A 57671-nucleotide genomic window follows, 5' to 3' on the forward strand; every position below is an offset into this window, starting at 1 on the left:
CACGGGGATGATGGCGCCCGGCACGATCGCGGCGGCGATGGGGGCGACGATGAAGACGCCCATCTGGAACTCGATGCCGCTGATCAGGTGCGGGCGGATGCGGCCCGCCATGAGGACGTTGCGGATGCGGGCGTACCAGGGGAAGCGCTGGTTGAAGCCCGCCTGGAGGACGGCGATGTTGGGGTCGTCGCCGACGACGCGGTTCTCCGCGTCGGCCTCGGGGTCCTCGGTGAGCGCCTCGGCGGAGCGCAGGTCCTCGTCGGCGTCCGCGATCTCGCCGTTGGCGCGGCGGGCCGCGAGTTCGAGGGTCCTGGCCTCCTCGCGGGCCGCGTTGAGGGTCGTCCGCATCTGCGAGCGGACCTTGTAGATCTCCAGCGCGTCCATGTAGCGCAGCATGTCGAGGAAGACGACGCCGAGCGCCGTCCAGACGTAGGCGACGTTGCCGGTGGCGGCGTACTGCCCGGCCATCAGGGCGATCGCGCAGGCGAGGACGCGGACGCGGTCGAAGATGTAGTCGAGCCAGGCGCCGAAGACCGAGCCGGTGCCCTTCAGCCGAGCGATCTTGCCGTCCATGCAGTCGAGCGTGAACGACAGGTGGTACAGCAGCGCGCCGGCGAGCAGCCACGGCCAGGACGCGACGGCGAAGCAGGCGCCGGCGGCGAGGCCGAGGACGAGCGCGCCGACGGTGAGCTGGTTCGGCGTCACGCGCGTCCGGTTGGCCGTGAACTTCACCAGCCTGGCGGCGAGCGGGTCGACCAGCAGCACGGTCCACCAGGCGTCACGCGCCTTGTACGTCCGTTGCCGAACGTCGTCGAGCGTGAAGTTCGCCATGGGGTTCCTTTCGTTCGCGGAGCGGTCCGATGGTAGCGGCTGTCCGGTTCCGGTCACCGCTGATCTCCCGGATCGTGATCGTCCGGTCACATGACGATCAAATTCCGGGGTATGCGACGCGGGGTGCGTGTGCGTTCCGTCCTGCCTCACCTCCCCTTCTTCGGAGTGGTCGCGGTCGCGGTCTGGATCCGGGCCCTCGCCGTCCTCGCCTATCCCGCGCCGCTGTGGTTCGGCGACTCGCCCGGCTACCTGCAGGCCGCCGTCGAGTTCCGGCCCGATCCGACCCGCCCCAGTGGATATCCGATGCTGCTGTGGCTGCTCAAGCCGTTCCACAGTTTCACCGTGATGGTGTCCGTGCAGCACGCGATCGGGATCCTCACCGGCGTTCTGGTGTACGTCCTGGTCTGGCGTGCGGGGCGGGCGGCCCTGCCCGGCGCGGAGGCGGGAGGACGGCGGGCGTGGCTGCCCGGCGCGGTGGCGGCGCTCCTGACCGTCCCGGTGCTGGTCCCCGTGCACCAGGTCGCCCTGGAGCACATGCTCATGTCGGACTCGCTGTTCGCGTTCCTGCTGCTCGCCGCGGTCGCGGTCGTGCTGTGGCGGCGCCGGACGACCTGGTGGCTCGGCGCGGCGGCGGGGATCCTCACGGCGGGGGCGGCCCTCACCCGGACGGCGGGCGTCCCCCTGATCGCCCTGATCCTGGCGGCTATGGCGATCAGACGGGCCGGCTGGAGGGCCTGCGCCGCCGCCGCGGCGGCGTTCGTCCTCCCGGTCGCCGGCTACGTCTTCTGGTTCCACGCGGAGTACGGCCAGTACAAGCTCGCCAAGGCCGACCAGGTGTTCCTGTACGGGCGCACCGCCGCGTTCGCCGACTGCCGGGTCATCAGGCCCCGGCCCGAACTGGCGGTCATGTGCCCCAAGCGCAGCGACCCGCGGATCTCCAAGTCGTTCTCGGTGATGTGGACGCCCGACTCCCCGTTCCGCCGCATCCCCGGCTGGGTCTACGGCGACGAGGGCAACAGGCTCGCGGGCGAGTTCGCGTGGGCCGCGATCAGGGCGCAGCCCGCCGGCTACGCGGAGGTCGTCGTCAGGGACACGCTGCGGGCGTTCGCCTGGCACCGGCAGCCGTACCCCACGCCGTGGACGTGGCTCCAGTACGAGTTCCCCGAGGGCGAGGCGTGGAGCGACAAGCAGGCCCGCCTCGCCCGGCACTACGGCCCGGACGGCGAGACCCGGGTGGTCCGGCCGTGGGCGGGGCAGGTCCTCGCCTACCAGGACCGCGTGGTCATGCCCGGCACGATCCTCGGCGTCCTGCTGCTCGGCGCGCTCGCCGCGGCCGCGCTGCACGCGCGTTCGGAGGGGCGGTGGCGCCCGGGCCGGTCCGTGCGGCACTGGGCGACGGGCCCGCTGCTCCCGTGGGGGACGAGCCTGGCGCTGCTGGTGGTCCCCGCCGCTACCGCCGACTTCGACTACCGCTACGTCCTGCCCGCCGTCCCGTTCGCGTGCGTCGCGCTCGGCCTGGCCCTGTTCCCGCCGCTCCGCCCGCCGCGGGTGCCCGCACCGCGCGACGAGGACCGTCCGGCGCCCAAGGAGAAGGTCGACGCCTGAACCGCCCCGGAAGCCGTGCCGGAGGCCGGCCGCGCCTTCCGATGACTCCTACAGGCCTCGACCGGTCGTGCCGAAGACGCGGTCGACCGCACGGGACGCGGCCTGCCCGTCGTCCAGGGGGCAGAAACGCGCCACGAAGTCCTTGTAGCGGTCGCGATACCCGGCGGTGGCCGCCTCGACGTCGCGGACCGCGTCGACGAGGTCGCCGGAGGTCTCCAGGAGCGGCCCGGGGGCCTCGGCCTCGAAGTCGAAGTAGAAGCCGCGCAGCCGGTCCCGGTAGTCGGCCAGGTCGTAGGTGAAGAACAGCATGGGCCGGCCGGTGTTGGCGTAGTCGAACATCACCGACGAGTAGTCGCTGATCAGCATGTCGGAGATCAGGTACAGCTCGGTGATGTCGGGATAGGCCGACACGTCCCGGACGAAGCCGTGCTCGTCCTCGCGGACGCCGTCCACGACGTTGGTGTGCAGCCGGACGAGCAGGACGTGGTCGTCGCCGAGCGCGGCGCGGGCCCGCTCCAGGTCGATCCGCATGTCGAACTTGTAGCGGCCCCGGCTGTAGTACTGGTCGTCCCGCCACGTCGGCGCGTACAGCACGACCCGCTTGCCCTCGGGGATGCCGAGCCGGGCCCGGACCCGCTCGGCGACCGTCCCCGCCTCCGGGCTGTGCAGCAGGTCGTTGCGGGGGTAGCCGACCTCCAGCATCTCGCCCCTGAACGCGAACGCGCGGCGGAAGATCTCCGTGCTGAACGGGTTGGGGGACACCAGGTGGCTCCACTCGGGCACGGCGGGCCCGGGGTCCTTCGTCCGCGACTGGAGTGCCCTCTTCATGCCGGGCGCGTAGGCGAAGTGCACCTCCTTGATGTCGCCGCCGATCTTCTTCAGCGGCGTGCCGTGCCAGGTCTGCACGACGACCTGGTCCGGGTGCCGCCGGAACGCGTCGCCCAGCCGGTGGTTCGTCACGATGTAGCGGGACGTGGCGAGCGCCTCGTGCCACTCCCTGCCTTGGAGCCGGACGGCCCGCAGCGTGTCCGGCAGCTCCACCTGCGCGTCGTTGACCACCCAGAGCTGCTCCAGGTCCGAGCCGCGGCGCACCAGCTCCTCGTGGACGGCCTTCGGGCTGTCGGAGTACTGCCGCCCGCTGAAGCAGGAGAACAGGACCGCGTCGCGGAGCCCGTCGCGGTCGACGCGGCGGCGCGCCTCCTCCCGGTGCCTGGTGCCGGCGCTCTTCTCCTCCGGCGACACGTCGCCCGTCACGGCCAGGGCGAGCAGCCCGTCGCGCGCCTCCAGCGCGTAGCCGCGCCGCGCGACCTCCAGCGGCTCGGGCAGGTCCCGCTGCGCCTCCGGCGACAGCCGGACGGTCAGCGCGCGCCCGCCCGGGGGCCGGAACAGCACGTCCCAGCGTCCGGGGCGCAGCGGCAGGACGCCCGCGACGCCGGGCACGGCCGCGACCGGGACCTCCGCGCGCAGCGCGCCGGAGGCCGGGTCGGCGACGAGGTCGAACGCGTGCTCCTTGCGGTGCCATCGGCCGCGCAGCACGACCTGCCCGCTCCCGTGACGGCCCTCCGCGTGAGGGCCGTCCGTGAGCGCGGGGTGCGTCGCGGTCAGGACCAGGGTCCCGTCCGGGCGCCAGGCGCAGCCGTCGACGGTGAGCCGCGCCGTGGTGCGCCGGACGCGCAGGTAGCCGCCGGGTCCGCGGCCCGCGGCGACCTCCAGCGGGCCGAACGCGCGCTGGACGTCCGCGACCCCTTCGGCGAGCACCAGCGGCCGGCCCGCGGCGCGGACCGCCCAGTCGCGGGTGTCGTCGATCTCCTCCGGGGGCGGCGGGGCCCCTTCGAGGGACTCCGGGTCGACGCGGGCGGCGTACCGGCCGCCGCTCGCGGTGACCGGGACGGCGATGCTCTCGTCGCCGAGCGCCAGCTCCAGCTCGCCCGGCGGCTCGTCCGCCTCCACCTCGATCACCAGCTCGCCGCCGTCCCAGCGCAGCGCGACGGCCGCCGCCCGGACCCGCTCGACCTCGATGACGAGGCGGTCGTCGTCGATCCGCGGGACGACGCGCACGCCGTCCGCGACGTAGCGGTACGGCGGCTGGGCCCCGGTGCCGGACCTGCCGCCGCGCAGCGGCCCCCGCCGGAACACGCCGGCGGCCAGCACCGACGCCTCGACGGTCCAGACGCCCTCGACCCACCTCCCGTGATGGCGGAGCCGTCCGACGTCGAAGTCGAACGCGAAGCCGGACCAGCCGGACCGCTTGCCCGGCGCCGGCGTCTGCCGGGCCCGCGCGAGGAGCGCCCGTCCGGCCGTCCGCAGCGTCATCGCCTTCACCGACGTCCAGCGGCGCCGCATGCCGACCGAGTTGATGTAGGCCTCGCCGGTGACGGTGAGCCGGTCGCCGTCCCAGCCGACCGCGTGGACCCGGCCCCGCATCCGCAGCTCGTCGCGGGCCCGGTAGACCTCGCGCGGGACGGCGACCTTGGGGTCCTTCCAGTACGGGTAGACGACGTACCGGCGCAGCGGGTCGCGGACGATCGCCGGGGAGGCCTTGCCCCGCTCGTAGCGGACGACCTTCACCAGCTCGGTGGTGTGGCCCGCGGCGGCGAGATGCCACTTCAGCCGGGTCAGCGCGGGCACGTCGGCGAGCAGCTTCGCGGGCAGCCCGGCCATGTAGCCGGCGGCCTGCGCGACGACCTGCTCGCGCTCGTCGGCGGGCAGGTCCGGCAGCGCGTCCAGGAACACCCGCAGCTCCTCGGCCGCCGCGAGCGCCTGGAGCCGCCGCCGCGACCGGGCGTGGCCGTGCTCGCCGAGCCAGGCGGCGGCGAGGGCGACGGCGGCGAACCCGTCCGCGATCTCCTGTGCCTCCGTCGTCGCCGGGAACCGCTCGCCCCGGCGGCGCAGGACGACGTCGGGCAGCACGTCGACGCCCGTCGCAACATGCAATGCCTGGAGCGCGGGGAGCAGGTCCTCGTACCGGCCGAGGTCGGGGAACTCCAGCCCGTGCGACGTCCAGAACGACCGCCGGAACAGCTTCCCGGAGAGGCCGCGTTCGCGGACGAGGTCGGGCGTGCGGCGCACGTCCGTGCCGGTGACCGGCGGGAGGGACGGCTCGACGGGGCGCCACGCGGCCGCCCGGTCCGTCCCGCGGCGTTCGGCCTCGCGGCCTACCGCGATGTCGGACCCGGACGACTCCAGCGCCTCGACCAGCGTCGCGGCGGCCTCCGACGGCAGCTCGTCGCCGCCGTCCACGAACAGCAGGAAGTCGCCCTCGCTCCCGGCGGCGCCGAGGCCGCGCGCCGCGCCCCGGCTTGGCGCGCCCTGCCGGACGACGCGGAACCGCTCGTCGGGCAGGACGGCCCCGGCGGCGGCGCCGGCGCCGTCGTCCACCACCAGCACCCGCAGGTCGGTGTGCGACTGGGCGGCGATCGAGGCGAGGGTTCCGGCGAGCGACTCCCCGGCCCCGTGCGCGAGCACGACGACACTGACCCTGCTGGCGGACAAGCGACCCACTCCTTCGGGGGTGACCGGGCATGACGGGGCGGTCGCCGGACGCCGCCGCGGCGGCGTCCGGCCGCGCGGCCTACCGCGGCGGGTTCGGGACCTTCTCGCCGAGGAACATGCGGCGGACGGCGCGCTCGGCCGCCTGCCCGTCGTCCCACGGGCAGAACCGCGCGCGGAAGTCGGCGAGGTCCTTCGCCGCCGCGTCGCTCCACGCGGACCGGGACGTGAACGCCTCGACCAGCTCGGCCTCGGTGGTGGCGACGACGCCGGGCGGGGTCTCCGTCAGGTCGAAGTTGACCCCGCGGGTGAGCCGGTAGGTCTCCCAGTCGTTGGCGTAGACCACGATCGGCCGGTCGAGGTTGGCGTAGTCGAACATGACCGAGGAGTAGTCGGTGAGCAGCGCGTCCGAGGCGATCATGAGGTCCTCGACGGACGGGTGCCGGGACACGTCGATGACCCGGTCCTCCGGCCAGCCGAGGTCGGCCGCCATGTTCTTGATCTTGTAGTAGTAGTGCGCCCGCAGCAGCAGGACGTGCCCGTCGCCGAGCTGGTCCGCGACCCGCCCGATGTCGAACATGGGGGTGTAGCGGCGCTGGTAGTCGCGGTGCGTCGGCGCGTACAGGATCGCGGTCGCGCCGTCCGGGACGCCGAGCTCGGCGCGCAGCCGGGCGCGCTCGTCGCCGTCGGCCCGGACGAGCCGGTCGTTGCGCGGGTAGCCGATCTCCAGCATCTCGTAGTCGCAGGGGAACCCGCGCTCCCACGCCTCGGTCGACAGCGGGTTGGACGAGACGAGGTAGTCCCAGCGGTCCGACCGGGCGATGAGGGCCTTGAAGTCCATGTCGTTGGCGCCGACCGGGTACTCCATCTGGTCGAGGCCCATCTTCTTCAGCGGCGTGCCGTGCTGCGTCATCATGTGGACCTGCCCCGGCCGCTTCACGTAGTTGTCGGGGAAGTTCACGTTGTTCACGAAGTACTTGGCGCGGGCCAGCGTCCGGTAGTACTCGGCGGAGCCGGCGACGACGAAGTCGACGCCCTCCGGCATCGTCCTGCGCGCGCGGGGCTTGACGATCCACACCGGGCGGATGTCCGGGGCCAGCTCCCGGACCTTCTCGTAGATCGCCGCCGGGTTGCAGGCGTACCCGCGGTACCAGTACGCGGCGAAGACGGCGAGGTCCTCCTCGACCGGGAGGCGCCGCTGCATCTGGTAGTAGCGCTCCTTGGCGAGCTCCTTGCCCAGCAGCACGCCGCGCTTGCGGATCTTGGCCGCCTTGCCGGCCCGGCTCCCGGCCTTGTCCTTGGCCTCGGCGGCCCGGACCCGCTCGTACCCGCGGAAGTCGCCCGCCTTGATCATCCGGTGCTTGTCGGCCAGGAACGGCTTGTCGTCCGGCGGGACGTGCCCGGCCGGCTCGTACTCGCCGTACGTCTTCGACATCTCCGCGAAGAAGCGGGCCTTCTCCGACCCGTGGACGCGGTCGGGCCGCTCCAGGATGACGAGCAGGTGCCAGATCGTCCGGTCGAACATCAGCGGGCGGAACGGGTCGGCCTTCGCCCCCATCCCGTCCATGAACTCGAAGATGCGGTCGTACTGCGCGAACGCGTCGAAGTGCTTCGCGCTCGCGGTCTTGGTGATCGCGCCGCGGCGGCGCTGCCGGTAGATGTAGCAGACCCGGTCCAGCAGGCTGAGCCGCTCGGCGGCCATCAGGATCGGGTAGGTGACGTTGACGTCCTCGTAGTAGCCGCCGCTGAAGCGCAGCCCGAGGTCGAGCAGGAACTCCCGGCGGATCGCCTTGTTCCACGCCGTCATCATCATCTCGAGGACGCTCTGCCGCTCGGCGAGGGTGAACACGTCCGGCGCGGGCGGCTCGCGGAACAGGTCGTTGATGATGCTGCGCTTGACCTTGCCGTTCCAGTAGGCCCGGGCGTAGTCGAACACCAGCACGTCGGGGCGGGTCTCGGCGAGGCGGTCGCAGATCGCGCGGACGGCGCCCTCGGTGGCGTAGTCGTCGCTGTCGAAGAACCAGACGTAGTCGCCCGTCGCCATGTCGAGCCCGATGTTGCGCGCGCGGCCGAGCCCGACGTTCTCGCCGAGGTGCCGGACCTTGACGCGCGGGTCGCGCTCGGCGAACTCGTCGAGGATCTCACCGCAGCCGTCCGGTGAGCGGTCGTCGACGGCGATGACTTCGAGATTGGGGAGATCCGGGTCGAGGATGGAATCAAGGCATTGCCTGATGTACCCCTGCACTTTGTGCACGGGCACGATGACGCTCAAAGAGATGTCGTGATCAGAGCTCACGCGAAGGCCAATCAACTACTCGGTGATTCTGGACTATACCCACAGGTCAGCGTTGAACCTCAGGTCCTGGCGGGGGCGGGGCGGAGGAGCCGCCGCGCGTCGGGCTCGACCGCCCACCGGGTGCACCGCCGCACGGGGGCGGTGGCGAGGACGACGCCGAGCGCGGCGGCGGCCACGGTGACCGAGACGATGCCGAAGGGGTTGTGCAGGACCGGCTCGTCCAGCACGCCGGTGTAGTCGAACGACTTCATGACGAGCCCGTGCAGCAGGTACACGTACATCGTCCGCGTCCCCATCTCGGTGTACCAGGACCGGCCGCGCGGGACGCACGCGAGGAAGGCGGCGCCGAGGAGAACGGCGAAGGCGAGGGCCACGAGCCGCCACATCATGCCTTCGGCGGTGCCGAAGCCCATGGCCTCGTAGCCCTGGTTCCAGTAGAGGAGACCGCTGTCGATCCTGGGGACGACCGTGCCGAGCTCCCAGACGTAGGCGACGGGGAGGGCGGCGGCCAGCACGGCGAGCCCGGCCCACCGCGCCCGGCCGGCGCGCAGCCGGCGCACGTGCTCCGGGTCGACGGTCAGCCCGAGGACGAAGAGCGGCAGCAGCCCGGCCGTGCGGCTGAGCGTGGAGTCGGCGGTGAACGCCCAGCTCCCGCCGACGAGGCAGAACGCCACCGAGACGGCCACCGGGTGGCGCAGGTGCCCCCAGAGCGGGGCGCTCAGCCGCCAGAACACGAGCGCCACCAGGAACCACATGAGGAAATGCGGCCGGAACAGCTCGCTCAGCCGGAATTCGACCCCGTTGAGGAGGACCAATTGCGCCCGGTAGAGCACGATGAAGATCACATAGGGGACGACCAGTGTGGGCAGGACGCTCCGGAACTTGTCCGTCGAACGCATGAATCCGCGCGAGAAATAGCCGGATACAAAGACGAAGACCGGCATGTGGAAGGCGTACAGGACGACATACGCGGCGTGTGCCGCCCGGCTGTCGCCGAACTGGGACCAGAAGTGGCCGACCACGACCAGGACGGCCGTGAAGAACTTGGCGTTGTCGAAGTACGCGTCCCGAGCGCGCGGAGCGGGCTTCGGCGCCGCCGCGTCCGGGGCGGCCGCGGTCGGCGCGCTCCCGGCGTCCGGACCGGGTGCACCGGCCGCGAGCGGCGCGTCGGGCGCGGGGCGCGGGCCGGGGACGGGAGGCGCGGCGGGCAGGGGAGCGACGGGCATGGGAGCGGTGGGCATGGGGGGCGCGGCGGGTATGGGAGGTGCGGCGGGTATGGGAGGTGCGGTGGGTGCGGCTAGCGCACTGCCCGTGGCGGGAGGCGTACTGCCCGTGGCGGGAGGCGGCGTGGGGAGGACGTCGGTCATATCTCCGGGGGGTTCGGGCCTCAGGGGGGAGCGGGCCGGGTGTTCAGCGGGAGCGCGCGGGCCTTCTCAGGGGGGTGAAGACCCACGTCATCTTCGGTTCCAGCGCCCAGCTCATCGTCCGGACGACGGGGGCGGAGCACAGGAACGTTCCGACCACCAGGGCGCCGGCGACCACGATGACGACCCCGAGCGGGGTGTGCATCCAGTCGGCGCCCCACCAGCCGGTGAAGTTGAGCAGCCGGGTGACGAACCCGTGCAGCAGGTAGGCGTAGAGCGTGTAGGCGCCGAGCTTGGTGTACCAGTGCTCACGGCGCGGGACGAGGCTGAGGAACGCGGCGACGAGCACGACCGCGGCGGCGAACATCGCGAGCCGCATCAGGGTGCCGGCGAAGTTGCCGACGCCGAGCGCGAAGTGCGGGTGCTTCCAGTAGATCCAGTCCCGCGACATGTGGTTCATGACGAGGTAGGAGCCGGCGAGGCCGGCGGCGAGCACCGCCGCGCCGATCGGCCGCGCGGCCGGCCGCTTCAGCAGCTCGAAGTGCGCCGGCTTCAGCGTGAGGCCGAGCACGTAGAAGGGCAGCAGCCCGATCACCCGGTGGATGTCGAACGTCCCGCCGAGGTCGCTCATGTACGACAGCAGCGCGAACACCGTCGCCACGGCGAGCGGCCAGCGGATCTGCTGCCAGACCGGCGTGGAGAGCCGCCACATGAACAGCGCGCACAGGAACCACGTCAGGTAGTACGGGTTCAGCAGGCTGATCTCGAGGTGGTTGCGGCCCGCGAGCCAGTCGTACAGCGAGTAGGCGAACTCGAACACCACGTACGGCACCCCGACGTTGGTGATGAGCTTGCGCGCCTTGCCGCCGGCGAACGTCCAGTTCCGGGAGAAGTAGCCGGTGATCACGATGAACAGCGGCATGTGGAACATGTAGACGAACAGGTAGAGCCCCTTGGCCATCGGGACGTTCAGCAGGTTGGCCAGGGAGTGTCCCGCCACCACCAGGAGGATCGCGAAGTACTTCGCGTTGTCGAAGAACGGGTCGCGCACCTTGCGCGCGGGGCCCTGCGGCGCCGCCCCGCCGGAGGAGGCGGTGCCCGCGGATCCGGGCGCCCCCGCCGCGGGGGGCGCCGCCGGGTCCGTGGACGACGGCCGTTCGTCTCGCTGTGCCGCGTCGGCCCCCGAGGGCCTGGTGGTGTAGGTCATACGGCTGCCCGGTCAGGTCTCCTTGCAGATGTCGTCGCTGGCGCGGATCTCACCCTGCTGCTTCGGGATGCCGCTGCCGGCGCTCTTGAGTTTCGTCCAGTCGCGTCCGACGACCAGGTCGACGACGCCCGGCGTGCCGCCCGTGGTGCGCGCCGCGGCCTGCGGGTTGCTCGGGATCAGCGCGGTCAGGGTCTGGGCCTGCTGGTCGGCACCGGAACCGTACATCACCTTGGTGACGGCGGTGGGGGAGGGGGCGTTCCCGCCGACCGTGACCTGGAAGCCCTGCGACTCCAGGTCGGTGGCGACGCGCCCGGCCTGCCCGTCGATGCCGCTGCCGTTGTAGACCCGCACGCGCACCTGGCTCGGCGGGATCTTCGTGGCGCCCGGCTTGGGCTCCTTCGGCACGGTCTTGTCGTTGCGGACGGCGGCGAAGAACGGCTGGGCGTTCGGGGTGAGCGCCACCCGGTTCGGGTCGAGCGGGTCGGGCCCGGAGGGGACGGTCACGAAGCGCAGCTTGCCGGAGGTCATGCCCTGCATCTCCTGGCCGATGTCCATCATGACCTGCGGCGTCAGCTCCTTGTCGGTGGTGAGCGACTTGGTCACGGCGTTCATCAGCTGGAGCATGCGCCGGGGGTTGCTGAGCACGCCCGCGCTCATCGCCTTGCTGGCGAGCGCGCCCATGAACTTCTGCTGGCGCTTGATGCGGTCGGTGTCGGAGCCGTCGCCGAGGCCGTGCCGGACGCGCACGTACGCCAGCGCCGTCTCACCCTTGATCACGTGCTTGCCCCTGCTCAGCCTGAGCTTGGACTTGGGGTCGTTGACGTCCTTCGGCAGGCACACCGGCACGCCGCCGACGGCGTTGGTGATGGACTTGAACCCGTTGAAGTCGACCTGCATGAAGTGGTCGATGCGGATGTTGGAGATGCTCTCGATCGTCTTGATGACGCAGGCCGCGCCGCCGTTGCTGAACGCCGAGTTGATCTGCGCGCGGGTCTGGGCCGGGATCACCCCGCCCTTGCGGCTCTTGCAGGAGGGCATCCGGACCATCAGGTCGCGGGGGAAGCTGATGCCCATCGCCTGGCCGCCGCCGGGGGACAGGTGCAGCAGGATCATCGTGTCCGAGCGCGGCACCTCGTTCTTCAGCGAGCGGCCGTACTTGGCGTTCGCGCCCTCGCGGGTGTCGGACCCGAGCATCAGGATGTTCATCGCGCTGTTCAGCTTCTTCGGCCGGTTGGGGCCGAGCTGGGCGTTGACGTCCTCGTGCGAGATGTTCCCGAACGCCTGGCGGTACAGGCCGTACGCGGTGAGCGAACCGACCACCATGACCGCCGACAGTCCGATGCACACCCAGCCGAGGATGCGCCAGCCGCGTCGCGGCGCCGGCTGCGGGTCGGCGTCGTCGACGTACTCCATGTACATCGGGTTGCTGTTCATCGGCTCCGAGGTCCGGGGGTATGGGCGGTTCCGGGGGTCCGGGGGCCGTTCCCCGGCTGGGGGCGGCCCGTGGGCTCATGGTTCGAACGGACGGGACGAGGGCAAAGGGAAGCGTAGGTCAGGGGAGGCGGTACGGGGAGCCGGATTCCGCATTCGGTCCGGACGTACCGGCCACCACCGTCACATGCTCCAGGGTCAGGCGACGATCTAGGGCGGCTTTGTCAAAGTTTCGTTGGATTATGACGGAAGCACCCGAGGCTAGTGGTGCGAGAAGACCGGTCAGTACCCCGTCGAGTGTGGCGAAGGACATGTCAACCAGGAGCCGGTCGCGGGCGTCCAGCTCCCATTTCTCAACGGCCCCGCGCGCCGCGCCCACCAGGTCCGCTCCGCTGAATGTGGTCTTTGTCACACTCAGCGCGGGCGCCTCCGGGGCCACACCGGGGGCGGTGAACCGGTCACCGTACGTGCGCACCTCCGCCGCGTAGTCGGTCACGCCGGGCGGGCAGTCGGCGAGCGGGCCGCCGAGCGCGTGCAGCGAGAGGCCGACGACCTCTTCGGCCCCTCCTGCGAGCACCTCGTCCGCGAGCACGTCGTCCAGCACCTCCTGCGCCGCCGCCAGGATGTACGGACCGGAGGCCCCGGCCGGTTCGGCGCCGCCCCGCCCGAACGCCTCGGGGTCGACCGGTTCGGCGACGAGCCCGGCCGACCAGCAGGCCATCAGCCACACCGCGGTCTGCCAGTGCGGCGGCAGGACCAGGACGACCCGGGTGCCCGGCTCGGCGGCGAGGCCGTCCACCAGGAAGTTGGCCGTCTTCGCCACCCAGTTGTCGAACGTCCGCGCGGACAGCTCGACGCGTTCGCCGCTCGCGTCGTCGTAGAAGGTGACCAGCGGTCGGGACGGGTCGCCGGCGACCCGCCGCCGCAGCAGCTCCGCGGGCGTGCCCGCGTCCCCGGCTTGTGCGCTCATGCTCCGAGCGTATGCCCGCATGATCGTCGTGGCGCCGCCACCGCCCCGGTGCCGCTACGCTCCGCACGGGTGAAGGACGCAACAGTGGCGGGCGCACGCCGTGGAGGCGAGCCGGCCGGCGCCGAGGAAGGCGACGGCGGGCACCGCGGCGCCGGAGCACGGGGCGGAACCATGGACGCTGGTCGGCTGCTCGCCCGGGCCACCGCGGCCCCGGCGCTGGTCGTCGTCGCGTGGCTGGCGGTGTCGCTGCCGCTGCTGATGGCGGGCGTCTTCCGCCCGGCCCCGGCGGTCGCGCTGTTCCTGCCCGTCGCGGCGCTGGTGCTGTGGCTCGGCCTGCGGTCCCGCCCCGGGAACGTTCCGGGCGGACGCTCGGAGGGCCCGCACCCGGGGCAGCGCTGGCCGGTGTGGTCGGTCTTCGCCGTCACCGCCGCGTTCCTGGTGCTCCAGATCGTCATGTGCTCGGAGCAGATCGTCGTCCGCCGCGACCCGGCGTCCTACGTCCAGTTCGCGACCTGGCTGGCCGAGCACGGGTCGCTGCCGATCCCGCTGATGGAGGGGGCGTTCGGGGGCGCGCACGGCGTCCTGCGCTTCGACAGCCCCGCCTTCTACCAGGACGGCGGGGCCGTCGTCCCGCAGTTCATGGCGGGATGGCCGCTGGTGCTGGCGCCCGCCGGATGGATCGGCGGCGCCCACGGGATGCTGCTCATGGCGCCGCTGCTCGGCGCGTGCTGCGTGCTGTCGTTCGCCGGGCTGGTCGCGCGCCTCGTCGGCCCCCGCTGGGCGCCCGCCGGGGCGCTGCTGCTCGCGCTGACGCTGCCGATGCTCTACGTCTCCCGCAACACGTTCAGCGAGCTGCCCGCCATCATCCTGCTGCTGGGCGGCCTGTCCCTGATGTACGACTCCCGCGAGGACGCCGGCGACGGCCGGGACGGGCGGGTCGCCGGCCTCAAGGCCTTCCTCGCCGGGGCGGCGCTCGGCCTGATCGTGCTCGTCCGCATCGACGGACTGCGGGACGTCCTGCCGGTGGTGGCGTTCGCGGGCCTGCTCATCGCGCGCCGGCGGACGGCGGGGTACTGGACGGCCGGGGGCCTGCTGCTCGGCGCGGGCGCCGGAGTCGTCGAGGGCTTCACGATGTCCCGGCCCTACCTGTCCTACCTGCGGTCGTCGCTCGTCCCGCTGGCGGCCATCGCCGCGGCGGTGCTCGTCCTGACCGTCCTCATGGCGGCCGCGCTGCGGTGGGACCGGACGGGGACCCGGCTGCGCCGCGCCGGCGCGGCGGTCGCGCGCGGCCGGGCGCCCGGCGCCGCCGCCGTCCTCACCGTGCTGGTGCTGGTGGGCTTCGCGGTCCGGCCGCTGGTGCAGACCGTCCGCCGCCCGCCCGCGACCCGGGACGACGAGCTGAACGTCCGGTTCATCGAGATGGTCCAGAAGATCCAGCACCTTCCGGTGGACGGCACCCGGCAGTACTCCGAGCTGTCCCTGTACTGGGTCGTCTGGTACATCGGCGTCCCCGCGCTGCTGTTCGCCGCGGTGGGCGCGGCGCTGCTGGTGCGGCGGCTGCTGCGCGGGCAGTCGCCGGAATGGCTGCTGCCCTTCGCGATGGTCGTGTGGACGACCGCGCAGGTGCTGGTGCGGCCCGGCATCACCCCCGACCATCCGTGGGCGTCCCGCCGGCTGATCGGCCTCGTCATCCCCGGCGTGCTGCTGTTCACGGTGTTCGCCTCGGCCTGGGCCGTCCGGCGCGTCCGGCGGCTCGGGTACGGGCCGAAGGCGGCGCGGGCGTGCGCGGTCGCCGGCGTCGCGCTGATGCTCGTGCCGGTCGTGCTGACGTCCGGCGGCTACCTGGTCACGCGCACCGAGCAGGGCGAGGTCGCCGCGGTGGACGGGATGTGCCGCTCCCTGCGGCCGGGCGCCTCGGTCGTGGTGGTCGAGCAGGCCACCGCCGACCGGTTCCTCCAGGTCGTCCGCGGGATGTGCGGGCTGCCCGCCGCCCGCACGACCGGCGCCGCGTCGCGCGACGACGTGCAGGGCGTCGTCGCCGGGGTGTACCGGGCCGGGCGGCGCCCGGTGATCATGGCTTCGAGGCCCGACCAGGTCGCCCCCTACGGGACGCCGCGGCGGGTGCTGCACGTGGTGACGCGGCAGGACGGGCGCACCCTCACCGGCCCGCCCGGCGGGACCTGGGGGCTGACCATGGACGTGTGGACGGCCGAGCCCGCGCGGCCGTAGTGGCCGCCGATGCGCGCGGGGGCGAGTATCCTCGCGCTGCGTGAGCACCCAGTCTGTCGAGCCGACGCCCCAGCCGCCCGCCGATGTGGAGCCCGCGTCCGAACCCGCGCCCGCGCCCGATCCCGTCCCCGCGCCCGGTCCCGCGCCCGCCGCGGTCGACGCGTCCGACGCCGTGCACGTCACGATCGTCCTGCCGTGCTACAACGAGCAGGACCACGTGATCGACGAGGTCGAGCGCATCTGCAAGGCGATGGACGCCAGCGGCAAGACCTACGAGCTGCTGGCCGTCGACGACTGCTCGACGGACGCGACGCTCGCCCGGCTGGAGGAGGCGGCGCCCCGCTTCCCGAACATGCGCATCATGGCGTTCCAGCACAACAGCGGGTCGGGCACCGTCCGGCGCATCGGCTCGCAGCAGGCCCGCGGCGACATCGTCGTGTGGACGGACGCCGACATGTCCTACCCCAACGAGCGGATCCCGGAGCTGGTCGAGGTCCTCGACACCGACCCGGCGGTCGACCAGGTCGTCGGGGCGCGCACGACCGAGGAGGGGACGCACAAGGCGCTGCGGGTGCCCGCCAAGTGGTTCATCCGCAAGATCGCCGAGCGGCTCACCAACACCAGGATCCCCGATCTGAACTCGGGGCTGCGCGCGTTCCGCCGCGAGGTGTCGCTGCCGTACCTGCGGCTGCTGCCGCCCGGGTTCTCCTGCGTCACGACGATCACGATCGCGTTCCTGTCGAACCAGCACCCGGTCCGGTACATGCCGATCGACTACGCCAAGCGGGCCGGGAAGTCGAAGTTCCACTTCACCAAGGACGCCTACCGCTACATCCTGCAGGTGCTGCGGATGGTCATGTACTTCAACCCGCTCAAGGTGCTGATGCCGCCCGCGCTGTGGCTGATCGTGATCGGGCTGCTCAAGGGCGTGTTCGACATGGTGGTGCACTTCGGCTACTTCGCCAACAACACCATCATGATCTTCGTGACGGGGCTGATCATCGCGTCGCTGGCGCTGCTGGCCGACCTGATCGTCCGTTCCCGCGGCGACGTCTAGCGGCATGCGCGTCGCGATCGTCGGGCCCGCGTTCCCCTACAAGGGCGGCGGCGCCCGGCACACCACCGAGCTGGCGCACCGGCTGGCGGCGGCGGGCCACGACGTCGTCATCGAGTCGTGGCGGGCCCAGTACCCCTCGTTCCTGTACCCGGGGCAGCAGACGATCTCCGAGCCGGAGGGGGAGCCGTTCCCCGGGACCCGGCGCCGGCTCGACTGGCGCCGCCCCGACGGCTGGTGGCGCACCGGCCGCGCGCTGCGGTCGAGCGACCTGGTCGTCCTGGTGGTGCTGAGCACCGTCCAGGTGCCGTCCTACCTCGGGATCCTCGCCGGCCTCCGCGGCCGGACCCCGGTGGTGGCGCTGTGCCACAACGTCCTGCCGCACGAGCGCAAGCCGTACGACGAGCCGCTGATGCGGCGCCTGCTGCGGAAGGTCGACGGGGTGCTCGTCCACACCGAGGCCCAGGCGGAGCTGGCGCGCACGCTCACGGGGCGGCCCGTGCGGGTCGCGGAGATGGCCGCGCACCTGCCGACGGCCACCGCCGCCGCGCCCGGTGACGGGAAGGTCCGCCGGCGGCTGCTGTTCTTCGGGATCGTCCGCCCGTACAAGGGCCTGGACGTCCTGCTCCGGGCCCTCGCCGAAGGCCCGGACGACGTCGCGCTGACCGTCGCGGGGGAGTTCTGGGGCGGCCTCGACGAGACCCGCGAGCTGATCCGCTCGCTCGACCTGGCGTCACGGGTGGAACTGCGGCCCGGCTACGTGCCCGCCGCCGATGTTCCGGGACTCTTCGCCGCCGCCGACGCGCTCGTCCTGCCGTACCGGACGGCGACCGCGTCACAGAACGTCTGGATGGCCCACGAGCAGGGGCTACCGGTGATCGCAACCGATGTGGGGGGCTTCACGTCCCAAATCCGCGACGGCGTCGACGGCCTGATCTGCCGACCGGACGACGTTGCGTCCCTCGCCTCAGCCCTGCGCCGCTTCTACGAGCCAGGCGAGCCGGAGCGTCTCCGCTCCGGCGTGCGCCCGGTCGACCACGGCCCGCTGTGGGCCGCCTACCTCGACGCCCTGACCGGGAACTGACCACCGCTACCGGGCAGGCGGCGGCGGGCCCGCGCAGGTGATGATCGGTGCGGGGTCTGCTGGTCGGGGTATCAGGCGGCCAGGGTGAGGGGCACGGTGAGGCCGGGCGGCCCGGCGCATCCAGGGGCGGTCCCCGCTGTAACCGAAAACCCTTACAGCCGTCCCATCCACTAGTAATGTTGTGGTCATGCGGACGGCATACAAGTGCCGGGCCTACCCTGACCCCGACCAGGCCGCCCTCTTCAACAACTTCGCGGTGACCTCGGACGGGGAGCGCATCGCCAACCCCCGCCACTTGGAGAACAAGCAGCGCAACCTGGCCCGGTACCAGCGGCGCATGGCCCGCAAGCGGCCCGGCAGCAGCAACCGGCGCAAGGCCAAGATCAAGATCGCCAGGGCCTGCCGCAAGGTCCGCGACGCCCGCACCGACTTCCTGCACCGCACCAGCACCGCCCTAGTCGGCAGGGCGGACGTCATCGTGATCGAGGACCTCGCCGTCGCCAACATGGTGAGGAACCGCAAGCTCGCCAAGGCGATCTCCGATTGCGGGTGGGGTGAGTTCCGCCGCCAATTGGAGTATAAGGCCGAACGGGCCGGACGGACCCTGGTGGTGATCGACCGGTGGTACCCCTCGTCCAAGACCTGCTCGGCCTGCGGGCATCTGCTCGCCGAGCTGAGCCCGTCGACCCGGCGCTGGACGTGTCCGGGCTGCCGCACCCGGCACGACCGGGACATTAATGCGGCCAAGAACATCCTTGCGGCTGGTCGAGCCGCAGCCAGGGGAGACCCCGGCGATGTCTGTGGAGCTGATGTCAGACGGCAGGGGCCCTCCCCTTCCGCAGTCGGCTGCGAAGCAGAAACCCCTACGGCGCGAGCCGTAGGACCCCCCTCCCACCCTGGAGGGGAGGAAGTCAAAGGTGCGGTTCGATGACCTTCATCAGGGCGCGCTTCGGCTTGGCGCCGACGATCTGCTCCACGACCTCGCCGTTCTTGAGGAGCAGCAGGGTCGGCAGGCCCATGACGCCGTACTTGCCCGGCGTCTGCGGGTTCGCGTCGTAGTCCATCTTCGCGATCTTGATCTTGCCGTCCTGCTCCTGCGCGATCTGCTCCAGGATCGGAGCGATCATCCGGCACGGCCCGCACCAGTCGGCCCAGAAGTCGACCAGTACGGGAGTGTCGCTGCTCAGGACCTCGTCCGCGAACGTCGCGTCGGTCACGGTGATCGGGGCCGTCACGGTCCCTCCTTCGTAGGCTGCGCGCCCGTCGTGGGCTGCGTACCGGTCACAAGTTCCTCCGGCCGCGGTTCATTCCCGGCGGCCGGGGCCGTCCTGCCGAGCAGGAGCGCGACGCCCGCGTTCAGGAGGTCGGCGGCGGTCAGCAGCACCCGGGACGCGATCGCGACCACGACCGGGGCGCCCGCCGGGAGCACCGGCGTCAGCACGACCGTCAGGGCCGCCTCCCGGGCCCCGATGCCGCCCGGCGCGATGAAGACGAGGAAGCCGGCGACGAACGCCAGCGCGTACGCCCCGGTCGCCAGGAACGGCAGCCCCTTGCCGTCGCCGCCCACGGCCGCGCACAGCAGCCAGGTGTGCACGCCGAACAGGGCCCAGCCGAGGACCGTCCACCCGACGGCCCTGAGCGTCGCGCCCAGGCTGACCGGGTGCTCCAGCGGCGGCCGCCGCACGAGCCTGAGCAGCACGCCCAGCGCCCAGCTCACGATCTTCGGGTGGAGCATCACCAGCAGGACGGGCGCCAGCAGGAACAGCCACCAGTACTCCCGGCGCGCCGCCGCGGACGTCAGCGGCAGCGTCACCGCCGCGACCGCGAGCCCGCACGAGGTGGACGTCGCGACCGCCAGCAGCGTCGAGCCGAAGCTGCGCTCGGGCGGCACCTTGTGCTCGCGCGTCATCTCGATCTGGGTGACCAGCGCCCACACCTTGCCCGGGACGTACTTGCCGAGCTGGCTGATCCCCGAGATCCGGAAGATGGCCCGCACCGGCAGCGGCGAACCGAGCCCGGCGAGGAACTCCCGCCAGCCGAGCATCCAGACGAAGAGCCCCGCCAGCCCCGCGGCGAGCGCCCCGGCGAGCGCGGCCCACGACATCTGCTGGAACGCGTCCACCGTCGCGTCCCACTGGGACGCCACGCTGTAGCCGCAGAACGCGAGCGCGAGCAGGACCAGGAGCACGCGCAGGCCCCGGACGGCGACGACCTTCATCTTCACGCGCCCAGCGTAGGCGAACGTGACCTCGCGGCCGTCCGATCGGCCTAGAGTTGGGGGGCGATGAAGATTTCGGATGTGGTCGCCTTCATGGGGCACCAGGTGCACGTGTGCCGGTACCGCGAGGCGGGGACGCTGCTCGACTGGATGGGGCGCGACCTGCGCGGCAAGCGGGTCCTCGACGTCGCGGGCGGTGACGGCTACTGGGCCGGCCGCGCGCGCCGGCGCGGCGCCGACGCCGTCTCGATCGACCTGGCCCGCGGCAAGATGGTCTACGGGCGGACGCTCGCGCACGCCCCCGCGCTGGTCGAGTGCGACGCGCTGCGGCTCCCGTTCGCGGACGGCTCGTTCGACGCGGTCCTGTCGGTCTGCGCGATCGAGCACTTCGACGACGGCGGCAGGTCGCTGGACGAGATGGCGCGGGTCCTCAAGCCGGGCGGTGAGATCTTCATGTCCGCCGACGTGCTGAGCCGCGCCGACGCCTGGCCGAAACTGCGCGACGCGCACAAGGCCAAGTACCACGTCCAGCACACCTACACCCACGACAGCCTGAGCAAGCTGATGGACGAGCGCGGCCTCGACCTCGTCCGGTACAGCTACCAGTTCCGCACCGCCGCCACCGAGCGCCTCTACCTGTCGCTTTCCACCTACGGGGGCAAGGTCGGCTTCAACGCGGCCGCCCCGCTCACCCCCCTCGTCGCCCTCGCCGACCGGACGGCCCCGAACGAGCGCGGCAGCATCGTTCTGGTCCGGGCCCGAAAAAGATAGAAATGGGCAAAGGCCGGGGCGCGTAAGAGGTGATCGTGTGGGGAGGGCCCCTCACGATGAATCGCGTGGAACGAGATCCGGCGAGTGCGCGCCCTCCGGGCGTACGCTCGAAGAGTAAAGAGTGATCTACGCCACCGCGCTGGATGGGGGAGTGGACCGTGGCGCCTCGGATTCTGCTCGACGCCACCGCCGTGCCTGCCGACCGCGGCGGGCTCGGCCGGTATGTGGACGGGCTGCTGTGCGCCCTGCACCGGCAGGGCGCCGACCTCGCCGTAGCCTGCCAGCGCGCGGACGCCAAGCGCTACGAGGGCCTCGTGCCCGGCGCGCAGGTGGTCGCGGGCCCCGCGACGCTCTCGCACCGCGCCACCCGGCTGGCCTGGGAGCAGTCCGGCCTGCCGCACGTGGCCGCGCGCGTCGGCGCGGAGGTCATCCACCTGCCCACCTACACGATGCCGGTGAGCGCGGGCCTGCCGACCGTGGTGACGATCCACGACGTGACGCTGTTCGCCGAGCCCGAACTGCACGACCCGGTGCGCACCTCCTACATCAAGTCGGCGACCCGCACCGCCGCCCGCCGCGCGACGCGGCTGATCGCCCCGTCCCGCGCGACGCGCGACGAACTGGTCAGCCTGCTCGGCGCCGACCCGTCCCACATCGACGTCGCCTACCACGGCGTCGACCACGAGGTCTTCCACCGCCCGTCCGAGGCGGAGGTCAAGCACGTCTCCGACCGCCTCGGCCTGCACGGCCGCCCCTACGTCGCCTACCTGGGCGCGCTGGAGCCGCGCAAGAACGTCCCGAACCTGATCCGCGGCTGGGTGAAGGCCTGCGCCGGGCGCGAGGACGCCCCGGCGCTCGTGCTCGCGGGCAGCGGCGGCTGGGACGACGAGGTCGACGCGGCCCTCGCCACCGTCCCCCTGGAGCTGCGCGTCCTGCGCCCCGGCTACCTGCCCTGGCCGGCCCTGCCCGGGTTCTTCGGCGGCGCCCTGGTCGTCGCGCTCCCGAGCCGCGGCGAGGGCTTCGGGCTGCCCGTCCTGGAGGCCATGTCCTGCGGCGCGCCCGTCCTCACCACCCACCGCGGGCCGCTCCCCGAGGTCGGCGGCGACGCGGTCGCCTACACCGAGCTCGACCCGGACGGCATCGGCTCCGCCCTCGCCGCCCTGATCGACGACCCGGCGCGCCGCGCCGAGCTGGCCGAGGCCGCCCACGCCCGCTCCGAGCGGTTCTCCTGGTCGGCGTCCGCGGAGGCGCACATGGCCTCCTACCAGCGGGCCGTGGAGCAGTACGCGAAGGCCCGCACCCACTAGGCTCGCTTCCAACCCGGCGAAAGGAACCGAGTGGAAGCGATCCTCCTGGTGGGCGGTCAGGGCACCCGCCTGCGCCCCCTGACGATCTCCACGCCGAAGCCCCTGCTCCCCACCGCCGGGGTGCCCCTGCTGGAGCACCAGCTGGTGCGTGCGCGCGACGCGGGCGTGACTCGCATCGTGTTCGCGACGTCGTACCGGGCGGAGATGTTCAGCGAGGCCTTCGGCGACGGCGGGCGGCTCGGCCTGGACATCGTCTACGTGACCGAGGACGAGCCGCTCGGCACCGCAGGCGCGATTCGCAACGCTTCCTCCGCCCTGGAATGCGACGCCGACAGTCCCGTCCTGGTCCTGAACGGCGACATCCTGTCCGGGCATGACATCTCCGCTCAGGTCGCCGCGCACGAGAAGGGCGAGGCGGCGGTCACCCTCCATCTGACGCTCGTGGACGACGCCCGCCGCTACGGCTCGGTGCCCACGTCGCCGGACGGGCGGGTAATGGATTTCGTGGAGAAGTCACCGAACCCTCCGACGAACCAGGTCAATGCAGGCTGCTATGTCTTCCGCCGCTCCGTGATCGGCAGCATCCCCGCCGGGCGGGTCGTCTCGGCGGAGTACGAGACCTTTCCCCAACTGCTCGCGGCGGGCGAACCGGTCTGCGGTTACGTCGAGGCCGCGTACTGGCTGGACGTCGGGACCCCGGCCGCGTTCGTCCGGGGCGTCAACGACCTGGTCCTCGGCACCCTGCCGTCCCCTGTCGTCGAGGTGGACGGGAGCGGCGTCCTTCTCTTGGAGAACGCTTCTGTCGCCTCCACGGCCCGGGTCGACGGCGGCACCTCGGTCGGCGCCGGAGCGCGGATCGGCGCCGAGGCCACCGTCGAGTCGAGCGTCCTGTTCGATGACGCGGTGATCGAACAGGACGCCCGTGTCGTACGCTCCGTGGTCGGCCGCGGTGCCCGCATCTGCTCCGGAGCCGTCCTGGAAGACTGCGTCATAGGCGACGGCGTGACCGTGGGCCCTGGCAACCAATTGCTCAACGGTGCCCGGGTCTGGCCGAACGTAGAACTGCCGGCGACCGCGATCCGCTTCTCCGCCGAGTAGCCGCGTACCGCATACCGCGTACCGCGAGGAGCCTTTCCGGTCACGTGGTCTGCGAGCCCTCTGAGGGGAATGCACGGAACTCGAGTTCCCTGCCGAGCGCGGTGACGAGATCCAGTCGGCCGGCGTTCCCACGGGTTCACGAGATGAGGCAACGCGCCCACGCGATCTTGCCTCCGTCCAGGGTGGAACGATGGCCCCAACTCTCGGCGAGGTACTCGACGATCTGCAGGCCGCGGCCGTTGACGTCGGCCTTCCGGGCCCTCCTGCGGCGGGGGCGACCGGAGCCGATGTCCGCGACCTCGATAGTGAGGACGCCGCCGCTCAGGGTTCTCTGGGATCAGGAGATCGCACCTCGGACGGAAGCGGTCGATCACTTGACGGAGCGCTGGTCCTTCAGGTATTCCTCGGGCGGGGTTCGGCCGGGTGGCCCACCGCGCGGCCCTGCTTCACACCTGAGGCGGTGGGTAGCGGTGGATCTCCGCACGATGTCCTGCGGAGCCGGCGAACTTGGCGTCATCGGTGAGCAGGGGTATCCCCAGTAGTTCGGCGAGGGCCACGTACATGCCGTCATAGGCGGTGAGGTTGTTGCGTAGCTCAAGGACACGCCGCTGCAGGGGCAGCATGGGGTGGCGGACGATTTTGAGCTGTGCGTAACGCTCCAGCATGATCTGGGCCCGCGCCTCGGAGATGCGTACCTCCGGCTTGGTGGTGATCGTGTGCCCGCGCACAACCGAGGCGATCTCCACGTCGATCAGCGCTGGGGCGTGAAGCTTGCGGGCCAGGCGCTGCCGAAGGAGGTCGTCGCCCTTGACGTTGGCCAGCAGGCGGAAGACGATCGAGGCGTCGACGACCAGGCTCACCGGCGTCCCTCGCGCAGGGTCTCCCGGACGAAGTCAGGGTTGTAGGGCACGGGCTCATCGGTGGCGATCTTGGCCATCACCTCGTCCAGCGTCGGGGTGGACGCCTCCTCGTTCAGCAGGTCCCGTACGTAGGCGGTCAGCGACTTGCCCTCATGCTCGGCCCGCGCCTTCAACGTCCGCTCGGTCTCGTCGGGGACGTCCCGGATCTGTATCACTCCCATGCCAGCATTTTAGCATGCAGTCTGCATGCAATCATGGCCCTGGTGGTCCGGCGGCCGCCATGCGGGTCCACGGCCGAGAACGGGACGAGGGAACCCGCGCTGGCGACCGGTGGGACGGCCGCTGCCCAGTGATTGAATGAGTGCTGCGGGAAGCATCGCGCTCTGGTGTCGCCGTCGCCGCTTCGCGTCGACCAGGTCGGCGCGGTCCACGACCCCTTCGGCCGGGTCGTCGAGGGGCGCTTGCGCGGCGCCGGGTGTTGAGGCGGGACGGGGGAAGACCGCCTCGCGGGGTGCGTGCGAGGCGGTCTTCGACCGGGGACGTCAGCGGATGGAGCGGACCCGTCCGTCGAGTCCCAGCTCCGCGACGGGGCGGCCGCTCTCGCGCACCACGTTGCGGTCGCCTTGCCGGCTCACCTGCAGCGAGTTCCTCGCCGCCTGGGTGAGGTTGAGGCAGAGGTTGAGACTGATGGAGAACCTCGACCGGGCGGCGCAGTCCAGCTTGAGGTTGGGCATCCCCGGGCTCGGGTTGAACGGGTTGTAGCGGACCGGAGTCGGCATGATCCAGCCGCAGAAGCCGCCGCCCTGCAGGTTCACCACCTGCGCGGTCGGGTCGATGTCCGCCGTGCCGGTGGCGCCGAGGCCCCTGGTGCCGAACGTGTTGTCCACCTTGAGGGCCGTGTTCCGGAGATCGATGTTGGCCCTGCCGTCAGGGGCGGACGTGCACGACATCGCGACGGCGTAGGGCATGCTGGTCACGGTCGTGGCGCCGCCGTGCTGGAGCGACCCGGTGGACGAGGCGTACTTCAGGTCGCCGATGTCCACGGTGAACGTGGCCGGGTCGAGGCGGAGCCGGGTGAACCGGGTCCTGACGTTCGTCCCGGGGGACCCGCCGCCGGCGGTGTACTGCGAGTAATTGACGGACTGCCCGGTCCTCGCGAGGATGACGTACTCTTTCGGCGCCGTCGCCATGTCGGCGCAGTACACCGTGAAGAGCTTCTGGCCGTTGTAGAGCAGATAGATCCCGTTCGGCGCGCTCGGGACGTGCTGGCGGATCTGCTGGCAGCTCTGGAACAGGGCCGCCGCCTGGGTGCGGGCCTGGGCGTGCGCGGTCATCGTCCCGGCCAGGGGCAGGGCGGCGCATGCGGCCGCTGCGACCACTGATGTCCGGAATGGAATTTTCGCCATGAATTCGTCCTTTGTTGAGAGGCCGTGCTGTCCCGCAGATTAACAACCGCTTTCAGGGCTGGAAATAGCCCCGAGGCAATGGCGGCGACAGGGAATGGGCAAAGCCTCTGCGGAAATGGCTAGGAGAATTCCGTTAAATGACGAATTCTATATTTTGCACCCGGAAGAGAGTGAGACGCCGGGCGGGTGGCAGACTGGGGGCCGGTACCGCCGGGGTGCGCAGGTCAGGGAAGGGCCTTGGCGGGACCGGTGGGGTGCGTCAAGCAGGGAGAGTCGGCTCGTTGAGCGTTGCAGAACCGTCGTCCGGGGTGGCCGGTGAGGCGACCGCTGGGCGCCTCACCGGCCGGGTCCGGGAGTGGCGGCCGCCGTGGCCGCTGGATCTGCGCGACGCGCTGGCGCCGCATCGGCGCGGCTCGCGCGATCCGGCGTTCCGGATCGAGCGGGACGGGTCCGTCTGGCGGGCGTCCCACACTCCGGACGGGCCCGGCACGCTGCGCCTGCGCTGGGCCGGGGGCGCCGTCGAGGCCACGGCGTGGGGGCCGGGCGCCGAATGGCTGCTCGACGGGGTGCCCGAACTACTGGGGGCCGCCGACGAGCCGGACGGGTTCGTCCCGCGGCACGACGTCCTCCGCGACCAGGTCCTCAGGCGGCCTGGGCTGAGGATCGGCCGGACGCGCCGCGTCTTCGAGGCGCTCGTTCCGGCGGTGATGGAGCAGAAGGTGCTCGGGCAGGAGGCGTGGCGGGCGTGGGCCTACCTGCTGCGCGGGTTCGGGCAGCCCGCGCCCGGCGCCCCGCACATGCGGGTTCCGCCGCCGCCGGAGGTCTGGATCGGAATTCCCTCGTGGGAGTGGCACCGGTCCGGGCTGGAGGCCGTCCGGGCCCGCACCATCATCGGGGCGGCGCGGGTCGCGCGGCGGCTGGAGGAGGACCCGGCCGAGGCGCGGCTGCGGTCGCTGCCGGGCATCGGCGTCTGGACGGCCGCCGAGGTCAGGCAGCGCGCGGCGGGCGATCCCGACGCCGTCTCCGTCGGCGACTACCACCTGCCCGGCCTGGTCGGCTGGGCGCTGGCGGGCCGCAAGGTCGACGACGCCGGGATGCTCGAACTGCTGGAGCCCTACGCCGGTCATCGCTACCGGGTCACCCGGCTGCTGGAATCGTCCGGGATGCACCCGCCGAGGCGCGGCCCCCGCTTGCCTGTCCGGGACTACCGGTCCTTCTGACCGGGGCCTGCGCCGTCCGGCGGCGCAGCCAGAAGTTGTTGGGGGCCCAGTCGAGGCCGTCCCTGCTGTCGGCGCCGAAGAGGGGGCCGAGGACGGCGAGGGCGATGATCAGGCCGAGTACGTACAGCATCTCTTCTTCCTTGGGATCGCAGTGGCAGCGTTCCCGCGCGGGACGAGCGGAGGAGCCGGGGTCACCGCCTCTTCTTCCGTCGCACCTACAGTTTGACTCCGTCCAACATTGAGGTCCAGCGACGCTTTCTGGAGGGATTGTGTAAGAATCGCTTCACTATGCTGGATCTCGGGCGATTGCGGGTGCTGCGCGAGCTCAAGCTGCGCGGAACGCTCGCGGCGGTCGCCGACTCCCTGGGCTACACGCCGTCCGCGGTGTCGCAGCAGCTCGCGCAGTTGCAGCGGGACGTCGGCGTGCCGGTGGTCGAGCGCGCCGGGCGGCGGCTGCGGCTGACCGAGGCGGGCGAGGTGCTCGTCGTGCACGCCGAGGCGCTGCTGGCGCGGGCGAAGCGGGCCGAGGAGGAGGCGCTCGCGGCGAGCGGGCGCGTCGCGGGGGTGGTGCGGCTCGTCGGCTTCCAGACGGCGCTGCTGCACGTCCTCGCCCCGGCCATGCCGCGGCTGGCGGAGGCGTATCCCGATCTCGTGGTGGACGTGCTGGACGAGGAGTTCCACCGGGTGCTCCAGGCGCTGGTGCTCCAGGAGATCGACGTGGTGCTGACCGACGAGTACTCGCACCTGCCGCGCCCGCGCAGGCCCGAGCTGACCTCCGAGGTCCTCGTCACCGAGACCATGCGGGTCGGGATGCCCGAGGGCCACCCGCTCGCCCGCGCGGACGGCCCGGTGCGGATGGCCGACCTGGCCGGTTGCCGGTGGGCGACCGGGCACGTCGGCACCAACCACGGCGAACTGCTCGAGCGGACGTGCGTGGAGCTGGGCGGCTTCCGGCCCGACGTCCGCTACCGGTCCAACGACCTGATGGTCATCTTCGCGATGGTCGCCCAGGGCGGCGCCGTCTGCCTGGTGCCCGACCTCGCGCTCGCCGAGCGGGAGGAGGGCATCCTCGTGCGGGACGTCGCGGACGCCCCCGTGGAGCGCCGCATGGTCCTGTGGACGCGCGTCGGCGCGGAGGTGCGGCCCTCGGTCGAGGCCGTCCTGCGCGAGCTGCGCCGCTCGGCGGACCAGCTGGTCGAGCGCCGCCCCAGCGTCCGCCGCGGCGCGCCCTGATCAGCCCTTCACACCGAGCGGGCCGCGCCGGCGGGGAGCGCCCGCGGGGCTGCTCCGCCACCGGCGCCGCTCACCGGTCATACAGGACGGGACACCGGGGTCAGGGTGAGCGACTGCCGCCCGAAGTGCCCGATGCCGTCCGTGCGGCGGGACGCCTCCAGGCGCTCGGCGGGGACCTCGCCGTAGAGGGTGGTGCGCTGCCTGGCGGGCCGGCCCGCGCGCGCCGCTATCGCCTCCAACTCGCTGATGGGCTTGAACGAGCCGTTCTCCGAGCCGGCCATGCGGCTGATCGTCTCCTCCATGAGCGTGCCGCCGAGGTCGTTCACCCCGCCCTGCAGGACGCGCGTGCACAGTTCGTCCCCGAGCTTCACCCAGGACGTCTGGATGTTGGGGATCGCGCCGTGCAGCAGGATGCGCGCCAGGGCGTGGACGGCGACGTTCTCCCGCGCGGTCGGCCCCGGGCGCGCGAGCCCGGCGAGGTAGATGGGCGAGTTGTGGTGGACGAAGGGCAGCAGCACGAACTCGCTGAACCCCCCCGTCCGCTCCTGGATCGACCGCAGCAGCCTGATGTGCGCCACCCAGTGCGCGGGCGTGTCCACATGCCCGTACATCATCGTGGACGTCGTCGGGATCCCGATCTCGTGCGCGGTGGTGACGACCTCGACCCACTGGTCGGTGGGCAGCTTCCCCTTGGTCAGCACCCACCGCACGTCGTCGTCCAGGATCTCGGCGGCCGTCCCCGGCAGCGAGTCGACGCCCGCCTCCTTCGCCGCCTCCAGCCACTCCCGGATCGACAGGTCCGTCCGGGACGCGCCGTTCACGACCTCCATCGGGCTGTAGGAGTGCAGGTGGATGCCGGGCGCGCGGCGCTTCACCTCGCGGGCGAGGTCGAAGTAGGCGGTGCCGGGCAGGTCCGGGTGGATGCCGCCCTGCATGCAGACCTCGGTGGCGCCCGCCTCCCACGCCTCGTCCACGCGGTCGCCGACCTGCTCCAGGGACAGCGTGTACGCGTCGGCGTCCGTGCGGCGCTGCGCGAACGCGCAGAACCGGCAGCCGGTGTAGCAGACGTTGGTGAAGTTGATGTTGCGGGTGACGACGTAGGTGACCTCGTCGCCGACGGCGTCGCGCCGCAGGCCGTCGGCCAGCGCGGCGAGCGCGTCCAGCTCCGGGCCGTCGGCGTGCAGGAGGGCCAGCGCCTCGTCGTCGGACAGCCCCGCGGGGTCGCGCTCCGCGCGCGCCAGGGCGGCCTTGACGTCGGCGTCGAACCGCTGGGGCGCGGCCATGCGGTCGCGCAGCGCGTCCCAGTCGCCGTAGACCTCGTCGAAGTCGTCGCGCCGGTCCGCGGTGCGGCCGGTCGTGTCGATCTCGGTGTGCAGGTCGGTCCGGCCGGACGCCGTGAAGCCGCCGTCGGGCTCCTGCCAGGGGCGCCCCTCAAGGACGGCGTCCTCGCGGGCCAGCCCGGTCGCGGGGTCGGCAAGGGCGGCGACGTGGCCCGCGAGCCGCGGGTCCAGCCACGGCTCACCGCGGCGCACGTACTCGGGGTAGATCGTGAGGCGCTCGCGCAGCTCGAACCCGGCCCCGGCGGTCCGGGCGGCCAGCTCGTCGATCTGCGGCCACGGCCGCTCCGGGTTCACGTGGTCGGGCGTCAGCGGCGACACCCCGCCCCAGTCGTCGATCCCGGCGCGCAGCATCAGCGCGTACTGGTCGGCGACGAGGTTCGGGGGCGCCTGTACGCGCGCCTTCGGCCCGAGGACGAGCCGCGTCACCGCGATCGTCGCGGCCAGCTCCTCCAGCTCGGCGTCCGGGGTGTCGCGCATCTTCGTGTCGGGCTTCGCGCGGAAGTTCTGGACGATCACCTCCTGGATCGCCCCGTACTCGCGCATCGTCCGCCGGATCTCGAAGATCGCGTCCGCGCGCTCCTCGACCGTCTCGCCGATCCCGATGAGGATGCCGGTCGTGAACGGCACGTTCGTGCGGCCCGCGTCCTCCAGCACCCGCAGCCGGACCGCCGGGTCCTTGTCCGGCGACCCGAAGTGGGGGCCGCCGCGCTCGCTGAACAGCCGCGTCGCGGTCGTCTCCAGCATCATCCCCATGGACGGCGCGACCGGCTTGAGCCGCTGGAAGTCGCGCCAGGTCAGCACCCCGGGGTTGAGGTGCGGCAGCAGCCCGGTCTCCTCCAGCACCCGGATCGCCATCGCGCGCACGTACGAGAGCGTGTCGTCGTAGCCGTGCGCGTCCAGCCACTCGCGGGCCGGGCGCCACCGGTCCTCGGGACGGTCCCCGAGCGTGAACAGCGCCTCCTTGCAGCCCATCTCCGCGCCGCGGCGCGCGATCTCCAGCACCTCGTCGGGGCTGAGGTAGGGGGAGTCCAGCCGATGCGGGACGGTCGCGAACGTGCAGTACCCGCAGCGGTCCCGGCACAGCCGGGTCAGCGGGATGAAGACCTTGCGGCTGTAGGTGATGACGCCGGGGCGGCCCGCGGCCTCCAGTCCGGCGTCGCGGACGCGGGCCGCGTGGGCGAGCAGGTCGTCGAGCTGCGCCCCGCGGGCCCGCAGCAGTGTGGTGGCCTCGGATCGGTCCAGTGTCTTGCCGTCGCGCGCGCGGGCCAGGGCCCGGCGAAGAGCGGAGCTCGTGCCGTCCATGCGGGCACTCTATGCCAATCGTCATATTCTGCGCCGCGCTGGGGGTCCGAGAAACCGGACAAAAAGATCGGCCCCGGCTGTTCAAGCCGAGGCCGCTCCGCATCTATTCCCGAGCCGTCACCGGACCGGGTTCACCGGACCGGGTTCACCGCGTCTCGATGAAGGCGTCCGGGCTGCGCGGCGGCCGCTCGCGCGGGGGCGCGGCGGCGTGGCCCACCCCGACGGCGCCCATCGGGTCCCAGTCGTCCGGCAGGTCGAGGACGTCGCGCACCACGTCGCGGCAGAACATCGTGCTCGACACCCAGCACGAGCCGAGCCCCTCCACGGCCAGCGCGACCAGCAGGTTCTCCACGCCGGCCCCGGCCGCCACCACGAACATCTCGCGCTCGGCGCGCGAGCGCCGCTCGTCCGGATAGTCGTGCGAGCCGTCCATGACCAGGCACGGGACGACGAGGTAGGGCGCCCGGCGCAGCACCTCGCCGCGCCGCAGCCGCTTGGTGACCGACTCCTCGGAGAAGCCGTCGCGGCGCAGGTCGGCCTCCCAGGCGTCGCGCATCGCGTCCAGCAGCCGCGTCCGGGACCCGGCCGACTCCAGCAGGACGAACCGCCACGGAGTGGTGTGGTGCGGCGCCGGCGCGGTGATCGCGGCGCCGACCGCGCGCCGCACCGCCGCCGGGTCCACCGGCTCGGCGGTGAACTCGCGGATCGTGCGCCGCGCGCGCAGCACGTCCGCCGACCCGAAGCGGAACATGTCCTCCTCGGGGGGACGCACCAGCGCCCGCGCGCCGGGCCCGTCCTCGCGCGTGACCAGGCCGGGCAGCCCGCGCACGACCGCGATCGGCACGCCCTCCAGCTTGCCCTTGACCAGGTCGCCGGCCGCCGCGATCTCGTCGGCGACGGCCGTGATCGTGGCGTCCAGCCGGTTGCCGTAGGCGTCGTCGCGCCCGCGCAGGTCGCTGAGCGGGGCCAGCCCGGCCGCGCCGATCGCCGCGTCCGTCAGTCCGTTGCGCCAGGGTCGGCCGAGCGTGTCCGACACGATCACGGCCACTTCGGCGCCGGTCCGCTCCCGCACCCCGGCGCGGATGCGCCGGGCCGAGGCGTCCGGGTCCTCCGGCAGCAGCAGCACCGTGCCGGGCCGGGTGTTGGACGCGTCCACGCCGGCGGCGGCCAGCACCAGCCCCTGCCGCGTCTCCACGATCCGGGTCTCGCCGCGCGCGTGCGCCCGCCGCGCCACCACCCGCACGGTCTCGGCGTCGATGGCCTTCTCCCGGTCGCCCGCGACCAAGACCCGCCCCTCCGCCTTGCTGACGATCTTGGAGGTGACCACGAGCACGTCGCCGTCCTCGACGGTCCCGTCCGGGATCAGCGCCGCGATGTCGGCGCCCTCGGCGACCTCGGGCAGCCCCGGCACGCCGAAGACCTCGATCCGCTGCGGGGGGACGGCCCCGCGGTCCGCTCCGCCCGGTCCCGCGCTCACTCGGCGACCCCCGCCCGCTTCAGCTCCACCGCGAGGTCGAGGGCCGCGCGCGCGATCGCGGCGGTCGCCTCGGCGTCGCGCATCAGCAGCGGGCGCGAGCGCACCTCGATGCCCTCGACCCGCACGTCGGCGTCGGCCTCGTCGACGAGCCAGCCGTCCAGCAGTCCGAGGCCGTAGTGCTCGGCGACCGCGCGCGCCGACGTCTCCACCCCGATCGCGGTCAGGCACGCGTCGGCCATCCCCCGCACGGGCGCACCGCCGACGATGGGCGACACGCCCACCACGGTCTTCGCCGCGACCGCGTCCCGGATGCCGGGCACCGCCAGGATCGTCCCGATGCTCACCACCGGGTTGGACGGCGGGAACAGCACCACGTCGGCGGCCTCGACCGCCGCCAGGACCCCCGGCGCAGGCTTGGACTCCGCTGCGCCGACCGCCGCGATCGACAGCGCCGGGACCGAGGCGCGCATCCGCACCCACCACTCCTGGAAGTGGATCGCGCGCCGCCCCTGCTCGTCCTCGACCACCACGTGCGTCTCGACCTGGTCGTCGGTCATCGGCAGCAGCCGGACCCCGGGCCGCCACCGGTCGCACAGCGCCTCGGTGACCGCCGACAGCGGGTAGCCGGCCGCCAGCATCTGGGTCCGGACGATGTGCGTGGCGAAGTCGCGGTCGCCGAGCCCGAACCATCCCGGCCCCACCCCGTAGGCGGCCAGTTCCTCCTTGACGGTGAACGTCTCCTCCGCCCGGCCCCAGCCCTGCTCCTCGTTGATGCCGCCGCCGAGGGTGTACATCACGGTGTCCAGGTCGGGGCACACCCGCAGGCCGAACAGGGAGATGTCGTCCCCCGTGTTGCCGATGACGGTGATCTCCGCCTCCGGGGCGGCCGCCAGGAGCCCGCGCAGGAAACGGGCGCCGCCGATCCCGCCCGCCAACGCCACGATCTTCATGGCCTCAACCCTACGGTGATCCCCGGGGCGACCGGAGGGGTCGCCGCTCCGGGCGACACTATGCAAAGCTTTGCCTGCAATGGGGAACGGCCCGTCCTGAGCCTTGGAGATGTCACCGTGAACAAGGAAGCCGTCCAGCGCCTGCGCGAACCGGCCGCCTGGGTTTTGCTCGCCGCGGCGGGCGTGCACCTTCTCGCGGGCATCATCTCGCTTCTCGGCGGCGGGGGCAGCTTCACGCTGCGCGCCCTCGCCCAGACCAACGACGGGACGTTCCTGCAGGTCGCGATGGTCGGCCTCGTCGTCCTCGCGGTGGCGCTGACGACCTCGGGCGCCACCCCGACCCCGCAGGCGCGGACGATCGCGATGGGGGCGCTCGGCATCCTCGGCGGCATCGCGCTGTTCGGCGTGATCTCGTGGCTGAGCGGGATGCTCGCGAACTCCGACTACGCCGGCGCGGTGAGCAAGCTCACGACCTTCCTGGTCGGCGCCGGCGACCTGGCCGTGGTCGGCGTGGGCGGCTGGTACGCCTTCACGGTCTTCCAGGGGATGCAGCCCCCGCGCCCGCAGCCGCAGATGCAGCAGGGGGCCTACCCCGACTTCGGCTACCAGCAGGGCCAGCAGGGCCAGCAGGGTCAGCAGCAGTACGGGCAGCAGCAGTACGGCCAGCAGCAGTACCAGCAGTACCAGCAGTACGGGCAGCAGCAGGCCGCGGAGGGCCAGCAGGCTCCTCAGCAGGGGTACGAGCAGCAGCAGTACGGCCAGCAGTACGGCCAGCCCGCCCAGCAGGGCTACGAGCAGCAGCAGTACGGCCAGCAGGAGTACCAGCAGTACGGCGGCCAGGGCGGCTACCAGGCCGGGCAGCAGGGGCAGCAGGGCCAGCCGTCCGCCGACCAGGAGGAGATGGGCGAGTGGACCCGCGCCTACGGCGGTGGCGGCGGCTCCGGACAGGACCAGGGCCCGCAGGGCACCCAGCCCGCCCCGCCGCAGGCCGGCGACCAGGAGGGCGGCGACTGGTACCGGGACAACCGCCCCCCGCCCCCGCAGTAGGACCCGCGGCCGGACCCGCCGTGAAGCCTCCCGCGAACCCCCTCGGTGAGGCCTCGCCTTCGCGGTGACCGCCCGATTAACTGATCTTCATCTGAAGGTCAGCATGCCCATCCCGGCAAAACCCGCTATGTCGCCCGGGAATGCCTTCCGGCTTGACGGGGCGGCTGATACACGCGTGTAATTTCGTCCGTGTAGTTTCAATGCCGTCCCGGGGGAAGGAAGCTCTGGAGGGCATTGACCAGGGGGTTCCACGGGCAGGGAGGTGCGCTGTGAGCGAGGTGGTCATCCCGCTGGCGCACGGCACAGAGGACGAAGAGTTGGGCTGGCAGGAGCGCGCCCTGTGCGCGCAGACGGATCCGGAGGCGTTTTTTCCGGAGAAGGGCGGCTCCACTCGCGAGGCCAAGAAGGTGTGCCGGGCATGCGAGGTGCGTACGGAGTGCCTTGAGTACGCGCTGCAGCACGACGAACGGTTCGGCATCTGGGGAGGGCTTTCCGAGCGCGAGCGCCGGAAGTTGAAGCGCCAGGCCGTCTGACCCGGCGGGCCGCGACCCCGGATCTCGGGGGATCCGGAGCGTGCCCGGCGCGGCCACGCGTACAGTTATCAGCCGTGCCGGCCCCAGGGCCGGCACGGCTGACGCTCGTTCAGCGCCGGATGCCCGTTCGGCACCGGCCGTTCGGCCAGCACTGCCATCGTCCGTCCCACAGATCGAGCGACCCTTGGCCCCCACACTCGATCGCCATGTCGTCACCGCCGTCCTCGTCGCGCACGACGGCGCGCGGTGGCTTCCGGAGGCGCTGAAGGCGCTGCTCACCCAGTCGCGCCCCGTGCAGCGCCTCGTGACCGTCGACACCAGCAGCCGCGACCGCGGCCCCGCCGTCCTCGCGGAGGTCGTCGGCGAGGGCGAGGTCCTCACGCTGCCCCGCACCACCGGCTACGGCGAGGCCATCGCCGAGGCGCTGCGGCAGGACGCCGCGTCCGCCCCCGTGACCGGCGACGACCCCGTCCCCGCCGACCAGTCCCAGGGGTCGTCCCGGCCCCGCACGGAGTGGATCTGGCTGCTGCACGACGACTGCGCGCCCGACCGCGACGCGCTCGACCGGCTGCTGCGCACGGCCGACGCCGACCCCAACATGGCGGTGCTCGGCCCCAAGGTCCGCGACTGGGACGACCGCCGCGTCCTACGCGAGCTCGGCGTCACCATCGACGCCGCCGGGCGCCGCCACACCGGCCTGGACCGGCGCGAGTTCGACCAGGGCCAGCACGACGGCGTCCGGGACGTGCTGTCGGTCGGCAGCGCGGGGATGCTCGTCCGCCGCGACGTCTGGGAGAAGCTCGGCGGCTTCGACGTCGAGTACGGCATCTTCCGCGACGACCTCGACTTCTGCTGGCGGGTGCACGCCGCCGGGTACCGGGTCGTCACCGCGAGCGACGCCGTCGTCTACCACGCGGAGGCGTCCCGGCGCGGGCTCCGCGAGATCGGCATGACCACCGAGCACCCGGCCCGCCGCGACCGCCGCAACGCGCTGCTCACCCTGCTCGCCAACCAGCCGCTCGGCGCGATGCTGCGGGCCCTCGTCCGCAACGTGTGGGCGTCGCTCGCCCACGCCCTCGTCCTGGTGGCGACCAAGCGGCCGGGCATGGCCCGCGAGGAGCTGCGCGCGCTCGGCGACGTCCTGCGCTCGCCCGGCGGGCTCCGGCGGGCGCGGGCCGTCCGCGCCGAGGGCCGCACGCGCGTGCGGCGCAGCGTCCGGCGGTTCCAGACGCGCTGGGTCGTGCTGCGCCGGGCCGGCGAGGCCGTCTCGGAGTACTTCGCCGCCCACGAGCGCGACCGCGAGGACGTCGCCGACGACATCACGGCCGACGAGCCCGGCCCGATCCGCCGGTTCCTCGCGCGGCCCGGCGTCATGGTCGTGCTCGGCCTCGCCGCCGTCGCGGTCGCGGCCGAACGCTCCCTGGTGACTGCCGCCGGGCGGCTCGGCGGCGGCGCGCTCGTCCCCGCGTGGGGCGGCGCGAGCGACCTGTGGGCGCAGTACCTGTCCGGCTGGCACCCGGTGGGGCTCGGCACCGACGCCGGCAGCCCCCCGTACGTCGGGATCCTGGCCGTCCTGTCCACCGCCGCGTTCGGAAAGCCGTGGCTGGCGGTGTCGGTCCTGCTGCTCGGCAGCGTCCCGCTGGCGGGGCTCACCGCCTACCGCGCGTCGCGCCTGCTGGTGGTGGAGGCGCCGCGGACGGGACGGCGCGCCCGCGCGACCGGCCGCCGCGTCCCGGTGCCGGCCGTCCGCGCCTGGTTCGCCGCCGTGTACGCGCTGCTGCCCGCCGCGACCGGCGCCGTCGCGGGCGGGCGCCTCGGGACCGCCGTCGTCCTCGTCCTGCTCCCGCTGATCGCCGTGCACGCCGCCCGCGTCTACGGCTACCCCCGGTCGGAGGCCGCCGCGCTGGACCCCCGCACGCGCCGCAAGCGCGCGGGACGGGCCGCCTGGACGGTCGCGCTGCTGCTCGCCGTCGCGATGTCCTTCGTCCCCCTCGTCTGGCCGATCGCCCTGCTGGCCGCGGGGATGGTGTGGGCGCTGCTCGACCGACCGGGGCGGCAGGGCCTGCGCGGCCTCGCCATCGCGCTCGGCGTCCCGCCGCTGCTGACGCTCCCGTTGACCGCCGGCCTGCTGCTCCACCCGTCGGGGTTCCTGACGGAGGCGGGCCTGCACCGGCGGTTCGACCCCGCCGCCCCGGCCGACCTGCTGGCGCTCGACCCGGGAGGGCCGGGCACGCCCGCGCGGTGGGCGCTCGCCGGGCTGCTGGCGGTCGCCGTCTGCGCGCTGCCGCTGCGCAGCCGCCGGGGCCAGGTGCTGGCCGGCTGGCTGCTGGCGGTCTTCGGACTGCTCGTCGCGGTGCTGGCCAGCGCCGCCACCGTCACCAAGGGCGCGGACGCGGCGCCGGTGTGGCCCGGCGCGGCGCTGCTGTTCGCCGGAGCCGGAGTCCTGCTCGCCGCCACCGCCGCCGTCCAGCGCGCCACCGAGGCCCTGGCGGGCCAGCACCTGATCTACAAGGCGGGCGGCGCGGTCGTGGTGGCCGCCGCGCTCACCGCACCCGTCCTGGCGGCGGGGTTCTGGGTGGTCGGCGGCGCGGGCGGCCCCCTCGGCAGGCTCGACCCCGACACGGTCCCCCAGTTCGTCCAGGGCTCCGGTGGGGTCAGGACGCTCGTCCTGCACCGGGAGCCGACCGGACGGGTCTCCTACACGGTCCTGAGAGGCGCGCGGCCCCATCTGGGCGAGTCGGAGGTCACCGTCAAGGGGCCGGCCCGCGACCGCATGGACGACCTCGTCGCGGGCATGGCCGCCGGCCGGGAGGGCGACGACGGGCCGGCCCTGACGCGGATGGGCGTCCAGTACCTCCTGGTGCCGCATCCCGCGAGCGACCCGCTCACGAAGGTCCTCGACGCGTCGCCCGAACTCACCCGCCTCAGCCGGACGGGCACGTTCGCCGTGTGGCGGCTCCAGGCGGCGTCCGGCCGGATGATGCTCCTGCAGGGCTCGACGGTCACGCCGCTGCCCGCCGGGCGCGTCGACGCCCGTGTGCGGATCCCACCGGGGACGGGCACGCGCACGCTCCTCCTGGCCGAACCGGCCGACGGCGGCTGGCGGGCCGCCCTGAACGGCCGCGACGTCAAGGCCCGGACGGTGGACGGCTGGGCGCAGGGTTACGACATCCCCGCCACCGGGGGAGAGTTCGAGCTGACCCGGTCGATGGCCACCCGGCACGCCTGGGTCGTCGTCCAGGGGATCGCCGTCCTGCTGGTGGCCGTCCTGGCGCTGCCGGGTGCGCAGGCGGACTTCATGCCCACCGGCGAACGGGAGCGCCGCCGCCGCGGCCGGCGCGGCCGGCGCCGCGCCCCCCGCGCCCGCCCCCAGCTCGCGCTGCCGCCCGCCAAGCCCCTGGAGCTCGCCGCGCCTGCGGAGCCCGCAGAGCCCGCGGAGCCCGCGGAGGAGACGAGCCCCGAGGAGGTGTCCTGATGCACAAGGTCCTGCGCCTCCTCGGCATGCGGTACGCCACGGCCGCCCTCATGCTCGTCGCCGTCGCCGCCCTCTACGGCGCCGCGACGTTTTCCCGTCCGGGCGAGGCGTCCGAGAAGGGCCGCGAGGCGCCGGTCACGCACGCCGTGATGGTCTGCCCGGGGCGCGAGGGCGGCCGCCTCGCCGTCCAGTCCCTTCCCCGTAAGACGGGCGGCGGACGCGTGGACGTGGCGCCGACCAAAGGCGGCTCGCCGCTGGGATCCATGACGTCGCCCGGCCAGGCCTGGGGCGAGGACACCAAGTCCGGCCAGAACTCCTACACCCTCAGGGCCACCGGCCCCATCGCCGGCGGGCTGGAGGCGGAGCAGACCGCGTACCGGGACGGCGGCGACGACCGCGGCCTCGCCGGCGCCCGCTGCGCCGTCCCCGGCACCGACCTGTGGTTCACGGGCCCCGGGCCGGTCGCCGCCGACGAACTCGACCTCTACCTGACCAACGTCGACGCGCAGCCCGCGTCCGTCGACGTCTCCGCCCTCTCCGGCGAGGGACCGCTCGACACCACCGAGGGGCGCGGCACGCCCGTCGAGCCCAACACCACCCGGATCGTGCGGATCGGCGGATCGCCCGAGGGGCTCGGCGACATCGTGAAGACCGCCGCCGACCTGGCGCTGCGCGTCCGCACCACCAGCGGCCGCGTCGCCGCGTCCCTGCGCGTGCGGATCGGGAAGAAGAAGGGCACCGAGTGGCTGCCGCAGTCGCCCGCGCCCGCGGCCTCAGTCCTCGTCCCCGGGGTGCCGGGGGGCTCTGGCAAGCGCCGCCTGCTGGTCGCGGTCCCCGGCGAGGCCGATGCCCGCATCAGGGTCCAGGTGATCACCGCGGAGGGCGCGTTCGCGCCGCAGGGCCAGGACGTCCTGGACGCCCCCGGCATGACCGTGACCTCCGTCCCCCTCGACGGCGCCCTGTCCGGCCGGGCCGCCGCCGTCCGGCTCACCGCCGACCGTCCGATCCTCGCGGGCTTCGCCGCCGAGCGGGGCGCCGACGTCGCCTACGGCGCCGCCACGCCCCCGCTGAGCGCGGCCGGCCCCGGCGTCGTGGCCGACAACCGGTTCGACTCGTCCCTCGCCCTGACCGCCCCGTACGGCGCGGCGACCGTCCAGGTCACGACCGTGAACGCGCAGGGCGCGGGCACTCCCCAGGAGGTCACGATCGGAGCGGGACGCACGGTCGAGACCAAGCTCGCCGCCCCCGGTACCGGCGCGGACGCCGCCTTCGGCGCGGTGATCATGCCGAAGCCCGGCTCCGCTCCCGTCTACGCGTCCCGCATCCTCGCCACCGGCAAGGGCGGCGACTACCTGTTCACCGTGCTGCCGATCGTCCCGGCCCCGACGCTCCTGCGCCTGCCGGCGACCGCCGACTCCCAGACCGCCCTGACCCCCAACTGAGACCCGGGAGCGCGCCCGTCCGCTCAGGGCGCCGGTCAGTCGGCAGTGTCTTTGTGGGGGGCGACCCCCCACACCCCCCGCACGACTGACCTGCGCCCTCCGCTGCGCTCCGGGCGCCGGTCAGTCGGCAGTGTCTTTGTGGGGGGCGACCCCCCACGCCCCCCGCACGACTGACCTGCGCCCTCCGCTGCGCTCCGGGCGCCGGTCAGTCGTCGGGAGAGTCGTAGCTCGGGTCCACGGACTCGGGGGAGAGGCCGAGCAGGTCGGCGACCTCCTCGACGAGCAGGTCGCGGACCAGGTGGGCGAGTTCGGCCTCGTCGGCGGCGCGGGCCTCGACGGGGCGGCGGTAGACGGCGATGCGCACCGGCCGGTCGCCGGCGCCGGGGAGGGTCTGGCCGAGCGGGACCGGCCCGTCGAACGACGGGTCGATGGCCGGCACCTCCTCGACCGTGAACTCCACCCGGGCCAGTTCGCGGCCCCAGCGCCCGGCGAGGCGCCGCACCTCGTCGTCGACGAGGTCGGCGAACCGCTCCGCGCGGGTGCGTGAGACCGGCGCCTGCGGGGGCGTCAGAGGACCACGGAGGCCGCGACCGTGCCGATCGCGGCGCCGTACGCCTGCCACACGGGATCGCACGCCTCAAGAGTACCTCCGCTGGTGACGCGGCCCACCCGTAAGGCCCTTCCATGTGGACTTTTGTACCGCTCTGTCCGGAACGGCCCGCGCAACGGGCCGTTCGTATGGCTCTGCCGTGAAAAGAGTGGTTACAGTGGCGGAGCCATGGCTCCCGGGCCCGCGTGGCCGATGGTGCATTTCGAAGGGCCGATTTCCCGTGAATCCCCCGTCCCGGCGCGCACGCCGGAGCCGCGACCAGGTCACCGTCGCCGCCGCCATGGCCCTCGGCGTGGGGCTCGTCCTCGGAGGCGGCGGCTGGGCGCTGGCCGCGCGCGACTCCGGTTGCGACGGCGCGCGCGAGCGGCTGTCGGTCAGCGCCGATCCCGCGATCGCTCCGGCGGCGCTCGCCGCCGCCGCCCGTTTCAACGCCGCCCGGCGCGCCGCCGGGCAGTGCCCCTCGGTGCGGGTCACCGCGCGCGGCTCGGGCGAGGCCGCGGGCGTCTTCCGCGCCGCGCGCGGCGTCCCGGACGTGTGGATCCCCGACTCCTCCGCCTGGCCCGACCTCGCGGGACGGCGGCCCGCCGGGCAGGCCCCTTCGATCGCGTCCAGCCCGATCGTGTTCGGGGTGTCCGCCACCATGGCGAGCCGGTACCGGAGGGACCTGGAGCGCAGGTCATGGGGCGCCTTCCGGCCCGGACGCCGCACGCCGGAGTTCCACCTCCGGCTGCCGGACCCCGCGCGCACCGGGGCGGGCACGGTGTCGCTGCTCGCGCTCCAGGCGTCCGCCGGAAGCGGCAAGGGCGCGCTGGACAGGTTCACCGCCGTCCTGCGCACCGCCGAGACCATCCCGAACGGGAAGGGCGTCGAGACCGCCTTCGGCGGAGGCGGCGACGAGGGGTCCGCGGTCGTCGCCGCCCCGGAGCAGGCCTTCCTCAAGCACAACGAGCGTGTCAAGCAGCAGGACCGCGACGGGGAGCCGATCGCCGTCGCCTACCCGCGTCTGGGCACGCCCTACCTCGACTTCCCGTACGTCGTCGCCACGTCCGACGCAAAGCGGAGACGGGTCGCCGACGGGTTCCTGAAGGAGCTCCGGTCGCCCCGGACGGCCGGCGACCTCAAGCGGGCCGGCCTCCGCGGCCCCGGGCAGAGCGCACCGCGACCGCTCGCGGTGGTCCGTCCGGGGGCGGCGGCCGGGGTCCAGGAGACGTGGCGCAAGCTCGGTCAGGGCCTGAACGTGCTCGCGCTCATCGACCCGTCGCGGGGCGGCGCCCCGATGCCGGGCGCCACCGGGACGCGGTTCGACGCGATGGTGAAAGCGCTCTCGACGGGGTTCGCGCTCGTCCCGGACGACTCGTCCTTCGGCCTCTGGACGCTCACCGGCGCGCCGGGCCGCCGCCCCTACCGGCCCCTGACCCCGATCCGGGAGCTCGGCGCGCGCACGCAGGACGGCGGCAACCAGCGCCTCATCCTGCAGGAGCGGCTCCAGCACGTCCGGCCGATCCGCGGCGAGGCCGCCGGGCTGTACCCGGCGATCAGGGCCGCGTACCGGGAGGTCGACCGCCACTACGGCAAGGACGGGCTCAACGTGGTGCTCGTCCTCACCGCCGGTGGCCCGCGCAGCGCCCCGGGAACGGAAATCGCCCGAACGGTGAAGAATCTTGGAGGGGCCTTCAACGCGCGGCGCCCGGTGAGCGTCATCGTTCTCGGGTTCGGCGCCGAGGCGGACCCCTCCCTCCGGAAGGTCGCCGCCGTCACCGACGGCGGCGCCTACAAGATCGACAAGCCCGAGATGGTGATGCGGCTCTTCCTGCGTTCCGACCAGCTCCGCGTCTGCGACGAGCCCCGGTGTCCCGAGTGACCGAGGACGCCCGGGCCACGACGCGGGTCGCCGTGACGTTCCGGCTGCTCCTGCTGCTGCGCTGCCTCCTGCTCGCCATGGCGGTCGTCCTCCAGGACAGCTACGGGCCCGAGAGCGGCGGCGGGCTCGACCGCGGGCTCGCGGCCGCCATCGCTCTGCTGGGCGTGGAGAGCGCGCTCGCCCTGGTCGTGTGGCGGCCCGTCCTGCGGCTCGTCCGGCGCATGCCCCTGCTTTGCTGCCTGGACGCCCTGCTCGTGTTCGGCGTCCTCGTCAAGGGCGGCGTTTTCGGGCCGTTCTTCCTGTTCACGGTGATGACGGCAGCGCTCGCCGGCGTCCTGTACGCGTGGGGGCCCGTGCTGCTGGTGTGCACCGCGCAGGTGGCACTCTGCTTCGCCGCGATGGGCTCGGCGACGCCCGCCGACCGGCACGACCCCGGGCTCCTCATCGCCCTGCCCGTCTTCTATCCGCTCGCGGCCTGCGCCGGAGTCGTCCTGCGGATCCTTTTCGACCAGTACGCCGAGGCGGAGGAGGCGCGCCGCCGCGCCGAGGCCGCCGTCGCCGCGGCCGACGAGCGCACCCGGCTCGCCCGCGAGATGCACGACTCGCTCGCCAAGACCCTGCAGGGCATCACGCTGTCGGCGGCGGCGCTGCCCGGCTGGATCCGCACGTCCCCCGACCGCGCGGAACGCGGCGCCCGCGACATCCTGTCCGCGCTGCGGGTCGCCGCGCACGAGGCCCGCGGACTGATCGCCGACCTGCGCGAGGAGGCGTACGGGCTGCCGCTCCCGGACGCCGTCCGGCAGGTCGCCGAGGAGTGGAGCCGGATCGCCGGGGTCCCCGTCGACGTCGTGGCCGACGGGACGCACGACGACGTCCCCGTGGCCGTCCGCTACGAGATCGTCTCGGTGCTGAAGGAGGCGCTGACCAACGTGGAGCGGCACGCGCGGGCCGGCCGGGTCGAGGTCCGGCTGGCGGGGTCCCCGGACGGGCTGGAGCTGTCGGTCCGCGACGACGGCGCCGGGTTCGTCCCGCCGCAGGGAGGGCGGTTCGACCTGCTCGCCCGCGAGGGCCACTACGGCGTCGTCGGCATGACCGAGCGCGCCCGGCGCGCGGGCGGGCGCCTCGGCGTGCGCTCGGCCCCCGGGTGCGGCACCACCGTCACCCTCACCGTCCCGCGCGCCTCGTGGCCCGCCGAGGACGCCCCCGAGTCGGCGGGGCAGCTGTCATGAGCGACCGCGTCCGCGTCCTCGTCGTGGACGACAACCCCGTCGTCCGCGCCGGCCTGTCGACCATCCTGGAGTCCGGGGGAGTGGAGGTCGTCGGCGAGGCCGTCGACGGCGCCCACGCCGTCGAGCAGGCCCGGTCGCTGCGCCCCGACCTCGTCCTGCTGGACGTCCGGATGCCCGGCGTGGACGGCGTGGTCGCCGCCGGGCCGCTCAGCGCCATCGCCAAGGTGCTCATGCTGTCCTACGACACCGACGCCGACGTGATCGGCCAGGCCATCCGCAACGGCGCGTCCGGGTACCTGGTGCACGGGGCGTTCGAAGCGGACGAGCTGCTCGCCGCCGTCCACGACACGGTCACCGGGCGGTCCAGCCCGCTGTCGCCGCCCGCGAGCCGCGCCGTCGTCGAGGCGCTGCGCGGCGGGGCCGCCCCGGCCCGGCCCCCGGCGCCCCGCGACGACCTCGGGCTGTCCCCGCGCGAGGCCGAGGTGATGGACCTGATCGCGCGAGGGTGCTCCAACGGCGAGATCGCGCGGGCCCTGGTCGTCTCGGAGTACACCGTCAAGAACCACGTCAACCGGATCTTCGCCAAGCTGCACGTCCGAACCCGGGGCGCGGCCATCGCGCGCTGGCTCGGCACCGCGCGGTGAAGGCACGGTGAATATTCGGATCGTTACGGGATGTAGTTATTACCACGGAAATCGGCCGGTAACGGCGACACGTGCGCCGGGGTGGTGGCGGAGCCGGGTGGGGGGAGGTACGGTCAGCCATCGTGAGCCCCGTCCGCACTTGCTCCCGCACCGCCTGCAAGGCGCCCGCAGTGTTCACGCTCACGTACGTCTACCGCGACTCCACCGCGGTCCTGGGGCCGCTCGCAACGTACGCCGAGCCACACTGCTACGACCTGTGCGCAGAGCATTCCGAACGGCTCACCGCCCCCATGGGGTGGGAGCTGGTGCGGCTCCCCGTCGAGGAGGAGTCCGAGCCCACCGCCGACGACCTCGAGGCCCTCGCCGACGCGGTCCGCGAGGCCGCGAGGCCCGCCCCCGGGTCCGGCCACGAGCCGGTCGGCCAGGGCACGGAGGTCGGCCGCCGCGGCCACCTGCGCGTGCTCCGCTCCGAGCCCGCCGGAACGCAGCCCGGCCAGGAGTGAGCACGGGGCCCGCCCCCGTCCCGGTCCCCGGTCCGGCGTCGCGGCGGGGCGCGTCCCGTCGTCCCGGTAGGCTCGTGAACCTGCCGTTTTCCGCGCACGGTTCTTCGGACAGGGAGCAGGAGTGGGCGACCTCGCCAAGATCTTCAAGGCGTACGACATCCGCGGCGTGGTGCCGGACGAGCTCGACCCCGCCACCGCCGAGGCGGCCGGCGCGGCGTTCGTCCGCGTCACCGGGGCGAGCGCGGTCGTCACCGCCCACGACATGCGGGAGTCGTCGGTCCCGCTGGCGGAGGCCTTCGCGCGCGGCGCCACCTCCCAGGGCGCGGACGTGATCGAGGCGGGGCTCGGCTCCACCGACATGCTCTACTACGCCAGCGGCGACCTCGACCTGCCCGGCGCCATGTTCACCGCCAGCCACAACCCGGCCAAGTACAACGGGCTGAAGCTGTGCCGCGCGGGCGCCCGCCCCGTCGGCCGCGACACCGGGCTCACCGAGATCCGCGAGATGATCGAGAACGGCGTGCCCGGCTACGACGGCGAGCCGGGCACGGTGACGCGGCGCGACATCCTCAAGGGCTACGCCGACCACCTCAAGACGCTGGTCGACCTGTCGTCCATCCGCCCCCTCAAGGTCGTCGTGGACGCCGGAAACGGCATGGGCGGCCACACCGTCCCCTCGGTGTTCGAGGGCCTGCCGATCGACCTGGTCCCGCTGTACTTCGAGCTGGACGGCACCTTCCCCAACCACGAGGCCAACCCGATCGAGCCGGAGAACCTGCGCGACCTGCAGGCCGAGGTCCGCGAGACCGGCGCCGACATCGGCCTCGCCTTCGACGGCGACGCCGACCGCTGCTTCGTGGTGGACGAGCGCGGCGAGATCGTCTCCCCGTCCGCGATCACGGCGCTGGTCGCGACCCGGGAACTGGCCAAGCACCCGGGCTCCTCGATCGTGCACAACCTGATCACCTCCAAGGCCGTCCCGGAGATCATCGCCGAGCACGGCGGGACGCCCGTGCGGACGCGGGTCGGGCACTCGTTCATCAAGCAGACGATGGCCGAGACCGGCGCGGTGTTCGGCGGCGAGCACTCGGCGCACTTCTACTTCCGCGACTTCTGGTTCGCCGACTCCGGCATGCTGGCGGCGCTGCACGTCCTGGCCGCCCTCGGGGAGCAGGACGGCCCCCTGTCGGAGCTGCTCGGCGAGTACACCCGCTACGCGGCGTCCGGCGAGATCAACAGCGAGGTCGCCGACCAGGACGCGGCCGCCGCGAAGGTCAGGGAGTCCTTCGCCGGCCGCTCCGGCGTCGAGATCGACGAGCTGGACGGGCTGACCGTCCGCGACGACGCCGCCGGATGGTGGTTCAACCTGCGTCCGTCCAACACCGAGCCGCTGCTGCGCCTGAACGCCGAGGCCGGCGACGAGGGCACCATGGCGGCGATCCGCGACGAGGTACTGGCCCTGGTCAGGGAGAAGTGACCGGGCCGGGAAAAGCGACTGCAAGGGAGATGTGACGCTGCCATGACGATGAAGCTGGACTCCTGGCTCCTGGAGATCCTCGCCTGCCCGAACTGCGGCGGCGACCTGCGCGCCGACGAGGCGGCCGACGAGCTGGTGTGCACCGGCTCGTGCGGCTACGCCTACCCCGTGCGCGACGACATCCCCGTCCTCCTCGTCGACGAGGCCAGGACCCCCGCCTCGTGAGCGCCTCCCTCGACCCCTCCCGGCTGGAGGACGCGGAGGCGGCCGAGGCGGCGGATCCCGGCGGCGTGCTGCGGCAGGTCGCCGCGTCGGCGGCGCAGGTGCGTGAGGCGCAGCGCGCCGCGGCGGAGGCCGGCGTCGCCGGGCTGGCCGAGGACGGCCGCCCCCGCGCGATCGTGGTCGCCGGCACCGGCGCGTCCGCCGTCCCGGGCGACGTGCTCGCGGCCGTGTGCGGCACGGGCTGCGCCGTCCCGATCTCCACGGTGCGCGGCTACCGGCTGCCCGGCTGGGTGGGCGCGGCCGACATGGTCGTCGCGGTCTCCCCCTCCGGAGCCGCCGAAGAGACGCTGGAGGTCGCCGCGGAGGCCGCCCGCCGCGGCTCCCGGCTCCTGGTCGTCGGCGAGGCCGACTCGCCGCTCGCCGAGCTGGCCGGAAGGAGCCGCGGCGTCGTCGTCCCCGTCCGCTCCCAGGGGCCGGCGCGCTCGGCCCTGTGGAGCATGACGGTCCCCCTGCTCCTCGCCGCCCGGGCGCTCCGGCTGGCCGACGTCCCCGACACCGTGCTGGAGTCCACGGCCGCGCTGCTGGAGGACGTCGCGCACCGGTGCCGTCCGTCCAGCGAGCCGTTCGTCAACCCGGCCAAGCGCCTCGCCCTCGACCTGGCCGGCGACGTGCCGCTGGTGTGGGGCTCGTCGGCGCTCTCCTCCGCGGCGGCGTACCGGATGTGCTGCCAGCTCAACGAGAACGCCAAGTACCCGGCGGTGTTCGGCGAGGTCCCGGAGACCGGCCGCAACCAGGTGGCGGTGTTCGACGGCTTCTTCGCCCGCGGCGGCTCCCCGGCCGACCCCGACGACTTCTTCCGCGACCGGGTCGACGAACCCGAGCACGGCCTGCACCTCGTCGTCATGCGCGACCCGGAGGAGCACCCTCGGGTGCGCGCGCGGTGCGAGGCGTCCGCCGCGCTGGCCCGCGACCGGGGCGTGGCGGTCACCGAGATCCGGGCCGAGGGCGACCATCCCCTGGAGAGGATCGCGTCGCTGATCGCGCTGGCCGACTATGTCACGGTTTACTTGGCTATCGCGCTCGGCGTGGACCCCGCGTCCGAGCCTGCCGTACAAGAGCTCAGAGCGAGGATTGCGTAGATGAGTGCTGAGGGTGGAACGAAGGCCATCGTCGCCGCGCTGGCCGCCAACCTCGGGATCGCGGCGTCGAAGGCCGTCGCGTTCGCGTTCACCGGTTCGTCGTCGATGCTGGCCGAGTCGATCCACTCGGTGGCCGACTCCGGCAACCAGGGGCTGCTGCTCCTCGGCCGCAAGCGGTCCGAACGCGACCGGACCCCCCAGCACCCCTTCGGGTACGGGCGCGAACGCTACTTCTACGCGTTCGTGGTCGCGGTCGTCCTGTTCACCGTGGGCGCGGCGTTCTCGCTCTACGAGGGCTACCACAAGATCTCCCACCCGGAGGAGGTCAAGTCCCCGGTCTGGGCGTTCGCGGTGCTGATCGTCGCGATCGGCCTGGAGACGTTCTCGTTCCGCACGGCGATCAAGGAGTCGAACCAGGTCCGCGGCGAGCAGTCCTGGTGGTCGTTCATCCGCCGCGCCAAGGCCCCCGAGCTGCCGGTGGTGCTGCTGGAGGACCTCGCCGCCCTCGTCGGCCTGCTCCTCGCCCTGTTCGGCGTCTCCATGGCCGTGGCCACCGGCGACGGCGTCTGGGACGGCGTCGGCACCGTGGCGATCGGGCTGCTGCTCGGCGCGGTCGCGACGATCCTGGCGATCGAGACCAAGAGCCTGCTGATCGGTGAGGGCGTCGACCCGCAGACCGAGCGGCGGATCATCGAGGCGCTGGAGTCGGTGGACGAGGTCGACCACCTCATCCACATCAGGACCGAGTACATGGGGCCGGACGAGCTGCTCATCGCCGCGAAGATCGCCGTCAACCACGACGACACGGCCGCGGACGTGGCCCGCGGCATCGACGCGGCGGAGGCGAGGGTCCGGGCGCAGATCCCGGAGGCGAAGCTCATCTACCTGGAGCCGGCGCTGGACGAGGCGTCCCGCACGCGCGTCGAGGAGACGCGGAAGCCGGAGACGCCCGCGACGTCCTGACCCAGGACGACGCGCGAGGACGTTCCGCGCGGCCCGCTCGACGGGCCGCGCCGGGACATGGGACCCCTCACCGGGCGGCCGCCGCAGGCGCCGGCCGAACCCCAGCCCAGGCGAGACCGGCGAGTGCCTCCGAGGAGGCGAGCCGCGGCCGTCCGGCGAGGTGCTTTCCCATGCCTCCCCGCCCGGACCCCTGAAACCGGGCGGTTCTGGTGTGACCGCGGCGACCCCGCCGAACCCCCTACGTCGGCGACGGCCACCGTCGCGGTCACGGTTAAGACACTACGTTCGCGGCACTCCTCCGCACGTCCCCCTCAAGGAGGGAAAGCGGGTGGTACTCCAGACGGATCCCCGCGTCCCGCATACACCCGCGTGGTGAGGCCACCGCCCGCCTCAGCGGTCAGTATTGAGGGGTGACGACCGACGACAAGGCCCGGACCGGACCCGACCCCGCGGGGTTCGGCCCAGCCGTCGCGCACCACGCGTGGCGGCTGTCCGGCCGGATCGTAGCGGGGGTCGGGCAGCTGCTGCTGTGGATCCTCACGGGCATCGGCACGCTCCTGCGCCCGCTCGCGGTCAGGCTCGGCGCCCGGCTGAACGGCGGGGCGGGACGCGGTCCCGGCGCCCCGCCCGGGCAGACGGCGCCGCTGCCCCGCTGGATCAACACGTGGCGGGAGGTCGTCGGGTCCTGGTACTTCGCGCCGCTGACCGGGCTGGCCCTGACGATCGCGGCGCTGGCGGAGCTCGCGCCGCGCGCCGACTCCCCGCTCAGCCTGGCGGGCGGGTTCGCGGTCGCCGCGACGCTCCCGCTCGTGTGGCGCCGGGAGAACCTGCGCGCCGTCGCGGCCGTCGTGCTCAGCGCGGTCGCGGCGAGCCTGCTCACCGGGCAGGTCCTGCTGGTCACGACCAGCTTCGCGGCCCTCTACACGCTGTACGCGCTGGGACGGCGGCTGCCCCGCCAGTCCACCGGCGTCCTCGCGGTCGGCAGCGTCGCCGCCCTCGGGGTCGTCTACCTCGCGACCGGGACCCTCGACGACGTCCCGTGGCCCGCGGCGATCGTCGCGGTGCTCGCCGCCATCGGCCTCGGCGACGCGCGGCGCGTCGTGGAGTCCGCCGGCCGGACGGAGGCGGAGGCCGCCGAGCGCACCAACGAGACCCTCACCCGGCTCACCGCCGTCCAGCGGGAGCAGGCCGTCATGCGCGAGCGCGCCCGCATCGCCCGGGAGCTGCACGACGTCGTCGCGCACTCCGTCTCCATGATCGCGGTGCAGGCGGAGACCGCCCCGTACACGATGGAGAACCTGTCGCCCGAGGCCCGCGCCGGCTACACCGAGATCGCCAAGACGGCCCGGGAGGCGCTGGTGGAGATGCGGCGGCTGCTCAGCGTGCTGCGCGCCGACGCCGCGCCCGAGCCGGAGGCCGCGAACTCCCCGCAGCCGCGCCTGGACCGGCTGCCCGACCTGATCGAGCAGCACCGCGGCGCCGGCGGCCACGTCGACCTCGCCGTGCACGGCGACCCGCGCGCCCTGTCCACGACGGTGGAGCTGTCGGCGTACCGGATCGTCCAGGAGGCGCTGACCAACGCGCGGCGGCACGCGCCCGGCGCCGGCGTCCGCGTCGACCTGACGTTCCTGCCGGACCGGCTCGCGGTCCGCGTCCGGGACGACGGCGCCTCCGCGGCCACCCAGGTCCTGAACCGGCCGGATCCCGGCCCCCGTACAGCAGGAGCGGACCCCGCGGGCCCGACCGCCGCGGACGCCGGCCGCACCCGGCTGGAGGCGCCCGGATCAGCCGGCGGACATGGCCTCGTGGGGATGCGGGAACGTGCGACCATGCTGGGCGGGCGGTTCTCCGCCGGCCCGGCCACCCAGGGCGGGTTCCTGGTGGAGGCCGAGCTTCCGGTGACGAGTGAGGGGAATTCCATCCGTGGACACGGTTCGCAGGCGCCGCCCGGCCGCCCCTGACCCCGCCGTCCCCGCGCCTCCGGGGCGGCCGCTGTGATCAACGTGCTGATCGTCGACGACCAGACGATCGTGCGGGCCGGGTTCGCCGCCCTGCTCGCCGCCCAGGACGACATCACCGTGGTCGGCGAGGCCGGCGACGGGCGGGAGGCCGTGGCGATCGCCGAGCGCCGCCGTCCGGACGTCGTCGTGATGGACATCCGGATGCCCGGCATGGACGGCATCGAAGCCACCCGCCGCATCCTCGCGCTGCCCGGCGCGGAGAACGTCCGGGTGCTGGTCCTCACCACGTTCGACGTGGACGAGTACGTCTACGAGGCGCTCGCCGTCGGCGCGAGCGGCTTCCTGCTGAAGGACGCGACCGCCGACGAGCTGGTCTCGGCGGTCCGGGTGGTGGCGCGCGGCGACTCCCTGCTGGCCCCGCAGGTCACCGGACGCCTCATCCGCGAGTTCACCAAGCAGCGCCGCAGCCGCCCGCAGGCCCCGTCGGAGCTGTCGACGCTGACCGCCCGCGAGACCGAGGTCCTCGTCCTGATCGCGGGCGGCCTGTCCAACGGCGAGATCGCGCAGCGCCTGTTCGTGAGCGAGCACACCGTCAAGACGCACGTGGCGCGGGTCTTCACCAAACTGGGCCTCCGCGACCGCGCCCAAGCGGTCATGCTCGCCTACGAATCCGGCGTGGTCGTCCCCGGCGAGAACGCGGCGGGCTAACCCCGGTAAGGCGGGTACCCGCCGTGCGGCGGATACGGCTGCCCCGGCGGCGGATATGCACCCTGAGCAGGCGGATAAGAGGGCTGAGCAGGCGGATACGAGGGCTGCGCTCCGGGCGGGTACCCGCCCGGAGCGGCCGGCGGGTACCCGTGCGGAGCGGCCGGCGGATATCCCTGCGGGGCGGGATGGCCGGGCTGACCGCCGTAAGGCGCGGGCGGGTAACCGGGCTGTGCAGGCGGGACGACATGTTGGGCCTGCGGCGCGGGCGGGTGGGCGGCGTGGTGGACGCGGCGCCGCCGCCCGGACGTCCCGCCGACGAGGAACACGACACCGCCGATCGCCACGAGCGGCCCGACGACCATCATCAGGATGTTCTCGCGGCCGTTCTGCGACTTCTGCTCCTCATAGGAGCGCCTGGTCGCGTTGCCCTTGCGGATCGTCGTGCACGTGTCGCCGGGCGACATCGTCCGGCTCCCGCATTTCACCTCGTCGCCGCCTGACACGATGCCGCCCACAAAGAGGCCGACACCCATGACGATGCCGACCACCCCGTACAAGATGGAACGCACTACTGCCGCCTTTCGCCGCCTTCGCCGGGGGGACGGAGCGATGCTAGCCGTGTTCATGGCATAGCTCTGCGGTGTTCATGGCAGGGACTCACCTTCTCCCCATCCCAACGGCCTCAGCCACCACCGCAACCCCGCAACAACCTCAGGGGCTGCGATCGCGTCCGAAGGCAGGTTCGAGCCTGCGAGAACCTGATCGCGCAGCGAGCCGCAAGGCGAGCCGGAGCGATGCCAGCGATCGCCGCAGTGCCCGACGATGGAGGGCCGCCAAGGCCCGAAGGAGGAGGGCACTGCAATAGGCACAGAGAAATGCAATAAACACGCCCCTAGCGGCGGCGGAGTAGGCGCATGGCCTTTTCCTTTTCGAAGTCCAGGGCTCGGGTCGGTGGGGCGGAGAGGCGGCCGATGCGTTCGCCCAGTTCGCGCACGTGGGCCTGGACCTGGGGTTCCGCCAGGACTCTCAGGCCGAAGGCCAGTTCGGCGGGGCCTATGTCGTAGCGCTTCTCCAGGGCCAGGGCCAGGGCCAGCGCCACCGCGCGCAGCTCGGCCTCGCCGAAGCGGCGGTGGCCGCCGCCGCGCCTGGCGAGGGCGGCCTCGCGGGTGACGGGCAGCAGGCCGAGGGCCTCCCGGTAGCGGAGCATCCGGGGCGAGGTGCCGAGCCGCCGGGCGGCCTCCGTGATACGCATGGGGTGATTCTGACAAATTCGTGTCAGGAAGTCCTCCCCGGCCGTGCCTTGGCGCGCCGGGCGGCCGTAGACTCGCCACCGTTGACGCGGCCGTGCACTCGCCCGTCAAGACCCCGCGTACCCGACGGCGCGCACATGACCAAGGGAGCAACGAAAGCATGGACTACAAGGTCGCCGACCTGTCGCTGGCCGACTTCGGGCGCCGGGAGATCCGGCTCGCCGAGCACGAGATGCCGGGCCTGATGGCGGTGCGCGAGGAGTACGCCGCCGCCCAGCCGCTGCGCGGCGCCAAGATCATGGGCTCGCTGCACATGACGATCCAGACGGCCGTGCTGATCGAGACGCTGGTCGAGCTCGGCGCCGACGTCCGCTGGGTCTCGTGCAACATCTTCTCCACCCAGGACCACGCGGCCGCCGCGGTCGTCGTCGGCAAGGAGGGCACCGTCGACGACCCGAAGGGCGTCCCGGTGTTCGCGTGGAAGGGCGAGACGCTCGAAGAGTACTGGTGGTGCACCGACCAGGCCCTGCAGTGGCCCGACGGCACCGGCCCCAACATGATCCTGGACGACGGCGGCGACGCGACCCTCCTCGTCCACAAGGGCGCCGAGTACGAGAAGGCGGGCGCCGTGCCGACCGCCACCGAGGACGACCCCGAGGAGTGGGGCATCATCCTCGACACCCTCCGCCGCACCATCGCCGACAAGCCCGGCCGCTGGACCGAGGCCGCCGCCGGCATCAAGGGCGTCACCGAGGAGACCACGACCGGCGTCCACCGCCTCTACGAGATGGCGAAGGCCGGCACCCTCGCGTTCCCGGCGATCAACGTCAACGACTCGGTCACCAAGTCGAAGTTCGACAACAAGTACGGCTGCCGCCACTCCGTCATCGACGGCCTCAACCGCGCCACCGACGTGCTGATCGGCGGCAAGGTCGCCGTCGTCTGCGGCTACGGCGACGTGGGCAAGGGCTGCGCCGACGCGCTGCGCGGCCAGGGCGCCCGGGTCATCGTCACCGAGATCGACCCGATCTGCGCGCTGCAGGCCGCGATGGACGGCTTCCAGGTCACCACCCTGGAGGACGTCGTCGACCGCGCCGACATCTTCGTCACCACCACCGGCAACTTCAACATCATCACGGCCGAGCACATGGGCCGGATGAAGCACCAGGCGATCGTGTCCAACATCGGGCACTTCGACAACGAGATCGACATGGCCGGGCTCGCCAAGGTCCCGGGCATCGAGAAGATCGAGATCAAGCCGCAGGTGCACGAGTGGCGCTTCCCCGACGGCCACTCCATCCTCGTCCTCGCCGAGGGCCGCCTGATGAACCTCGGCTGCGCCACCGGCCACCCGTCCTTCGTGATGTCCAACTCCTTCACGAACCAGGTCATCGCGCAGATCGAGCTGTTCACCAAGACCGACGAGTACCCGGTCGGCGTGTACGTCCTGCCCAAGCACCTGGACGAGAAGGTCGCCCGCCTCCACCTCGACGCCCTCGGCGTCAAGCTCACCGAGCTCACCAAGGAGCAGGCCGCCTACATCGGCGTCCACGTCGAAGGCCCCTACAAGCCCGACCACTACAGGTACTAATTGCATTTCTCTCCTCCTTCGGGCCTAGCGGCCCTCCATCGTCGAGAAACGCGGGGCGATCGCTGGCATCGCTCCGACTCGCCTAGCGGCTCGCTGCGCGATCAGATTCTTGCTTCGCTCGAATCTGCCTTCGGACGCGATCGCGGATGTCGGGGTCGTCGCGGGGTTGCTGTGGTGGCTGAGGTCGTCGCGATACGGCGATCGCTGGCCTCGGCCGGGGGAGAGTGCGCGTATTGGGACTGCCGGACGGGGGTCACCCCGTCCGGCAGCCGCTTCGTAAGGGTGTGTTGATGAGCGATATCGCGGATCGGTCGTTGGCGTATGAAGGCGTCAAGCGGATCGAGTGGGCGGATCGGAGCATGCCGGTGCTGCGGCAGATCCGGGAGCGGTTCGCCGCCGAGCGGCCGCTGGAGGGGTTCAAGGTCGCGGCGTGCATGCACATCACGACCGAGACGGCCGGGCTCATCCGCACCCTTCAGGCGGGCGGCGCGAGTGTGGCGTTGGCGTCGTCCAACCCGCTTTCCACGCAGGACGACACCGCCGCGGCGCTCGTGGAGGAGTACGGGGCCGAGGTGTTCGCTCGCGCGGGCATCGACCGCGAGGGGTACTACGCGCACATCCACCAGGCGCTGGAGACCGGGCCCGACTTCGTCCTGGACGACGGCTGCGACCTGGTCAACACCCTGCACACCGACCGGACGGATCTGCTCGGCACGGTGAAGGCGGGGTGCGAGCAGACGACGACGGGCGTCATCCGGCTGCACCAGATGGCCCGCGAGGGCGCGCTGAAGTTCCCCGTGGTCGCGGTGAACGACACCGACACCAAGCACATGTTCGACAACCGGTACGGGACGGGCCAGTCGACGCTCGACGGGATCGTGCGCGCGACCAACACGCTGCTGGCCGGCAAGACCGTGGTCATCGCGGGCTTCGGCTACTGCGGGCGCGGGCTGGCCGAGCGGGCGCGCGGCCTCGGGGCGCGGGTCGTCGTCACCGAGATCGACCCGGTGAAGGCGCTGGACGCGACACTTCAGGGATTCGCCGTCCTGCCCATGGCCGAGGCCGCCGAGGAGGGCGACGTCTTCATCACCGTCACGGGGAACCGCGACGTCGTGAACGCCGACCACCTCGCCGTGATGAAGGACGGGGCCATCCTCGCGAACTCCGGGCACTTCGACGTCGAGATCGACGTGCGTGCCCTGAGCGACATGGCCGTGGAGGTGCACCACGGGATCCGGCCGCAGACGGACGAGTACGTGCTCGCCGACGGGCGGCGCCTGGTGCTGCTCGCGGAGGGCCGTCTCGTCAATCTGGCCGCCGCGGAGGGGCATCCGGCGGCCGTGATGGACATGTCGTTCGCCGACCAGGCCCTCACGTGCGCGTGGCTGGCCACGGCCTGCGAATCGCTGCCCGCGGCCGTCCACGACGTGCCGAAGGAGATCGACACGGAGGTCGCGCGGCTCAAGCTGGCGTCGATGTCGGTCTCCATCGACCTGCTGACCCCGGACCAGGAGGAGTACCTCCGGTCCTGGCGCATCGGGTCCTGACCCGTGCCCGCCGGGACGTACCTGCACCTCGACGAGGGGGTCGAGGAGCGTTTCCAGTGCGCGCCCGGGCCCGGCGGGTGGCGGTACACCTCCACGCGCTCCGACGGCGTCCGCGTGGACCTGGTCGTCGACGCGCGCTGGCGGCAGATCCGCGTCGAGGTCGTCACGCCCGGCTGGTGGGTGCGCGGCGGCGTGACCGGGCGCGAACTGGCCTGGGTGCGCGCCGCCGGTGAGACGGGCACCGAGCACGCCGAGCAGGCGTCGGGCTTCCTCGCCGACTCGCCGGGCTTCCTCGTGGCCGTCGCCCGGTCCATGGGGCTGGACGAGGGCGCGCAGACCGATGTCCGCCTCGTCCGGTTGAGCGGGACGTCGCTGTCGGCCCTGACGACCCTGTGGCGCTGGCGGCTGGCCGGGACGTCCGTCTACGAGACGGAGACCGAGCCGTTGCCCGTCGCGGAGTACGAGGTCACCGACCTCTCCACGGGCGAGGTCGAGACGGTGCACCTGGCCGGGGACGTCGTGCTGGCCGCGCCCGGGATCGAGCTCACCGCCCTGGAGTCGCCGCCGAACACGGCGAACCTGCCCTGACCTGCCTGCGGTATCTTCTCCTACCTCTTCCAACAAGATCAGGTATGGGGGTCGTGCCGTGTACGGGCAGGTTCCGGAGGGGCCAGGTCAGGGGCAAGGGCCAGGCCAGGGCCAGGGGCAGGGCTGGGGGCAGCCGCCGGCGGGCGGCCCGCCGATGCCCGGCCCGTTCCCGCCCGCCGGTCCGCCGGGGCCGCCGCCGGCGAAGCGGCCCTCGCCGATCGTGTGGGCGGCCGTGGCGGCCGCGGGCGCGGTCGTGCTGGCCGGCGTCGCGTTCCTGGCGCTCAACGGGACGGGCGCGCCGACCGGCCCGGTGAAGGCCGAGCAGTGCGTCGACACCGCCTTCGCGATGGACGACGGCGACCGGATCCCGCCGAGCCTCCGGGTGAGCTGCGACGACGCCAAGGCGAAGGCCAAGGTGCTGAAGGTCGTCGGCAAGCGCGAGGCGTCCGCCTTCCAGTTCGGCGCGCGTGCCGAGCCCGACTGCCCCGCCGGGACGGACGGCTTCACGAACGTCCGCGGCAAGAAGGACGACAAGACCTACTACGAGGCGTGCGTGCGCAACGTCAAGGGCTCCCACCCGGGCGACCCGGGCGCGGGCGGAGGCTTCCTCGCGGCGGGCGACTGCGTGAGCAGCGGCTCCGTCGGCTTCGGCAAGGAGCAGCCGTGCTCCAAGCCGGACTGGTACGGCAAGGTGGTCGCACGCGTCGCCACGGAGAAGTCGTGCCCGTCCAAGACGCTGGAGACCATGAAGATGCGGTCCTTCGGCGGGGGCGGCGATGTGGCGAACCCGGTGCTGTGCCTGGGTGCGGGCGGCGGCGTGCTGTCCCCTGGCGACTGCATCGAGGACCCCTCGTTCAACGTCGGCGACCTGGGCAAGGCCCAGTGCGGGTCCAGCGACGCCGTCGCGAAGGTCGTCGGCAGGGTGGCCACGGCGAAGGAGTGCCCGGCCGAGGCCACGAACTACATGACGAGCGAAGGCGCGTTCCGGCCGGTGCTGTGCCTGAAGAAACTGCGGCCGACCCTGAGCGAGCGGCTGCGCTCGCTTCCCGGGTAGGGCGCCGCCCTCGATCTCCGGTGCGCCCGCCCCGCCCGTCAGTAGCCCGGATAGGGGCCCTGCGGCTGCGGAGGGCCGACTGGGCCCGCCGGGTACGGCGCGGGCGGCCGGGGAGCGTTCAGGACGTCCTGGTACGGCCCCGCGCCGTACTGGGGCGGCGGAAGGAACCGCGGCTGCCCGGGCCCGGGGCCGCTGAACGGCGGGGGAGCGGGAGGACCCTGCCGCGGCGGGCCGGAGGGCGGGGGCCCCGCCATCGCCATCGCCGGGACGGGAACGGGCGCGGCGCCCCACGCGGGGAGGCCGAGGCGGCGCATCCGGCGGGCGCGGCGCTCGGCGAGCCGCCGCTCCTCGCGGTGCCGGCGCTCGGCGAGGACGGCCGACAGCAGGATCTCGGGCCGCACGCCCGGCGGCGGTGGCGGGCTCACCACCGCGACGACCTGCGAGGCGATCCGCTGCCCCAAAGAGTCGCGGACCTCCGGCAGCAGCTCCCAGAACCGCGACAGGTACTGCCGGGCCGTCATCGCCAGCTCGTCCGACAGCATCGACAGCTCCAGCGTCCGCGCCCACCAGGCGAGCTGCGGCGGCATCACGGCGACCGGACCGAACAGCGCCGACGCGGGCACCCGCTCCTGGATGACGATCGTCCCGGCGAAGAGGTCGCCGAGCCGCTTGCCGCGCCGGTTGCAGAACGAGGTGATCAGCGCGGGCGAGCCGTAGAACATCCAGAACTCGACGAACCCGGCGAGCGCCCGCACCAGCGCCTGCCGGAACCGGACCGGCCCGCCGTCGTCGCCGACGACGCGCAGCCCGAGGGCCATCTTGCCCGGCGTCCGCCCCCGCGTGAGCGTCTCGAACAGGCACGGGTAGCCGACGAGGACGGCGACGACGCCGAGCAGCGACAGCCCGACCGTCCACGCCTCGTCGGCCACCAGCGAGGTCATCGACGTGACGTAGACGACGCTGTTCAGCAGCACGCCCTGGATCATCAGGTCGAGGAGGAGGGCGCAGCCGCGGCTGGCCAGCCGCGCGACCCGGAGGTCGAGCGCGACGGCCTCGCCGGTGACGAGATCGGCCATATCCTCTTC

The 57671-nt window shown here is 73.0% G+C and carries 47 protein-coding genes; 28 read left to right on the top strand and 19 right to left on the bottom strand.

What is annotated here, in order from left to right; translation table 11 throughout:
- A partial coding sequence (locus tag ABWI07_RS37325) for a CDP-alcohol phosphatidyltransferase family protein (protein ID WP_353821429.1) occupies window positions 1-831 on the bottom strand: 831 nt, incomplete at its 3' end.
- 123 nt (window positions 832-954) lie between these two features.
- Here ABWI07_RS37325 and ABWI07_RS37330 point away from each other — a divergent pair.
- Window positions 955-2436, top strand: coding sequence for a hypothetical protein (locus ABWI07_RS37330; protein WP_353821430.1), 1482 nt, complete (start codon window positions 955-957; stop codon window positions 2434-2436).
- A gap of 48 nt (window positions 2437-2484) precedes the next feature.
- Here ABWI07_RS37330 and ABWI07_RS37335 read toward each other — a convergent pair whose 3' ends face one another.
- From ABWI07_RS37335 to ABWI07_RS37360, 6 genes are all read right to left on the bottom strand, one after another.
- Window positions 2485-5928, bottom strand: coding sequence for a bifunctional glycosyltransferase family 2 protein/CDP-glycerol:glycerophosphate glycerophosphotransferase (locus tag ABWI07_RS37335; RefSeq protein ID WP_160160896.1), 3444 nt, complete (start codon window positions 5926-5928; stop codon window positions 2485-2487).
- A gap of 79 nt (window positions 5929-6007) precedes the next feature.
- Entirely contained in the window at window positions 6008-8221 is a 2214-nt protein-coding gene (locus ABWI07_RS37340; RefSeq protein WP_353821431.1) for a bifunctional glycosyltransferase/CDP-glycerol:glycerophosphate glycerophosphotransferase, read from the bottom strand.
- Window positions 8222-8280: 59 nt separating this feature from the next.
- Window positions 8281-9447 carry an acyltransferase family protein gene (locus tag ABWI07_RS37345; protein ID WP_353821432.1) on the bottom strand — a complete coding sequence of 389 codons (1167 nt, stop codon included), beginning with the start codon at window positions 9445-9447 and terminating at the stop codon, window positions 8281-8283.
- A 184-nt stretch (window positions 9448-9631) separates the two neighbouring features.
- On the bottom strand, window positions 9632-10792 hold the full coding sequence (locus ABWI07_RS37350) for an acyltransferase family protein (protein ID WP_149259120.1): 1161 nt from the start codon (window positions 10790-10792) through the stop codon (window positions 9632-9634).
- 12 nt (window positions 10793-10804) lie between these two features.
- Window positions 10805-12226 (bottom strand): LCP family protein, encoded by a 1422-nt coding sequence (locus tag ABWI07_RS37355; RefSeq protein WP_149259121.1) that lies wholly within the window; start codon window positions 12224-12226, stop codon window positions 10805-10807.
- Between the two features lie 118 nt (window positions 12227-12344).
- On the bottom strand, window positions 12345-13193 hold the full coding sequence (locus ABWI07_RS37360; RefSeq protein WP_149259122.1) for a TIGR03089 family protein: 849 nt from the start codon (window positions 13191-13193) through the stop codon (window positions 12345-12347).
- A 171-nt stretch (window positions 13194-13364) separates the two neighbouring features.
- Here ABWI07_RS37360 and ABWI07_RS37365 point away from each other — a divergent pair, with 171 nt between their 5' ends.
- The 4 genes from ABWI07_RS37365 to ABWI07_RS37380 all read left to right on the top strand — a co-directional run bounded on the left by ABWI07_RS37365 (window position 13365) and on the right by ABWI07_RS37380 (window position 18491).
- Window positions 13365-15422, top strand: coding sequence for a hypothetical protein (locus ABWI07_RS37365; protein ID WP_353821433.1), 2058 nt, complete (start codon window positions 13365-13367; stop codon window positions 15420-15422).
- A 40-nt stretch (window positions 15423-15462) separates the two neighbouring features.
- Window positions 15463-16479, top strand: a complete 1017-nt coding sequence (locus tag ABWI07_RS37370) for a glycosyltransferase family 2 protein (RefSeq protein ID WP_375708329.1) — start codon at window positions 15463-15465, stop codon at window positions 16477-16479.
- A gap of 4 nt (window positions 16480-16483) precedes the next feature.
- Window positions 16484-17560, top strand: a complete 1077-nt coding sequence (locus tag ABWI07_RS37375) for a glycosyltransferase family 4 protein (protein WP_353821434.1) — start codon at window positions 16484-16486, stop codon at window positions 17558-17560.
- A gap of 187 nt (window positions 17561-17747) precedes the next feature.
- Complete coding sequence (locus tag ABWI07_RS37380) at window positions 17748-18491, top strand: RNA-guided endonuclease InsQ/TnpB family protein (RefSeq protein ID WP_235036761.1); 744 nt, start codon at window positions 17748-17750, stop codon at window positions 18489-18491.
- On the opposite strand, the gene trxA is transcribed toward ABWI07_RS37380, so the two are convergent.
- Both trxA and ABWI07_RS37390 read right to left on the bottom strand, forming a co-directional pair.
- Window positions 18472-18795, bottom strand: coding sequence for a thioredoxin (gene trxA / locus ABWI07_RS37385; protein ID WP_149259125.1), 324 nt, complete (start codon window positions 18793-18795; stop codon window positions 18472-18474). The genes ABWI07_RS37380 and trxA overlap by 20 nt on opposite strands.
- Window positions 18792-19778, bottom strand: coding sequence for a lysylphosphatidylglycerol synthase transmembrane domain-containing protein (locus tag ABWI07_RS37390; protein WP_149259559.1), 987 nt, complete (start codon window positions 19776-19778; stop codon window positions 18792-18794). The genes trxA and ABWI07_RS37390 overlap by 4 nt, the downstream gene beginning before the upstream one ends.
- Before the next feature lie 66 nt (window positions 19779-19844).
- Here ABWI07_RS37390 and ABWI07_RS37395 point away from each other — a divergent pair, with 66 nt between their 5' ends.
- The 3 genes from ABWI07_RS37395 (at window position 19845) to manB (ending at window position 22954) form a co-directional block, all read left to right on the top strand.
- A complete protein-coding gene (locus tag ABWI07_RS37395) occupies window positions 19845-20549 on the top strand; it encodes a class I SAM-dependent methyltransferase (RefSeq protein WP_149259126.1) in 705 nt (234 codons plus the stop codon).
- A 158-nt stretch (window positions 20550-20707) separates the two neighbouring features.
- Window positions 20708-21856: a glycosyltransferase family 4 protein gene (locus ABWI07_RS37400; RefSeq protein ID WP_149259127.1), complete on the top strand. Its 1149-nt coding sequence runs from the start codon at window positions 20708-20710 to the stop codon at window positions 21854-21856.
- 30 nt (window positions 21857-21886) lie between these two features.
- Window positions 21887-22954 carry a mannose-1-phosphate guanylyltransferase gene (manB, locus tag ABWI07_RS37405; protein WP_353821435.1) on the top strand — a complete coding sequence of 356 codons (1068 nt, stop codon included), beginning with the start codon at window positions 21887-21889 and terminating at the stop codon, window positions 22952-22954.
- A gap of 446 nt (window positions 22955-23400) precedes the next feature.
- Here manB and ABWI07_RS37410 read toward each other — a convergent pair whose 3' ends face one another.
- The 3 genes from ABWI07_RS37410 to ABWI07_RS37420 form a co-directional block, all read right to left on the bottom strand.
- Entirely contained in the window at window positions 23401-23814 is a 414-nt protein-coding gene (locus ABWI07_RS37410; protein ID WP_353821436.1) for a type II toxin-antitoxin system VapC family toxin, read from the bottom strand.
- Entirely contained in the window at window positions 23811-24035 is a 225-nt protein-coding gene (locus ABWI07_RS37415) for a FitA-like ribbon-helix-helix domain-containing protein (RefSeq protein WP_353821437.1), read from the bottom strand. The genes ABWI07_RS37410 and ABWI07_RS37415 overlap by 4 nt, the downstream gene beginning before the upstream one ends.
- Before the next feature lie 321 nt (window positions 24036-24356).
- Window positions 24357-25220 carry a GON domain-containing protein gene (locus ABWI07_RS37420; protein ID WP_353821438.1) on the bottom strand — a complete coding sequence of 288 codons (864 nt, stop codon included), beginning with the start codon at window positions 25218-25220 and terminating at the stop codon, window positions 24357-24359.
- Window positions 25221-25501: 281 nt separating this feature from the next.
- Here ABWI07_RS37420 and ABWI07_RS37425 point away from each other — a divergent pair, with 281 nt between their 5' ends.
- Window positions 25502-26440 (top strand): DNA-3-methyladenine glycosylase family protein, encoded by a 939-nt coding sequence (locus ABWI07_RS37425; RefSeq protein ID WP_353821439.1) that lies wholly within the window; start codon window positions 25502-25504, stop codon window positions 26438-26440.
- Window positions 26441-26728: 288 nt separating this feature from the next.
- A complete protein-coding gene (locus ABWI07_RS37430) occupies window positions 26729-27673 on the top strand; it encodes a LysR family transcriptional regulator (protein ID WP_353821440.1) in 945 nt (314 codons plus the stop codon).
- Between the two features lie 77 nt (window positions 27674-27750).
- Here ABWI07_RS37430 and ABWI07_RS37435 read toward each other — a convergent pair whose 3' ends face one another.
- The 3 genes from ABWI07_RS37435 to cofD all read right to left on the bottom strand — a co-directional run bounded on the left by ABWI07_RS37435 (window position 27751) and on the right by cofD (window position 32742).
- Window positions 27751-30315, bottom strand: coding sequence for a bifunctional FO biosynthesis protein CofGH (locus ABWI07_RS37435; RefSeq protein ID WP_149259145.1), 2565 nt, complete (start codon window positions 30313-30315; stop codon window positions 27751-27753).
- 145 nt (window positions 30316-30460) lie between these two features.
- Window positions 30461-31741 carry a coenzyme F420-0:L-glutamate ligase gene (locus ABWI07_RS37440; RefSeq protein ID WP_200841876.1) on the bottom strand — a complete coding sequence of 427 codons (1281 nt, stop codon included), beginning with the start codon at window positions 31739-31741 and terminating at the stop codon, window positions 30461-30463.
- 47 nt (window positions 31742-31788) lie between these two features.
- On the bottom strand, window positions 31789-32742 hold the full coding sequence (cofD, locus tag ABWI07_RS37445) for a 2-phospho-L-lactate transferase (protein ID WP_353821441.1): 954 nt from the start codon (window positions 32740-32742) through the stop codon (window positions 31789-31791).
- 117 nt (window positions 32743-32859) lie between these two features.
- On the opposite strand from cofD, the gene ABWI07_RS37450 reads away from it, so the two are divergent.
- The 4 genes from ABWI07_RS37450 to ABWI07_RS37465 all read left to right on the top strand — a co-directional run bounded on the left by ABWI07_RS37450 (window position 32860) and on the right by ABWI07_RS37465 (window position 39239).
- Entirely contained in the window at window positions 32860-33789 is a 930-nt protein-coding gene (locus ABWI07_RS37450; protein ID WP_353821442.1) for a hypothetical protein, read from the top strand.
- Window positions 33790-34058: 269 nt separating this feature from the next.
- The gene (locus tag ABWI07_RS37455; protein WP_141581130.1) at window positions 34059-34322 is read left to right on the top strand and encodes a WhiB family transcriptional regulator; all 264 of its coding nucleotides are present in this window, start codon (window positions 34059-34061) and stop codon (window positions 34320-34322) included.
- 184 nt (window positions 34323-34506) lie between these two features.
- Window positions 34507-37797, top strand: coding sequence for a glycosyltransferase (locus ABWI07_RS37460; RefSeq protein ID WP_353821443.1), 3291 nt, complete (start codon window positions 34507-34509; stop codon window positions 37795-37797).
- Window positions 37797-39239 carry a DUF5719 family protein gene (locus tag ABWI07_RS37465; protein ID WP_353821444.1) on the top strand — a complete coding sequence of 481 codons (1443 nt, stop codon included), beginning with the start codon at window positions 37797-37799 and terminating at the stop codon, window positions 39237-39239. The genes ABWI07_RS37460 and ABWI07_RS37465 overlap by 1 nt, the downstream gene beginning before the upstream one ends.
- 205 nt (window positions 39240-39444) lie before the next feature.
- Here the strand turns inward: ABWI07_RS37465 and ABWI07_RS37470 are convergent, their stop codons facing one another.
- Window positions 39445-39873, bottom strand: coding sequence for a metallopeptidase family protein (locus ABWI07_RS37470; protein ID WP_235036763.1), 429 nt, complete (start codon window positions 39871-39873; stop codon window positions 39445-39447).
- 196 nt (window positions 39874-40069) lie between these two features.
- On the opposite strand from ABWI07_RS37470, the gene ABWI07_RS37475 reads away from it, so the two are divergent.
- From ABWI07_RS37475 to ABWI07_RS37520, 10 genes are all read left to right on the top strand, one after another.
- Window positions 40070-41710, top strand: a complete 1641-nt coding sequence (locus tag ABWI07_RS37475; protein ID WP_353821445.1) for a substrate-binding domain-containing protein — start codon at window positions 40070-40072, stop codon at window positions 41708-41710.
- Window positions 41698-42939 (top strand): sensor histidine kinase, encoded by a 1242-nt coding sequence (locus tag ABWI07_RS37480; RefSeq protein ID WP_149259152.1) that lies wholly within the window; start codon window positions 41698-41700, stop codon window positions 42937-42939. The genes ABWI07_RS37475 and ABWI07_RS37480 overlap by 13 nt, the downstream gene beginning before the upstream one ends.
- Window positions 42936-43583, top strand: a complete 648-nt coding sequence (locus ABWI07_RS37485) for a response regulator (RefSeq protein ID WP_149259153.1) — start codon at window positions 42936-42938, stop codon at window positions 43581-43583. The genes ABWI07_RS37480 and ABWI07_RS37485 overlap by 4 nt, the downstream gene beginning before the upstream one ends.
- A gap of 122 nt (window positions 43584-43705) precedes the next feature.
- On the top strand, window positions 43706-44086 hold the full coding sequence (locus tag ABWI07_RS37490) for a DUF3499 domain-containing protein (protein WP_149259154.1): 381 nt from the start codon (window positions 43706-43708) through the stop codon (window positions 44084-44086).
- Between the two features lie 121 nt (window positions 44087-44207).
- Window positions 44208-45563: a phosphomannomutase/phosphoglucomutase gene (locus ABWI07_RS37495; protein ID WP_353821446.1), complete on the top strand. Its 1356-nt coding sequence runs from the start codon at window positions 44208-44210 to the stop codon at window positions 45561-45563.
- A 42-nt stretch (window positions 45564-45605) separates the two neighbouring features.
- On the top strand, window positions 45606-45788 hold the full coding sequence (locus tag ABWI07_RS37500) for a Trm112 family protein (protein ID WP_149259156.1): 183 nt from the start codon (window positions 45606-45608) through the stop codon (window positions 45786-45788).
- Window positions 45785-46924 (top strand): SIS domain-containing protein, encoded by a 1140-nt coding sequence (locus ABWI07_RS37505; RefSeq protein ID WP_149259157.1) that lies wholly within the window; start codon window positions 45785-45787, stop codon window positions 46922-46924. Before ABWI07_RS37500 ends, ABWI07_RS37505 begins: the two co-directional genes overlap by 4 nt.
- Entirely contained in the window at window positions 46925-47887 is a 963-nt protein-coding gene (locus ABWI07_RS37510) for a cation diffusion facilitator family transporter (protein ID WP_353821447.1), read from the top strand.
- A 410-nt stretch (window positions 47888-48297) separates the two neighbouring features.
- The gene (locus ABWI07_RS37515) at window positions 48298-49848 is read left to right on the top strand and encodes a sensor histidine kinase (RefSeq protein WP_353821448.1); all 1551 of its coding nucleotides are present in this window, start codon (window positions 48298-48300) and stop codon (window positions 49846-49848) included.
- A 33-nt stretch (window positions 49849-49881) separates the two neighbouring features.
- The gene (locus ABWI07_RS37520; RefSeq protein WP_353821449.1) at window positions 49882-50556 is read left to right on the top strand and encodes a response regulator transcription factor; all 675 of its coding nucleotides are present in this window, start codon (window positions 49882-49884) and stop codon (window positions 50554-50556) included.
- Here ABWI07_RS37520 and ABWI07_RS37525 read toward each other — a convergent pair.
- Both ABWI07_RS37525 and ABWI07_RS37530 read right to left on the bottom strand, forming a co-directional pair.
- Entirely contained in the window at window positions 50553-51125 is a 573-nt protein-coding gene (locus tag ABWI07_RS37525) for a hypothetical protein (protein WP_353821450.1), read from the bottom strand. The two genes, ABWI07_RS37520 and ABWI07_RS37525, sit on opposite strands and share 4 nt — an antisense overlap.
- A 323-nt stretch (window positions 51126-51448) precedes the next feature.
- The gene (locus ABWI07_RS37530; RefSeq protein WP_353821451.1) at window positions 51449-51808 is read right to left on the bottom strand and encodes a MerR family transcriptional regulator; all 360 of its coding nucleotides are present in this window, start codon (window positions 51806-51808) and stop codon (window positions 51449-51451) included.
- A gap of 158 nt (window positions 51809-51966) precedes the next feature.
- Here ABWI07_RS37530 and ahcY (ABWI07_RS37535) point away from each other — a divergent pair, with 158 nt between their 5' ends.
- From ahcY (ABWI07_RS37535) to ABWI07_RS37550, 4 genes are all read left to right on the top strand, one after another.
- Window positions 51967-53397 carry an adenosylhomocysteinase gene (gene ahcY, locus ABWI07_RS37535; protein ID WP_149259163.1) on the top strand — a complete coding sequence of 477 codons (1431 nt, stop codon included), beginning with the start codon at window positions 51967-51969 and terminating at the stop codon, window positions 53395-53397.
- A 290-nt stretch (window positions 53398-53687) separates the two neighbouring features.
- On the top strand, window positions 53688-54944 hold the full coding sequence (ahcY, locus tag ABWI07_RS37540) for an adenosylhomocysteinase (RefSeq protein ID WP_149259164.1): 1257 nt from the start codon (window positions 53688-53690) through the stop codon (window positions 54942-54944).
- A 3-nt stretch (window positions 54945-54947) separates the two neighbouring features.
- Window positions 54948-55532, top strand: coding sequence for a hypothetical protein (locus tag ABWI07_RS37545; RefSeq protein WP_353821452.1), 585 nt, complete (start codon window positions 54948-54950; stop codon window positions 55530-55532).
- 58 nt (window positions 55533-55590) lie between these two features.
- On the top strand, window positions 55591-56586 hold the full coding sequence (locus ABWI07_RS37550) for an LppU/SCO3897 family protein (RefSeq protein WP_353821453.1): 996 nt from the start codon (window positions 55591-55593) through the stop codon (window positions 56584-56586).
- Window positions 56587-56624: 38 nt separating this feature from the next.
- Here ABWI07_RS37550 and ABWI07_RS37555 read toward each other — a convergent pair whose 3' ends face one another.
- Window positions 56625-57662 carry an RDD family protein gene (locus ABWI07_RS37555; RefSeq protein ID WP_149259167.1) on the bottom strand — a complete coding sequence of 346 codons (1038 nt, stop codon included), beginning with the start codon at window positions 57660-57662 and terminating at the stop codon, window positions 56625-56627.
- Window positions 57663-57671 lie beyond the last annotated feature (9 nt).

Origin of the sequence: Actinomadura sp. NPDC000600 (genome assembly GCF_040492135.1) — a bacterium.
Taxonomy (GTDB): Bacteria; Actinomycetota; Actinomycetes; order Streptosporangiales; family Streptosporangiaceae; genus Spirillospora.

Excerpts from the sequence above, each read along its gene's own strand:
- ABWI07_RS37435 (WP_149259145.1), bottom strand. The coding sequence starts at position 30,315 with ATGGACGGCACGAGCTCCGCTCTTCGCCGGGCCCTGGCCCGCGCGCGC.
- ABWI07_RS37500 (WP_149259156.1), top strand. The coding sequence starts at position 45,606 with ATGACGATGAAGCTGGACTCCTGGCTCCTGGAGATCCTCGCCTGCCCG.
- ABWI07_RS37530 (WP_353821451.1), bottom strand. The coding sequence starts at position 51,808 with ATGCGTATCACGGAGGCCGCCCGGCGGCTCGGCACCTCGCCCCGGATG.
- ABWI07_RS37395 (WP_149259126.1), top strand. The coding sequence starts at position 19,845 with ATGAAGATTTCGGATGTGGTCGCCTTCATGGGGCACCAGGTGCACGTG.
- ABWI07_RS37430 (WP_353821440.1), top strand. The coding sequence starts at position 26,729 with ATGCTGGATCTCGGGCGATTGCGGGTGCTGCGCGAGCTCAAGCTGCGC.
- cofD (WP_353821441.1), bottom strand. The coding sequence starts at position 32,742 with ATGAAGATCGTGGCGTTGGCGGGCGGGATCGGCGGCGCCCGTTTCCTG.
- ahcY (WP_149259164.1), top strand. The coding sequence starts at position 53,688 with ATGAGCGATATCGCGGATCGGTCGTTGGCGTATGAAGGCGTCAAGCGG.
- ABWI07_RS37355 (WP_149259121.1), bottom strand. The coding sequence starts at position 12,226 with ATGAACAGCAACCCGATGTACATGGAGTACGTCGACGACGCCGACCCG.
- ahcY (WP_149259163.1), top strand. The coding sequence starts at position 51,967 with ATGGACTACAAGGTCGCCGACCTGTCGCTGGCCGACTTCGGGCGCCGG.
- ABWI07_RS37350 (WP_149259120.1), bottom strand. The coding sequence starts at position 10,792 with ATGACCTACACCACCAGGCCCTCGGGGGCCGACGCGGCACAGCGAGAC.
- ABWI07_RS37380 (WP_235036761.1), top strand. The coding sequence starts at position 17,748 with ATGCGGACGGCATACAAGTGCCGGGCCTACCCTGACCCCGACCAGGCC.
- ABWI07_RS37345 (WP_353821432.1), bottom strand. The coding sequence starts at position 9,447 with ATGCCCGTCGCTCCCCTGCCCGCCGCGCCTCCCGTCCCCGGCCCGCGC.
- ABWI07_RS37415 (WP_353821437.1), bottom strand. The coding sequence starts at position 24,035 with ATGGGAGTGATACAGATCCGGGACGTCCCCGACGAGACCGAGCGGACG.
- ABWI07_RS37360 (WP_149259122.1), bottom strand. The coding sequence starts at position 13,193 with ATGAGCGCACAAGCCGGGGACGCGGGCACGCCCGCGGAGCTGCTGCGG.
- ABWI07_RS37485 (WP_149259153.1), top strand. The coding sequence starts at position 42,936 with ATGAGCGACCGCGTCCGCGTCCTCGTCGTGGACGACAACCCCGTCGTC.
- ABWI07_RS37365 (WP_353821433.1), top strand. The coding sequence starts at position 13,365 with ATGGACGCTGGTCGGCTGCTCGCCCGGGCCACCGCGGCCCCGGCGCTG.
- ABWI07_RS37420 (WP_353821438.1), bottom strand. The coding sequence starts at position 25,220 with ATGGCGAAAATTCCATTCCGGACATCAGTGGTCGCAGCGGCCGCATGC.
- ABWI07_RS37510 (WP_353821447.1), top strand. The coding sequence starts at position 46,925 with ATGAGTGCTGAGGGTGGAACGAAGGCCATCGTCGCCGCGCTGGCCGCC.
- ABWI07_RS37390 (WP_149259559.1), bottom strand. The coding sequence starts at position 19,778 with ATGAAGGTCGTCGCCGTCCGGGGCCTGCGCGTGCTCCTGGTCCTGCTC.
- ABWI07_RS37375 (WP_353821434.1), top strand. The coding sequence starts at position 16,484 with ATGCGCGTCGCGATCGTCGGGCCCGCGTTCCCCTACAAGGGCGGCGGC.
- ABWI07_RS37555 (WP_149259167.1), bottom strand. The coding sequence starts at position 57,662 with ATGGCCGATCTCGTCACCGGCGAGGCCGTCGCGCTCGACCTCCGGGTC.
- ABWI07_RS37465 (WP_353821444.1), top strand. The coding sequence starts at position 37,797 with ATGCACAAGGTCCTGCGCCTCCTCGGCATGCGGTACGCCACGGCCGCC.